46 protein-coding genes and 2 pseudogenes are annotated in these 51,548 nt (G+C 47.9%); 37 read left to right on the plus strand and 11 right to left on the minus strand.

Annotation, left to right across the window (positions count from 1 at the left end; genetic code table 11):
* A pseudogene (locus WIG73_RS01640) lies at positions 1-76 on the plus strand (4Fe-4S ferredoxin); the annotation flags it as partial.
* Between the two features lie 75 nt (positions 77-151).
* On the opposite strand, the gene WIG73_RS01645 reads toward WIG73_RS01640, so the two are convergent.
* Together WIG73_RS01645 and WIG73_RS01650 are read right to left on the minus strand one after the other, a co-directional pair.
* Entirely contained in the window at positions 152-1,984 is a 1,833-nt protein-coding gene (locus tag WIG73_RS01645) for a M56 family metallopeptidase (RefSeq protein WP_337399014.1), read from the minus strand.
* The gene (locus WIG73_RS01650; protein WP_177677309.1) at positions 1,984-2,364 is read right to left on the minus strand and encodes a BlaI/MecI/CopY family transcriptional regulator; all 381 of its coding nucleotides are present in this window, start codon (positions 2,362-2,364) and stop codon (positions 1,984-1,986) included. The genes WIG73_RS01645 and WIG73_RS01650 overlap by 1 nt, the downstream gene beginning before the upstream one ends.
* Before the next feature lie 161 nt (positions 2,365-2,525).
* Here WIG73_RS01650 and WIG73_RS01655 point away from each other — a divergent pair, with 161 nt between their 5' ends.
* From WIG73_RS01655 to WIG73_RS01670, 4 genes are all read left to right on the plus strand, one after another.
* Positions 2,526-3,026: a GNAT family N-acetyltransferase gene (locus tag WIG73_RS01655; RefSeq protein ID WP_249311100.1), complete on the plus strand. Its 501-nt coding sequence runs from the start codon at positions 2,526-2,528 to the stop codon at positions 3,024-3,026.
* Between the two features lie 21 nt (positions 3,027-3,047).
* Complete coding sequence (locus WIG73_RS01660; RefSeq protein WP_337399015.1) at positions 3,048-4,985, plus strand: hypothetical protein; 1,938 nt, start codon at positions 3,048-3,050, stop codon at positions 4,983-4,985.
* Positions 4,986-5,048: 63 nt separating this feature from the next.
* Positions 5,049-6,155, plus strand: coding sequence for a glycosyltransferase (locus tag WIG73_RS01665; RefSeq protein ID WP_337399016.1), 1,107 nt, complete (start codon positions 5,049-5,051; stop codon positions 6,153-6,155).
* 23 nt (positions 6,156-6,178) lie between these two features.
* Entirely contained in the window at positions 6,179-6,778 is a 600-nt protein-coding gene (locus tag WIG73_RS01670) for a glycerol-3-phosphate acyltransferase (protein ID WP_337399017.1), read from the plus strand.
* A gap of 48 nt (positions 6,779-6,826) precedes the next feature.
* On the opposite strand, the gene WIG73_RS01675 is transcribed toward WIG73_RS01670, so the two are convergent.
* The 4 genes and pseudogenes from WIG73_RS01675 to WIG73_RS01690 all read right to left on the minus strand — a co-directional run bounded on the left by WIG73_RS01675 (position 6,827) and on the right by WIG73_RS01690 (position 8,362).
* On the minus strand, positions 6,827-7,717 hold the full coding sequence (locus tag WIG73_RS01675; RefSeq protein WP_337399018.1) for a stalk domain-containing protein: 891 nt from the start codon (positions 7,715-7,717) through the stop codon (positions 6,827-6,829).
* A gap of 88 nt (positions 7,718-7,805) precedes the next feature.
* A pseudogene (locus WIG73_RS01680) lies at positions 7,806-7,904 on the minus strand (manganese catalase family protein); the annotation flags it as partial.
* Between the two features lie 12 nt (positions 7,905-7,916).
* Positions 7,917-8,186, minus strand: a complete 270-nt coding sequence (locus WIG73_RS01685) for a spore coat protein CotJB (RefSeq protein WP_249311095.1) — start codon at positions 8,184-8,186, stop codon at positions 7,917-7,919.
* Entirely contained in the window at positions 8,183-8,362 is a 180-nt protein-coding gene (locus WIG73_RS01690; RefSeq protein ID WP_177677799.1) for a spore coat associated protein CotJA, read from the minus strand. The genes WIG73_RS01685 and WIG73_RS01690 overlap by 4 nt, the downstream gene beginning before the upstream one ends.
* A 199-nt stretch (positions 8,363-8,561) precedes the next feature.
* Here WIG73_RS01690 and cdaA point away from each other — a divergent pair, with 199 nt between their 5' ends.
* The 12 genes from cdaA to WIG73_RS01750 all read left to right on the plus strand — a co-directional run bounded on the left by cdaA (position 8,562) and on the right by WIG73_RS01750 (position 22,268).
* Positions 8,562-9,452 carry a diadenylate cyclase CdaA gene (gene cdaA / locus WIG73_RS01695; protein ID WP_337399019.1) on the plus strand — a complete coding sequence of 297 codons (891 nt, stop codon included), beginning with the start codon at positions 8,562-8,564 and terminating at the stop codon, positions 9,450-9,452.
* 28 nt (positions 9,453-9,480) lie between these two features.
* A complete protein-coding gene (locus tag WIG73_RS01700) occupies positions 9,481-10,413 on the plus strand; it encodes a CdaR family protein (RefSeq protein ID WP_177677801.1) in 933 nt (310 codons plus the stop codon).
* Between the two features lie 273 nt (positions 10,414-10,686).
* Positions 10,687-11,394: a tRNA threonylcarbamoyladenosine dehydratase gene (locus tag WIG73_RS01705; protein ID WP_177677803.1), complete on the plus strand. Its 708-nt coding sequence runs from the start codon at positions 10,687-10,689 to the stop codon at positions 11,392-11,394.
* 15 nt (positions 11,395-11,409) lie between these two features.
* Complete coding sequence (locus WIG73_RS01710) at positions 11,410-13,587, plus strand: DNA topoisomerase (ATP-hydrolyzing) subunit A (protein ID WP_337399020.1); 2,178 nt, start codon at positions 11,410-11,412, stop codon at positions 13,585-13,587.
* A gap of 19 nt (positions 13,588-13,606) precedes the next feature.
* Positions 13,607-14,320 (plus strand): DUF6062 family protein, encoded by a 714-nt coding sequence (locus WIG73_RS01715; protein ID WP_337399022.1) that lies wholly within the window; start codon positions 13,607-13,609, stop codon positions 14,318-14,320.
* A gap of 17 nt (positions 14,321-14,337) precedes the next feature.
* Positions 14,338-14,928, plus strand: coding sequence for a dephospho-CoA kinase (gene coaE, locus WIG73_RS01720; protein WP_337399023.1), 591 nt, complete (start codon positions 14,338-14,340; stop codon positions 14,926-14,928).
* Positions 14,921-15,469 (plus strand): lytic transglycosylase domain-containing protein, encoded by a 549-nt coding sequence (locus WIG73_RS01725; protein WP_337399024.1) that lies wholly within the window; start codon positions 14,921-14,923, stop codon positions 15,467-15,469. Before coaE ends, WIG73_RS01725 begins: the two co-directional genes overlap by 8 nt.
* A 49-nt stretch (positions 15,470-15,518) precedes the next feature.
* Positions 15,519-16,538 (plus strand): FAD:protein FMN transferase, encoded by a 1,020-nt coding sequence (locus tag WIG73_RS01730; RefSeq protein WP_337399025.1) that lies wholly within the window; start codon positions 15,519-15,521, stop codon positions 16,536-16,538.
* Positions 16,539-19,166 (plus strand): DNA polymerase I, encoded by a 2,628-nt coding sequence (polA, locus tag WIG73_RS01735; RefSeq protein WP_337399026.1) that lies wholly within the window; start codon positions 16,539-16,541, stop codon positions 19,164-19,166.
* Positions 19,167-19,187: 21 nt separating this feature from the next.
* Positions 19,188-20,093 (plus strand): DNA-binding protein WhiA, encoded by a 906-nt coding sequence (gene whiA / locus WIG73_RS01740; protein ID WP_337399027.1) that lies wholly within the window; start codon positions 19,188-19,190, stop codon positions 20,091-20,093.
* A gap of 14 nt (positions 20,094-20,107) precedes the next feature.
* Complete coding sequence (locus WIG73_RS01745; protein WP_337399028.1) at positions 20,108-20,518, plus strand: SoxR reducing system RseC family protein; 411 nt, start codon at positions 20,108-20,110, stop codon at positions 20,516-20,518.
* 16 nt (positions 20,519-20,534) lie between these two features.
* A complete protein-coding gene (locus WIG73_RS01750; protein ID WP_337399029.1) occupies positions 20,535-22,268 on the plus strand; it encodes an NFACT RNA binding domain-containing protein in 1,734 nt (577 codons plus the stop codon).
* Positions 22,269-22,313: 45 nt separating this feature from the next.
* Here WIG73_RS01750 and gyrA read toward each other — a convergent pair whose 3' ends face one another.
* The 3 genes from gyrA to spoVG all read right to left on the minus strand — a co-directional run bounded on the left by gyrA (position 22,314) and on the right by spoVG (position 27,293).
* Complete coding sequence (gene gyrA, locus WIG73_RS01755; RefSeq protein WP_337399030.1) at positions 22,314-24,842, minus strand: DNA gyrase subunit A; 2,529 nt, start codon at positions 24,840-24,842, stop codon at positions 22,314-22,316.
* An 18-nt stretch (positions 24,843-24,860) separates the two neighbouring features.
* A complete protein-coding gene (gene gyrB / locus WIG73_RS01760; RefSeq protein WP_337399031.1) occupies positions 24,861-26,768 on the minus strand; it encodes a DNA topoisomerase (ATP-hydrolyzing) subunit B in 1,908 nt (635 codons plus the stop codon).
* Between the two features lie 225 nt (positions 26,769-26,993).
* Positions 26,994-27,293, minus strand: a complete 300-nt coding sequence (gene spoVG / locus WIG73_RS01765) for a septation regulator SpoVG (RefSeq protein WP_177677828.1) — start codon at positions 27,291-27,293, stop codon at positions 26,994-26,996.
* A 161-nt stretch (positions 27,294-27,454) separates the two neighbouring features.
* On the opposite strand from spoVG, the gene murC reads away from it, so the two are divergent.
* The 4 genes from murC to WIG73_RS01785 all read left to right on the plus strand — a co-directional run bounded on the left by murC (position 27,455) and on the right by WIG73_RS01785 (position 31,588).
* Positions 27,455-28,843, plus strand: a complete 1,389-nt coding sequence (gene murC, locus WIG73_RS01770) for a UDP-N-acetylmuramate--L-alanine ligase (RefSeq protein ID WP_337399032.1) — start codon at positions 27,455-27,457, stop codon at positions 28,841-28,843.
* 144 nt (positions 28,844-28,987) lie between these two features.
* Positions 28,988-29,860: a helix-turn-helix domain-containing protein gene (locus tag WIG73_RS01775; RefSeq protein ID WP_337399034.1), complete on the plus strand. Its 873-nt coding sequence runs from the start codon at positions 28,988-28,990 to the stop codon at positions 29,858-29,860.
* Positions 29,841-30,527, plus strand: a complete 687-nt coding sequence (locus tag WIG73_RS01780) for a nicotinamide mononucleotide transporter (RefSeq protein WP_177679899.1) — start codon at positions 29,841-29,843, stop codon at positions 30,525-30,527. Before WIG73_RS01775 ends, WIG73_RS01780 begins: the two co-directional genes overlap by 20 nt.
* The gene (locus tag WIG73_RS01785; protein ID WP_337399035.1) at positions 30,524-31,588 is read left to right on the plus strand and encodes a sialidase family protein; all 1,065 of its coding nucleotides are present in this window, start codon (positions 30,524-30,526) and stop codon (positions 31,586-31,588) included. The genes WIG73_RS01780 and WIG73_RS01785 overlap by 4 nt, the downstream gene beginning before the upstream one ends.
* 45 nt (positions 31,589-31,633) lie before the next feature.
* On the opposite strand, the gene sigE is transcribed toward WIG73_RS01785, so the two are convergent.
* Together sigE and WIG73_RS01795 are read right to left on the minus strand one after the other, a co-directional pair.
* Positions 31,634-32,341, minus strand: coding sequence for an RNA polymerase sporulation sigma factor SigE (gene sigE, locus WIG73_RS01790; RefSeq protein WP_337399045.1), 708 nt, complete (start codon positions 32,339-32,341; stop codon positions 31,634-31,636).
* A gap of 29 nt (positions 32,342-32,370) precedes the next feature.
* On the minus strand, positions 32,371-33,240 hold the full coding sequence (locus tag WIG73_RS01795) for a sigma-E processing peptidase SpoIIGA (protein WP_337399036.1): 870 nt from the start codon (positions 33,238-33,240) through the stop codon (positions 32,371-32,373).
* A gap of 231 nt (positions 33,241-33,471) precedes the next feature.
* On the opposite strand from WIG73_RS01795, the gene WIG73_RS01800 reads away from it, so the two are divergent.
* From WIG73_RS01800 to WIG73_RS01875, 16 genes are all read left to right on the plus strand, one after another.
* Positions 33,472-34,443 (plus strand): glycosyltransferase, encoded by a 972-nt coding sequence (locus WIG73_RS01800; RefSeq protein ID WP_177679903.1) that lies wholly within the window; start codon positions 33,472-33,474, stop codon positions 34,441-34,443.
* The gene (locus WIG73_RS01805) at positions 34,424-34,909 is read left to right on the plus strand and encodes a GtrA family protein (protein ID WP_177679904.1); all 486 of its coding nucleotides are present in this window, start codon (positions 34,424-34,426) and stop codon (positions 34,907-34,909) included. Before WIG73_RS01800 ends, WIG73_RS01805 begins: the two co-directional genes overlap by 20 nt.
* Positions 34,910-34,911: 2 nt before the next feature.
* Entirely contained in the window at positions 34,912-35,754 is an 843-nt protein-coding gene (locus tag WIG73_RS01810) for a fumarate hydratase (protein WP_337399037.1), read from the plus strand.
* A gap of 291 nt (positions 35,755-36,045) precedes the next feature.
* Positions 36,046-36,768 carry a UMP kinase gene (gene pyrH / locus WIG73_RS01815; RefSeq protein ID WP_177679906.1) on the plus strand — a complete coding sequence of 241 codons (723 nt, stop codon included), beginning with the start codon at positions 36,046-36,048 and terminating at the stop codon, positions 36,766-36,768.
* A gap of 25 nt (positions 36,769-36,793) precedes the next feature.
* Positions 36,794-37,345, plus strand: a complete 552-nt coding sequence (gene frr / locus WIG73_RS01820; protein WP_249311507.1) for a ribosome recycling factor — start codon at positions 36,794-36,796, stop codon at positions 37,343-37,345.
* 21 nt (positions 37,346-37,366) lie between these two features.
* A complete protein-coding gene (locus tag WIG73_RS01825; RefSeq protein ID WP_337399038.1) occupies positions 37,367-38,125 on the plus strand; it encodes an isoprenyl transferase in 759 nt (252 codons plus the stop codon).
* A gap of 11 nt (positions 38,126-38,136) precedes the next feature.
* Positions 38,137-38,961 carry a phosphatidate cytidylyltransferase gene (locus WIG73_RS01830; protein WP_337399039.1) on the plus strand — a complete coding sequence of 275 codons (825 nt, stop codon included), beginning with the start codon at positions 38,137-38,139 and terminating at the stop codon, positions 38,959-38,961.
* A gap of 13 nt (positions 38,962-38,974) precedes the next feature.
* A complete protein-coding gene (locus WIG73_RS01835; protein ID WP_337399040.1) occupies positions 38,975-40,141 on the plus strand; it encodes a 1-deoxy-D-xylulose-5-phosphate reductoisomerase in 1,167 nt (388 codons plus the stop codon).
* 40 nt (positions 40,142-40,181) lie between these two features.
* Positions 40,182-41,222 carry a M50 family metallopeptidase gene (locus WIG73_RS01840; protein WP_177679910.1) on the plus strand — a complete coding sequence of 347 codons (1,041 nt, stop codon included), beginning with the start codon at positions 40,182-40,184 and terminating at the stop codon, positions 41,220-41,222.
* 21 nt (positions 41,223-41,243) lie between these two features.
* Positions 41,244-43,160 (plus strand): DNA mismatch repair endonuclease MutL, encoded by a 1,917-nt coding sequence (gene mutL / locus WIG73_RS01845; protein WP_337399041.1) that lies wholly within the window; start codon positions 41,244-41,246, stop codon positions 43,158-43,160.
* A complete protein-coding gene (gene miaA, locus WIG73_RS01850; RefSeq protein WP_337399042.1) occupies positions 43,161-44,081 on the plus strand; it encodes a tRNA (adenosine(37)-N6)-dimethylallyltransferase MiaA in 921 nt (306 codons plus the stop codon).
* Positions 44,078-46,291 (plus strand): ATP-dependent RecD-like DNA helicase, encoded by a 2,214-nt coding sequence (locus tag WIG73_RS01855; protein WP_177679913.1) that lies wholly within the window; start codon positions 44,078-44,080, stop codon positions 46,289-46,291. The genes miaA and WIG73_RS01855 overlap by 4 nt, the downstream gene beginning before the upstream one ends.
* On the plus strand, positions 46,288-46,932 hold the full coding sequence (locus WIG73_RS01860) for an O-methyltransferase (protein ID WP_249311070.1): 645 nt from the start codon (positions 46,288-46,290) through the stop codon (positions 46,930-46,932). Before WIG73_RS01855 ends, WIG73_RS01860 begins: the two co-directional genes overlap by 4 nt.
* Before the next feature lie 13 nt (positions 46,933-46,945).
* Positions 46,946-47,518, plus strand: coding sequence for an aminoacyl-tRNA hydrolase (pth, locus tag WIG73_RS01865; protein ID WP_177679915.1), 573 nt, complete (start codon positions 46,946-46,948; stop codon positions 47,516-47,518).
* On the plus strand, positions 47,519-50,842 hold the full coding sequence (mfd, locus tag WIG73_RS01870) for a transcription-repair coupling factor (protein WP_337399043.1): 3,324 nt from the start codon (positions 47,519-47,521) through the stop codon (positions 50,840-50,842).
* Between the two features lie 43 nt (positions 50,843-50,885).
* Positions 50,886-51,548 (plus strand): SurA N-terminal domain-containing protein (locus WIG73_RS01875; RefSeq protein ID WP_337399044.1); only part of this gene is annotated, 663 nt, incomplete at its 3' end.

The following is a 51,548-nucleotide window of genomic DNA, read 5'->3' on the forward strand; positions in this document are numbered from 1 at the left end:
GGCGCTGCAAAACAGCGGAAAATTTATTCCGTGGCAGGTGGTTACCATTTCCACAGACGGAACGCGCCTTGACTAAAAGAACCGCTGGTTTGTAATTGATTTTACAAACCAGCGGTTCTTTTTTGCATCTGGTTTTGTTAAACGAAGGCGTTTATAAACCGGTTGCAAATTCGTTGATTAAATATCTGCCGTCGGGCTGCCTGAAAAGACAAATGTAGAACGATGTGCTTGTCTGCGACGGGTCGAAAACGGAATTTTCGTGAGGAGTCATATTCACCGTAACCAAAATATTGAAATCATTTGACGATTTTGCATATTCCGTTTCGTTAATATCCACATTGACAAGCTCCGCACGCTTCATACCAAACACATATCCATCTCCGAAGAATGTGTCGATACAGCTTTGCGTGCAGTATGTTTTCATTTTTTCAAAGTTTCCGCCGGCAAAAGCATCTAAAAACAATGCTGCTGTAGATTCCGGCTGTTTCATAAGCCCGTTTTCTTTTTTTGCCTCTGTGGCTGCCGCAATCTGTGCTGTTACATCAGTTCCGTTTTTTTCATAAACGTTATAGGTCAGTTTACATAATTGATTATTTTCATCCCGTATGCCAAAATATGAATACATCATATAATTCATATCGTTTAATACAACATATGTTGTGCCGCCCTTTAAAATCGGGACGTCAGACATTTCAATAGCAACACCAACAGAATAATTATCATCAGGAGGTGCTAAACGGAGCCAATTTTTGCCGATGTCCAAGCCATAATAAGCAGGTCTGTTTTCAAATACAACAGAGATTTCAATCGTCCCGTTATCCCATTTTATAGAACTGTCCTCGCTATTTAAATATCCCATTTTTTCGAACAGTTCCCGGAGCGGAACATATACCTCGCTGTTTTCAATAAACGGCTTATTGTTTAGCTCAATTTTTTCGCCCCTGTGGTTTCGAATATCAATTGTGTAATGGTCTGTTGTCAAATCCGACAGCACACCGCTGGCAAATACGGTTGTTGACAGCAAAACGGCCGCTATAAGCGCCGATAATACCGACATGATTTTACTTGTTGCTTTTTTGTTTTTAATCATTGTAAATCTCCTTTTCAATATTTTTTTACTTCCCGTCATTCCCGTGGTTAAGGGGATGTTTTTAGATTTACTTGATAATAACGAAAGAATTGTGTCTATATAACTTTTTTCCTCGTCCTGGTTCATTTGGCTCACTACGGATAAATCACAGGAAATTTCACATTCAATATTGATTTGGCGCACAACGTAGTAAACAGCTGGGTTAAACCAATGCACACATTTTACGAAATGTGCAAACCACTTATACAAAACGTCCCTTCGCTTAAAATGCGTCATTTCGTGGCGCAGTATATTGTCAAGCTGTTCCGGCGTGAGGCCTATTGACGGCAAAATCAAGGTGGGGCGGATTATCCCCATAATAAAGGGTGAAGATAGGGTTTCACACTCGCGCACAACGATTTTTTTGTTTGTATAGCGCTCGAGTTCGGGGCAGGAAATGATATCGGATTTTTTATGTATTTTTACCGTCAGCCTGGCGTATCCGGCCATGCTGATACACAGTATGAGGAACATACCTCCAAGCCATACCGCGGCAAGAATATTCGTGCCGTTATGGATGGTTTTTCCTGCATAATCGGCTATTCGCTGTGTCATTGCAATATTTGCTGCCGCTTGCGCGTTCGTCTGGCTTGGTGTGAATCCCGTCTGTGCCGGTTCGTTCCTTTGCATGGTTTGCACCTGCATCTGCTGGGGAGCTTCAGCGGCCCTGCTGATTTGGGGCACGCCAAACCGCACGGGCAGCAGCATGACACAAAGCACGGCAAGCCATATGTAATAATGCCACATATACCCGAACACTTTTTTTGTAACAGGTCGGAAAAGTGTTAAAACGCCTGTAAGCGCTGTTCCGGCAAGGGAGGTGATCAGAAGTGCTTTGAAAGTTTCCTGAAGCATCATGATTCCTCCTCATCGCCAAATATCGCCTTCAACTCCTGAATATCATCTTCCGTTAAAGCCTTTTCCTCAAAAAGAGAAGCCACCAGGTCTTTCGCCGAGCCGTCAAACACAGTTTTGACAAGATTTTTCACCTGTGCCTTTTTGTATGCAACTGCGGATATCAGAGGGGTGTAATAAAGCGATTTGCCGCGTTTTTCGCTTGCAAGCGCACCTTTTTCTACGAGCCGTACCAAAAATGTTGCAATGGTTGTACGTTTCCAGCCGTGATGTTCTACCGCTTTTCCAATTTCCGATGAACCAATGGGTTTTTTTGCTTTCCACACAACTTTCATTATTTCAAGCTCTGCTTCGCCAATGTTAATATTTTCTGTCGACATGAAAATACCTCCATATATGTTATTCTACCGCCGTAGACAATAATAGTCTACCACAGTAGACGTTGGTTGTCAATACTTTTTTTCTATGAAGGCGTCACTTTTTTTGTTGCCTAAATTCCGTTTTTGTGCTATACTGAAATTGAGCAAATACTAATGGGGGATTGGAAAAAAACATGTACACCATTCGGAAAATGACGCAATCTTATGCAAAGGACTATTTAAACTGGCACTATCCTGCGCCCTATGAATTTTACAACATACCCAAAGAGTATCACGAGGCGGAACTTAAGGCGATTATGGCCCCGTCTGCACACTGGTTTTGCGTGGAAAAGTCTGGCAGTGAAATGGTTGGGTTCTATCAATATACACCGCTGAAAAACGGCGCTGTTGAAATTGGGCTGGGGCTTAAGCCCGACTATACGGGAAAGGGCTATGGCTTAAAATTTGTCCGCGGCTGTGTGCAGTTTGGCAGACAGCAGTTTGGCGGCGAAAGCGCTACCTTTCTTCTTCGCGTGGCGGAATTTAACAAAAGGGCAATTAAAACCTATCGCAGGGCGGGCTTTCAAGACTGCGGCCGCGCTCAGGCCATGACACGGACAATGGCATGGGCTCAGGAACCAGCAAAGCCGGTTTCGTTCCTTTGCATGAAATTATCAGCTTAACGTTTTTGGAGGCGATTTAAAATGAAACGTTTCTTATCTGTCATCATGGCTTGCAGTTTTGTTTTCAGCTTTGCCGGCATCACCGCTCAGGCGGACATAGTGGGCGAGGTGATTGCTACCGACATAACGGCATATATTGACGAACAGCCCATTTCATCCTACAACATCAACGACTACACCTATGTAATTGCGGAAGATTTGCGGGATTATGGCTTTGCAGTGAAGTGGAGTGAGGCGGCCCGGGAGCTTCGCATTTATCGTAAGACGGACTATCCCAAATGGTTTTTGAGCGCTGAAAAGCTGAACGTGAAAAAGAGCGACGTTAACCGCGGCGCCCATGCATTCGACGTTTATTCCACCAACATTGTGACCTATTTAGAGGACGAACCGATAACTGCTTTTAATGTTGACGGGCAGACGCTCATTCAAATTGACGAGCTAACCCGATATGGATATTTTAGCTATGACGATGAACGCCGGGAAGTGAAAATTAACATGGCGGCTTTCTATGCTGACCAGCTTTACGACATGTCTGCAAAGGAAACGCTCTTGTTGCCCTGCGACAAGATTGAGGGCACCATTACCTATTCGGGCGACGTGAAAGACGGCAAGCCAAACGGCTATGGCCGGGTAACGGAAGAGTATGAATTCACCAATGGGCTGGCGTCAACAGACCGGTATGTTTACACAGCAAAATTTGTTGACGGTGTTCCGGACGGCCCGCTATTCTATTTCGGAACGCACATACCCCACAACGGCTCAGACAGAAGGGTGCGGGACTATTATAAAATTGAACATTACAAAGACGGGGTATTAGACGGATATTTCCTCTCTGTAACACAGTATGACGATGGCTACAGCACCCGGACGGAGGCTGTTTATGAAAACGGCGCCCAAATTTTTTCCCGTGTGACGGAGACCGACGACACTTACCGCTATGGCTACAAGGTTGTAAGCGAGGGATATTTGGACGCGCTGGGAAATATTATTGATTATAAACCGATCGAAGCGGGGAAAATTGTTGCGGTAAGCGCAGGATATTCCGGCGGTTATGCAATTGACGAAAACGGCGTGCTGTTTGGCTTTGGTGAAACGGTGCGCGGCACGAAAACTGTCCCGGTGAAGTTAGACGAAACTGTGTCCTTTGCCGCAGGGGATAGTGCTGGACTTTCTTCGGTGATTGACCGCGAAGGGAATCTGTATTACCTTTACGACAAATTGGTGACTTACAATAACACAGATGTGCCTGTGGCGGCGGAAAATGTGAAAGCCGCTTCGGACAATTTTTTCTTAACAAGCGACGGCAATTTATATGAAAAGCCTACGGACTATAACTGGACGTGGTATGACCAGCCGAAGCTGATAGACAGCGGCGTTTCGTCTTTTTCGGCCAGAGGGCAGATGGTTTTGTATTTAAAAGACAACAGCGTTTATTACGGCCGGGTGGAACGGCCGGGAGTGAGCTGGAACGACGGGCTGACCATTCCCACGCCGGTGAAGGTGTTTGAAAACGCAAAATCGGCAAGCTTAGGCAGCCGCTTTTTGGTGGTGGATGAAAACAACACGCTTTGGGGCTGGTCTTCACAGCTTTACGGAACGCCTTACGAAGGGCAAGATGATGACATTTTCTCCACATTCGCGCCAATTCAAATTGCAGATGACGTGGCGTTTGCCGACAGCGGCACGGGCTTTTTGGCCTATGTGAAAACAGACGGATCCCTTTGGGTTATGCCGGATGTGACAGAACCGGAGGGTGAAATGCTGTTTGACTTAAAAGAACCAGTAAAGCTTTCAGAGAATGTGAAAACCATATCCTGCGGGGGGAGCTTTCTGCTGTTTGCAACTAATGACGGCAGGCTTTTCTCCTGGGGCAAAAACAGCGGCGGACGGCTCGGAAACGGCAGCAGAGAAGACGCGACAGAGCCATTCTTCATTCAAAATTTTTATGCGTTCCGGTAACGTTTCGAAGATGCCGCAATTTTGCGGCATCTTTGTTTTTATTTGATACGAGGTGGGTTTTAAATGAAAATCCTGATTTTAAGCTGCCGCACCGGAGAGGGGCACAACAGTGCGGCAAAGGCGGTGAAAGAGGCACTTGACGACTTCGGCGCGGAGTGCGAGCTGGTAGACGCCCTGACCTTCAGCGGCAGAAGGCCGAATGAAATTGTCACCAATTCATATAACCGCATGATTGTGAAAGCTCCGAACATGTTTGGTCTGATTTATAAAGCTGGAGATTTATACAGCTCCACCAAGCTTGCCTCCCCGGTGTATTGGGCAAACTCTCTTTATGCGGAGCGGCTTAGAGCCTACATTGAAAACGGCGGCTTTACTGCCGTGGTGTGTTCCCATCTGTTTCCCATGGAGACGCTGACGTGGCTGAAGCGCAGAGGGGAGATAACCCAAAAGTGTTACGGAATTTTGACGGATTACACCTGCATTCCGTTTTTCCACGAAACGGACTTAGACGCCTATTTCATTCCCCACACCGAGGTGACAGAGGAATGTTTGGAAAAAGGAATGGCGGGGGAGAAGCTGCTGACCACGGGAATTCCCGTGATGAAGACGTTTTCAAACCGCGTGGAAAAGCAAACGGCAAGGGAGAAGCTTTCCATTCCGGCGGGGTGCAAGCTGTTTTTGATTATGACCGGCGGAATTGGCTGCGGCAGGGTGTTCGATTTTTGTGACGGTATTCTTGCAAAAAGCGGGAAGGATGTTTGCGTAATTGTGCTTTCGGGCAGAAACGAACAGCTAAAAGCCGGGCTTAACAGCCGCTATGGGCTGGACAACAGGGTACGCGCCGTGTCCTTTACCACTGAGGTGGCCCTTTACATGAACGCAGCGGACGTTTTGCTAACCAAACCCGGCGGTATTTCCACTACAGAGGCGGCGGTGGCAAACGTGCCGCTGTGCCACACCATGCCCATTCCCGGCTGTGAAACAAAAAACGCCGCCCTGTTTGAGAAAAAGGGAATGTCGGTGCGGGCAAATTCCCCCCAGGAGGCGGTCGAAAAAGCCCTTGGGCTGATGGAAGACAACACATTGAGAGAGAGGATATGCAAAATGCAGAGAGAGCAGATAAACCCCAATGCGTCCCGCGACATTGCTGCATATATTTTAAACCAATGAGCACGGCAGAAACGGCGCGGTGGGTGCTGAATATTTTATTTGGATATTTTTTGGGCGGTGTTTTGTTTAGCTGGCACATTCCCAAGCTCTTAAAAAACGTTGACATTTGTGATTTGAGCGATGACCACAACCCAGGCACCACCAACGCCATGATTTTTGCGGGCAGGCGGGTTGCGTCTTTGTGCCTTTTTTGCGATTTGCTGAAAGGGTTTTTGCCTGTATTTTTTGCGGTTCGGTGGTTAAACACAGAAAGCTGGTTGTTTGCCGTTGTGATGGCGGCGCCGGTTTTGGGTCACGCCACCGCTCCGTTTTATAAATTATCCGGCGGGAAGAGCATTGCGGTTTCGTTCGGTGTTCTGCTGGCCTTGTTTCCCGCGTCCTTTTCTGTTGTAATTTTGGCGTTTTTTTATATTTTGTTTTCTACCGCCATTAAAATTACACCGGTGCGGGTGAGAAGCATTTTAACCTTTGCGGTTTCCGGCGCGGTTTCCCTCGCTGTATGTCTGTGGCAGGGACTGTTTGCCATGGGGCTGGGCTGTGCGGTAATTTCAGGTATTGTAATTGTAAAGCATTTAAAACGGTTTTCCGCGGAAACGGATTTGTCGCGGGAAAATGCCATGTAAAGAAAAAGCCCCTGCCGGAATTTTTTCCGGCAGGGGCTTTTTTTATTTTTACTGTGCGATAAAGACCTGCGTCCAATAGTGTTTATATCCGGTAGTGCTGTTAAAGTAACCTACGCCGATTTCTTTTAAATCGGGGTTTAAAATGTTGGCTTTATGGCCCTCTGAGTTCATCCAGCCCTGCATAACGCTTTGGGGCGTGGCCTGTCCTGCCGCAATGTTTTCTGCTGCCCTTCTGTACGAAATGCCGGCGTTTTTAATCCTGTCGAAAGGAGAAAGCCCGTCGGGATTGGTGTGGGACATAAAGTTTCGAACGCTCATGTCCTTGCTGTGGGCCCGGGCTACGTTTGCCAGGTCGCTGTTCCAGGAAAGGGGCGCAAGGCCCGCTTTTTGCCGCTCCTGGTTCACTAGAGCAAGCACCTGCTGTTCAAAATCATTTTCCTCGGGAGAGGGGGTATCGCCGGGCGTATTTTCCGGCGTATCCGGCGTGCTGGGCGTTTCTGTATCCGGCGCGTTGGGAACATTCCCTGCGGTCGTTACATACACAGTTTGTGAAGACGCCTCCCACGTTACCGCTGCGCCAAAAGATTCGCTGATGGCCCTTAATGGCACCAACGTTCTGTCGCCGACAATTTTTGGCGCGGCGTCTAAATATATCAGTTCTCCGTTTTGGAGCATCCAATTTGAATTGATTTGCAGTCTGATGGACATATCGTCTTTCTTTGCGATTACCACTGAATCTTTTTCGCGCCATTGGACGTCGGCGCCAAGCTCTTCAAAGATTTTCCGCACGGGGACAAGTGTTCTGTCATTTTCAATGATTGGGTTTTGGTCAAAACGAAGCTGTTTTCCGTCCAGAAGGACGGTAATATCCCCGGCCAGTGCGGTTAAGCTTATCATCATGAAGCACACGGCCAGCATAGTGGATATGATTTTTTTCATGTTTATCACCCTTTCGTTCATATAGTAACATGGATATACGGCAAAATGCAACCCACAAATTCTGGAAAGGTTTTATATAGCAATTGCGGTCCGGACCGCCGTATTGGGATATGATAAAGTTTGCCAGTTTGGTGTTGGTTGTTTTAATGTTTATCGGAAACTGTAGTTTTTTTTCATATTGCCACATATCGTAACCTCCTTAATTTTCCCACGGCCAGGGACCGTGAACCCATTCCCAGCAATCCTCCGACAGATTGTCGGCAGGCGTTAACGGGCCGAAGTTTTCGTTGTAAACAGCCTTTAGCTCGCGGGATTTGTCTGCGTATTTATGATAGAGTGCCAGAGCCTTTTTGTCGTTCGGGTGCGTGTCTAAAAATAACACCATTTCGTTGAGCGCAAAGTCGATTTCCATAATTTTGCGCATAAGAGCATCGCGGTTTCTTAAATTCATGTTGTTGTTCATGTTCATCTGCACCGCTCTCCTTTCTGCTCCCGGCAGGGGCATTTGCCATATACGTTAAAGGGCAGATAGAGTTCGGGGAAAAGTGTGCCGCGCATAAGCGCTTCTTCCGGCTCAAACACCCGGGTAAGTTCCTGACGCGGAACAAAGGCGTAGCCGACACACGGTCTTTCGATTTCGTTCATGAAAACCCATCCTTTCAAATAAAAAAATTGTTGCCTCAATTTTAATATATGAGCCGTTTACAAGAAATGCTACTGAAATCGACATATTTTGTGCCGCTTTTTCCTGTCGGTTTTTCAATTTGTAATATAAATGAAATTGAAAACAAACGTGCTTTGTGTTAAAATATATAATAAGAGTATTATAATGGAGGTCTTATACTTGGACTACATAAGAAACAGCGTTTATCCATTTTTTAAAACCATTCAGCTGTCCGATATTGTAGATATTTTAATCGTAGCAATCATCATTTACAATATCATTAAGCACTTTAGAAAGACCAGGGCGGCGCAGCTGTTAAAGGGCATTGCAATTATTTTTGGTATTACATATATCTCGGAATGGCTGCACTTAAATGTAATCAGTTTTATTTTGGAAAATATTATGCAAATGGGGTTTATTGCGCTGATTATTATTTTTCAGCCCGAGCTTCGGCGGGGATTGGAGCACATGGGCCGCAGCAAGTTTGGTAAATGGTTTTCTGTTGAAAAAGAGGACGTGACCGACGTTGCCGGAGAAGTTTGCAAAGCGGCGGAAAATTTGGCGGAGTCCCACACTGGGGCGCTGGTTGTGTTTGAGCGGGAAACCATTTTAGACGATTTGCTCACTGGCGGCACGGTGATTGGCGCCAAGGTTACCAGCGAGCTTTTGGAAAATATTTTTGTGCCCAACACGCCGCTGCACGACGGCGCGGTAATTATCCGGGACGATAAAATTCAAAAGGCCTCCTGCGTTTTGCCGCTGTCCGCCAACAAAGACCTTTCCAATGAACTGGGCACCAGGCACAGGGCGGCGCTGGGCATTTCGGAGCAGGCGGACTGTGTTTGCCTTGTGGTGTCGGAGGAAACCGGGAAAATTTCCGTCATGCTAAACGGCAACATGATGCGGAATCTGTCTGTGAATTCGCTGTATAAGCTGCTGAATAAGGTGCTGGCACCGAAAGATGACGTAAGCACCAACGTGAAGAAAAACATTGACCATTTAAAATCGCAGAAACGGAGTCGGAAGAAAAAGGACGAAAAATCGGAAATACAGGATAAAAGCAAAGAGTGAAAATGCCGGAAAGATTGGAGCAGATAGAATGAAAAATGATATTTCAACAAAAATTGTTTCGCTTCTCTTTGCCATCATTATGTGGTTTTATATCATACAGGTACAAAGTCCGGAGGTGGAAAAAACCGTGAAGGACGTGCCGGTTTTGTTCACCCAGAAGACGGAGTTAGACAGCCGGAACCTGATGCTGATTAACGACAAGGAATATACGGTGGATTTAAAGGTGCGCGGGCAAAGAAAATATTTGGTGGACTTAAATAAGTCGAACCTGTCTGTTTTGGCAGACGTGAGCAACATTGAGGGCACGGGCACCCACACGGTTTACACCAGCGTGGTAATTCCCTACGGCAACGTAGAGGTAATGAATCAGGACCCCTCCATCATCACGGTTACAGTAGACGAGGTGATTGAAGAAGAGAAGGATATTTACGTTCACACAAACGGGGAACCAGCGGAAGGCTATAAGGTAGGTTCGATAAAAACCACCCCGGCAAAAATGAAAATCCGCGGCGCAAAATCCATTGTGGGCAGTATAGACCACGTTTCGGCAACGGTGGATGTTTCAGGCAAAAGCGAGGACATTTCAAGTGTGGAGCACTTTGAACTGATTGGCTCGACTGACACGGTGATCACCAGCACATATGTGACGACGGCCCAGGACACCGTTGACGTTCACTGCGAAATTTTGAAGAAGAAAACATTAAACATTGAGCCGAAGTTTGAAGATGGGTTAAACAACGATGACGAGTGGTATACTTTAGACGATAACTCGTTAAAATCCATTGAGGTTGCAGGCGCCGCATCGGTGATTGACAGCTTAGACAAGGCGGAAACCCAAACCATAACCCGGCAGATGATCGGCGACGACGAAGAGGTGGAAGTGGAGCTTACCCTCCCCACTGGCGTAGAATCGTTAGACGGAAACAAGGTTACGCTGAAGCTGAAAAAGAACACTCGATAGTTTGTAAATGGTGCACAAAAATAGTGTGTTATTTTTGGTATTTTTGTCTAATAAAAGAATTGAAAATAGGAGTGAATCATGGTATTATATAACCATACCACAAACACATAACTTTTTTCATTTTCTCTCCTTATATATTTTAAGGAAACTAAAGAAGCTGCGCAGCAATGCGCGGCTTTTTTAGCGTGCGGATTTTTTTCTTTACCATTTCCCAAATATATGATATAATAAGATATAATAACGGTATACTATGTTGTTTCGGAGGTTTTTTGTTTGGACAGCCGGTTTTTAAGAAACGAAATGTTAATTGGAGAAGAGGGGCTTAAGAAGCTTGCCGGTGCGTCGGTCGTTGTGTTCGGCGTTGGCGGCGTAGGCAGCAGCGCGATAGAGGGTCTGGCGCGGAGCGGCGTTGGAGCAATTACGCTTGTGGACAGCGACAGCGTGGACATAACCAATTTAAACCGTCAGCTTCACGCCGTGAGCGAAACGGTGGGGGAGAGCAAAGTAAAGGCCATGGCGGAACGGATTTTGTCCATTAACCCTAAGGCAAAGATTACGCAAATGAACCTGTTTTATCTGCCGGAAACCGCAGACGAAATTGACCTTGCTGGGTTTGACTATATTGTAGACGCGGTAGATACGGTCAGTGCAAAAATAGAACTGGCTGTGCAGGCGCAAAAACTGTCTGTTCCCATCATCAGCTGTATGGGGACGGGGAACAAACTGCATCCGGAGCTTTTGCGCGTGACCGATATTTATAAGACAAAGATGTGCCCCCTGTGCCGCGTGATGAGACGGGAGCTTTCAAAGCGGGGCGTTTCACGGCTTAAGGTGGTCTATTCAGAGGAACCCCCTCTTGTTCCCTCTTTCCAGCCGGAGGGCGGGAGTAAGCGGAGCGTTCCGGGCAGCATGCCCTTTGTGCCGCCTGCCGCAGGATTTTTAATCGCGTCACAGGTAGTTTTAGATATATTAGCAATGTAACATCGGAGGAAAACAATGAAAAAGAACTATTTCACAGACCAAAACGTTGTAAACATATTGGAAAATAACTTTATGCCCTACGCCATGAGCGTGATTATATCCCGGGCCATTCCGGAAATTGACGGGTTTAAGCCCTCCCACAGAAAACTGCTTTACACCATGTATAAAATGGGGCTGCTCACAGGGGAAAAAACCAAGTCGGCCAATGTGGTGGGACAAACCATGAAATTAAATCCCCACGGCGACATGGCGATTTATGAAACCCTGGTGCGCCTGACCAGGGACAACGGCGCGCTGCTGTATCCTTTTGTAGATTCAAAAGGAAATTTTGGAATGCACCAATCACGGGACATGGCGTTTGCCGCGGCGCGATATACCAACGTGAAATTAGATCCCATCTGTGAAGAACTGTTCCGCGACATTGACAAGGACACGGTGGACTTTGTGGACAACTATGACGGGCTTTTAAAAGAGCCGACTCTGCTTCCCACAGCGTTTCCCAACATTTTAGTCAACGCCAATCAGGGCATTGCGGTGGGCATGGCGTCGAACATTTGCAGCTTTAACTTAACCGAGGTGTGCGACGCGGAAATTGCATTTTTGAAAAACGAAAAGGCCGATTTAATGGCGCACCTGCAGGCGCCGGACTTTTCAACCGGCGGCCAGCTGATTTATAAAGAGGCAGACCTGAAAAATATTTATGAAACCGGCCGTGGCAGCGTTCGGGTGCGTGCGGTTTATCAGTTCGACAAGAAAAACAACTGCATTGAAATTACCGAATTGCCATATACCACCACCATTGAGGCGGTGATTGATAAAATTATTGATTTGGTGAAGCAGGGCAAGGCAAGGGAGATTGCCGACATCCGCGACGAAACGGACAAGGCGGGTCTGAAAATTACCATTGATTTAAAGCGCGGCACCGACGCGGACAAGCTTATGGCAAAGCTGTTTAAAATGACGCCGCTGGAAGACACGTTCTCATGTAACTTTAACGTGCTGATTAACGGATCGCCGCGGGTGATGGGTGTTCGCGAACTTCTTTCTGAGTGGACGGCGTTCCGCCTAAGCTGCGTGAAACGAAGCCTGAGCTTTGATTTGGACAAAAAGAACCACCGTCTGCATCTTCTGCTGGGACTTGAAAAAATTTTGGTGGATATTGACAAGGCAATTGCCATTATTCGGAACACCGAGGAGGAGTCCCAGGTTGTTCCCAACTTGATGGAGGGCTTTTCTATCGACATGATTCAGGCGGAGTTTATAGCGGAAATTAAACTGCGCCATTTAAATAAAGAATATATTTTAAAGCGCCTGGCGGATATTAAAGACCTAAAGGCGGAAATCAGCAACATCAGCAAAACCCTTTCCTCCGATTTGGCGGTGAAAAAGCTGATTATAAAAGAACTGACCGAAATTTCGAAAAAATATGGAAAGCCAAGAAAAACGCAGATTATAGCGGAGGATGACATTGAAGAGGTGCAGGAGGAGCACTTTATTGAAGACTATAACCTGAGAATGTATTTAACAGAACAAAACTATTTAAAAAAGGTGTCTTTGGTGTCTCTTAGGGCCAGCAACGCCCACAAGCTGAAAGAAGACGACAAATTTATTTGTGAATATGAGTGCTCGAATTTAGACGAAGCGCTGTTTTTCAGCGACAAGGCCAACGTGTATAAAATGCGCATTTGCGACCTGCCGGACTGCAAGGCCAGCGCTCTAGGCGAATATTTGCCCAACATTTTGGGACTAAGCGACGAGCGGATTTTATACATGGCGGTGACGAAAGACTACAGCGGATTTATGATGTTTGCCTTTCAGAACGGCAAAATTGCAAAGGTGCCGCTGAAAAGCTATGAGACCAAAACCAACCGGAAAAAGCTTGCCAACGCCTTTTATGAAAAGTCCCCTGTGGCAGATATGCGGTTTTTGGCTGGTGACACAGAGCTTGTGGCGTTTTCCAGCATCAACAAGGTGTTGATATTCGACACCGCAAAAATTGCGCCCAAGGCCACCAGAAATTCCCAGGGTGTGCAGGTGCTTACGCCCAATAAGGGCAGCGTGCTGGCAAAAATCTGTACGTTGGACGAGGTGGCATTTAAAGATTTTGAATATTACAGAACGAAAAATATTCCCGCCCGGGGCTCATACTTGAAAGAGGAAGACCTGGCAGGGGAGCAGATTACCTTAATTTAACCACTGTGAGGGCTGTCGCATGAAAGAAACCATTTACACCATTCCGCTGTCGGAAAGCTTAGAGCAGGACAGCGAATGCCCATTTTGTTATTTAGAAAATAAGTTGGAGTCAGAACAGATTGATTATTGCCTGGGCCCGGCCATGATGGAGCCGGACCACCGGATTTTGTCCAACACAAAGGGCTACTGCCGCCGGCATATGGATCAGCTTGCCGGCGCTAAGCGGGCCTTGCCCTTTGCCCTGGTGCTGGACACGCGGATGGACGAGGTGATTCAAACGTTAGAAGACGCCCGGGGAACAAAAAAAACGGGCAAAAAGGCCGGGCTGTTTGCAAAGAAGAATCCGGGCGCAAGCCGCGTGGCACAAGCCGCGGCAGAGCTGACTGCAACATGCCTTGTGTGCGAAAGAATGGAGCACACTATGTCGAAATTTTTCTATACGTTTTGGTACCTTTACGGCAAGGAGCCGGATTTCCGCAAGAAAGTGCTTTCCGGCAAGGGATTTTGCCTGCACCATTTTAAAGAGGTTTTAAACGCTTCTGAAAAGCACGCAGGCAGCCGGCGGGAGGAATTTTTAGAGGAGCTGACAAGCCTGGAACTTGAAAATTTAAAGCGGAACAAACAAGAGGTTCATGGGTTTGTGAAGCAGTTTGACTATCGAAGCGACAAAGAAAACTGGAACGGGCCGAAAGACGCACACCTAATTTGCGCAGGCAAGCTTTCAAAGTTTTAAATAAAGAGGAATGCCGCATGAAAAAAATTATTGGGCTAACAGGCCCCAGCGGTGCGGGGAAAAGTACGGTGTCCAATGCATTTTACACGTTGGGCGCACACGTTATTGACGCAGACAGGGTTGCGCGTTTTGTGGTGGAAAAGGGAAAACCCGCGCTTTTTGAAATTGAAACTACCTTTGGCGAACAGGTGATTTTGCCTGGGGGGGAATTAAACCGCCCCGCCCTGGCAGAAATTGTGTTTCGTTCTCCGGAAGCGTTACATAAATTGAACCTGATTACGCATAAATATATTATTGAGGAAATTCAGAAGGAAATTGAAGATGCACAGGAACCGTGTGTGGTAATCGACGCGGCGGTGCTGTTTGAAAGCGGCTTAAATGAGCTTTGTCACAGCGTGGTGTGTGTTACCGCAGAGCGCGGTTTGCGCCTGAAACGGATTATGGCCCGTGACGGACTGACTATCCGGCAGGCGCAGGACAGGATTAACGCCCAAAACGGCGATGATTTTTATGTTTCCCGCAGTGATTTTCATATTGAAAACAACGGCAGCAGCGATGCGCTTTTGGCGCAGGCTGAACATATTTTTAAGGGAGTGTGCTGTGAATAAATTCATAAAATTTGTGATTGTGCTGCTGGGCCTTGCGGTGCTGTACCTGCTGGCGGGGACAATTGCAAAAATGGAATATCCCGTAAAACACGAGGTGCTGGTTTCAAAATATGCGCAAGAATATGGACTTTCAGAGAACTTTGTCTACGCCGTGATGAAAGCGGAAAGCAATTTTAACCATGAGGCAAAGTCGGGCAAAAATGCCTCCGGCCTTATGCAGATTATGGAACCCACAGGAGAGTGGATTGCAGAAAAGCTGGGCATGAAGGACTTTTCCAAAGAACAGCTGTTAACTCCCGAAACCAACATTGAAATGGGCTGTTTTTACCTCTCCTATCTGCTGGATATGTACGGCGGGGATAAAAAGCGCGCCCTGGCGGCCTATAACGCCGGCCACGCCAATGTGGATTCCTGGCTGCTGAACAAAAAATATTCCAAAGACGGCGTAGGGCTCGACGTCATTCCATACCCGGAAACGGAAAAGTATGTGAATTTGGTACTGAAAAACGAAAAGATTTATAATTATCTCTACAAAAAATAGACACAGCCCCAACTGCGGGCCAGGCGGGGCAAAATAAGGGACAAACAAAATGAAATATGCAAAATACATCATAGCGGTTTTGGCCCTATTCCTTGCGCTTTCCGCCTTTTCCTTTGCGCCGGAAAGCCACACGGAATCGGACTTTCTGCTGGATACATATGTTTCAATCACAGTTTACGGCAGGCATGGCGAAAAAGCTGCAAAGGCGGCCCTTGCCCGTGTGCGCGAGCTGGACAGGCTGCTGAGCGCCTTTTACCCGGAAAGCGATGTTGCAAAGATTAACCGCGCCGGGGCAAACACGCCCACGGCGGTGTCGGAGGAGTGCTTTCATTTGCTTTTGCGGGCGCTTTCCCTTTGCAAACAGTCCGACGGCGCGTTCGACGTCACCATAAAACCGGTAATGGACTTGTGGGGCTTTGGTTCAGACAACCAAAGGATACCGGCCCAAAACGAGCTCAGTGCTGCGCTTGACAAGGTGGACTTTCGGTTTGTTTCGCTTAACAGCGCAGACAAAACCGTCACCTTATTAAAAGAGGGCATGGCAATTGACCTGGGCGGCGTGGCAAAAGGATACTGCGCAGACGAAGCCGCAGAGGTTTTAAAAAATGAGGGCGCAGAAAATTTTTATCTGGATTTCGGCGGCAACGTGATAACAAAAGGCGAAATTCCCTTAGGACTTTCAGAACGGTTAAAGCGCCGCGCCAAAACCCGGCCGTTTGTGGTGGGAATTCAAGATCCAAAGGGAACCAGGGGCAACATTTTTGAAACAATTACCACAGAACAAGCACAGACTGCCATTGTCACCTCTGGGGGCTATGAGCGTTATTTTGAAGAAAATGGGGTAAACTATCACCACATCCTAAGCCCCGCCACGGGCAAACAGCCGCAAAACGGCGTTTTGAGCGTAACGGTGGTTGGCTCGCAGTCGGAAACCGCCGACGCGCTTTCCACCGCATTGTTTGTGCTGGGGCCCGGCGGCTGTGAAAAATTTGAAGGGTTATTTGATGAAGTGCTGTTCGTTATGGACACAGGAGAAGTGAAAAAAATTTACCCGCGAGGAGAAAAATAAATGGAAAAGCTTTTGATATTGGACGCAAACAGCATTGTAAACCGGGCGTTCTACGCGGTCCGGCTCCTTACTACGAAAGAGGGGGCGCACACCAACGCAATTTTTGGATTTTTAAATATTTTGTTTAAATATATGGACGAAATCAGACCCGACTACATTGCAGCAGCTTTTGACCTGCCGCAGCCCACGTTCCGCCACGAGATGTATGACGGGTATAAGGCCACGCGGCACAAAATGCCCGACGAGCTGGCGGAACAAATTCCTGTGCTAAAAGAAGTTTTATCCGCAATGAACATAAAAATTTACGAAAAGCCGGGTTTTGAGGCAGACGACGTTATCGGCACTGCCGCCCGGGTTTGCATAGAGGAAAATGTGTGCTGCTGTGTGCTCACAGGCGACCGGGACGATTTGCAGCTTGCCTCGCAAAACGTGCTCATTCACTTGGTTACCACTCGCATGGGGAATACCTCCACCGAGGTGTTTGACGACAAAAAGGTGCAGGAGAAATATGGCGTTACCCCCGAGGAGTTCATCGATTTAAAGGCCATTATGGGCGATTCCTCCGACAACATCCCCGGCGTGCGGGGCATTGGTGAAAAGGGTGCAACGGCGCTGATTCAGGCGTTTCATTCCGTAGACGGGATATATGAAAATTTAGACAGCGACAAAATTACAAACGCAATCCGCAAAAAGCTGGAGGCGGGGAAAAGCGATGCATATATGAGCAAAACCCTCGCTACCATTGACCGGAACGTGCCGATTGATATTGTTATTTCCGAAACCAAGGTTGCGCCGTATGACACAGGCGCGTTGTTTGACTTGTTCACGCGGCTGGAGTTTCGCTCATTCATTAAAAAGCTGGAGCTGACGCCGGAAAAAGACGCGCCGGAAACCGAAGCAGACATATTTGAAAATGCCGCGTTTGAGTTGGTTGCAGACAAAAACAGATTGAAAGAACTGTTAAATCAGGACAATATTTGCTTTCTGCCGGACAGGATTGAGGGCAAAATTGCCTTTTGCACCGACAAACAGCATGGGTTCAGCGCAGACATTGCGGGAAATGAAGACATTTGGAAGGCGTTTTTGGAATCGCCGCAAAAAAAGAGCACTCACGGCCTTAAGGACACGCTGGTGTTTTTTAGTAAGCTGGGAATTGACGCAAAGAATATTGATTTCGACACGGCGATTGCCGCATATTTACTGGAACCCTCCAGAAGAAGCTACGACATTGAGGGGCTGGCCACAGACTTTCTGCACATAACGCTGGAGGAAAGCGACGAGGGCGGTACCCAGCTTTCGTTGGAGAGCGCGCTTTCAGACGACGGCGACACGGCACTGATGAAAAAAGCCCTGGCGGTTCTGGCCTTAAAGGAATATGAAATAGAGCAAATGGAGCGGCAGGAGGTAAACGAACTGTTTGCCACCATAGAAATGCCGCTGGTGTATGTTTTGGCCTCAATGGAGGAAATAGGCTTCACGGTGGACCAAAAGCGTCTGACGGAGTTTGGAAAAATTCTTTCCGCGGAGCAGGACAATTTAACCCAGGAAATTTATGAGCTGGCGGGGCACGAGTTTAACATTAATTCACCCAAACAGCTTGCCACAGTGCTGTTCGACGAGCTGGGGCTGAAATCGAAAAAGAAAACCAAAAGCGGATATTCCACCAACGCCGAGGTTTTGGAAAAGCTTCGGTTTGCGCACCCCATTGTGGACAAAATTTTAGAATACCGAAAAATCAGCAAGCTAAACTCCACCTATGTGGACGGGCTGATGGCGGTGATTGATAAGAAAACGGGCAAGGTGCATTCCAGCTTTAACCAGACGGTAACCGTAACGGGGCGTATTAGCTCCACTGAGCCAAATTTGCAGAATATTCCCGTGCGCACAGAGCTGGGCCGCGAAATGCGCCGCATGTTTGTGGCCGAATCGGAAGAATATGTCTTGGTGGACGCGGACTATTCTCAAATTGAACTGCGTGTTCTGGCCCACATTGCCGGCGATGAGAACATGATTGAGGCGTTTCGCTCCGGGTTCGACATTCACGCCTCCACAGCGGCAAAGGTGTTCGGCGTAAGTCCGGACAGCGTAAGCGGCGAAATGCGCAGCGCGGCAAAGGCCATTAACTTCGGGCTGGTTTACGGCATGGGGGAATTTTCCCTGTCACAGGATTTGCACATTAGCTTAAAAGAAGCAAAAGCGTATATTGACGACTATTTGGGAAGCTATCCCAATGTGAAAAAATATATGAAAGACACCGTGGACTTTGCCAAAGAACACGGCTATGTGAAAACCATGTTCGGCAGACGGCGTGACATTCCGGAATTAAAGTCTTCCAACTATCAAACCCGCTCCTTTGGAGAGCGGGCGGCTATGAACACCCCGGTTCAGGGTACCGCGGCAGACATTATTAAGCTTGCCATGATCAACGTGAGCCGGCGGCTGAAACAGGAAAATTTGAAATCGCGGCTTATTTTGCAGGTGCACGACGAACTGATTGTGGAAGCGGAAAAAACCGAAGTCGACCAGGTCTGCCGCATTTTAACAACCGAAATGGAAAACGCCGCGTCCCTCTTGGTTCCTTTAAAGGTGGACATGCAAACGGGGCACAGCTGGTATGATACCAAATAATTTGGGGTGTGAAACAAAACCATGTCATTTACAACCGATGTAAAAAACGAACTGTGTACGATAAAATATGAAAAACGGTGCTGTATGCGGGCCCATCTTGCGGGATTAGCCGGTTTTTGCGGCGCTGTGGTGCGGGAAAACGGAAAAGACTGCTTTAAAATGCGCACAGAAAACGCCGCCATTGCCCGCAGGGCCTATACCTTGATGAAAGAGCTGTTTGGGTTTAAAGCAGAGCTGTCAACGGCTGGCAAAATTTGCGCAATTACAGTGGCCCGCGGCGCGCAAACGGTTTTGGCAGAGCTTGGCTTTGCTTCCGGCGGCATTGTGAAATTCACCGCCGACCCTTTTGTGGTGCACGACGACTGCTGCAAAACCGCGTTTTTGGCAGGGGCGTTTCTGGGCGGCGGATATGTGAAAACACCCAAAAACGGCTACCACTTTGAAATTAAAACCCACTACCGCACCTTAAGCCGGGATTTGGCAGAAATTATCGAAGAAATGGGCTTTGAGCCGAAGCAGGTGATGCGCAAGTCGGAATATGTGGTATATATGAAACAGAGCGACACAATCAGCGACCTGTTGGCGCAAATGGGCGCAACAGACGCCATGCTGGAGCTGTGCAATGTAAAAATTTTAAAAGACGTGCGCAACAACATCACCCGAAAGGTAAACTGCGACACGGCCAACATCACCAAAGCCGCCGACGCGGCGGCGGTGCAGCTTCGGGCCATTTATAAAATTCAGGCAAAGCTGGGGCTTGAGGCCCTGCCTGAGTCTTTGGAACAGGCGGCTCGGCTGAGAATGGAAAACCCCGAGGCAAATTTAACCGAGCTGGGGCAGATGATGGCGCCGCCCATCAGCAAGTCTGGCGTAAACCACAGGCTGAAAAAAATTATCCACATGGCGGAGGAATTGCCGGATACATAAAACGAGGGAAACATATGGAACAGATTGGAATTGTAGAACGAATTGAGGGGAAGCAGGCGGTGGTTACTGTTGCGCGTGCCTCAGCCTGCGGCGAAAACTGCGCCCATTGCAAGGGCGGCTGCACGCCTACGAAGGTGCAGGCACGGGTGGAAAACGGCGCCGGGGCAAAGCCGGGCGATCTGGTGAAGCTTGAAACCAGCACGGCGCATGTGGTGCAGGCTTCGCTCATTTTATATTTTGTGCCCTGTTTATTTGCAATTTTTGGCGCAGTTGCGGCAAGTAATTTGTTTCACAGCACCGCTGTGGCGGCGGTTTGTGCCGGAGCGGCTTTTTTTGCCTGTTTTGCGGTGATAAAACTATTTGACAAGAAAATAGCGCCTGTTTCAAACATTACAAAAATTATAAAGCGTGTAGACGGGCGTTAGAAAGGCGTGAACAACAATGGCAATGGACGGTTTCAGCGTTGCGGCGCTGACCTTTGAAATAAATAAAGAACTTTCAGGCGCAAAGCCTGACAAAATACAGCAGACGGAGAGTGACGAGCTACTGATTTCCTTTTTTGGTCCAAACGGTCAAAAAAAACTCAGGCTAACAGCCAATGCATCGGTGGCCAGGGTGTGCCTTACAGAGGACAAAAAACAAAGCCCAAAAACTGCGCCGCTGTTTTGTATGCTGCTGCGCAAGCACCTGTCCGGCGCACGGCTGAAGGAGGTTACACAGCCTGGCTTTGAGCGGGTGATGGTGCTGACCTTTGACGGAACGGACGAATTTGGCGACCCCTGCGAAAAGCGGCTGGTAGCCGAGCTTATGGGTCGTCACTCCAACCTGATTTTGGTGGGCGCCGACGGCCGCGTAATTGACGCGGCGCGCCATGTAGATTTTTCAGTAAGCTCTGTGCGGCAAATTTTGCCGGGGCTGGCTTATCAGTCCCCGCCGCCCCAAAATAAGCGAAACCCTATAGAGTGTGACTTAAACACGATTTTAGAAGCGCTTAAGCAGGCAGACGGCAAGGAAAAAATCGATAGGGCTGTGCTGGGACTATTTCGCGGCGTGAGCCCTTTAATTGCGCGGGAAATCTGCATTCGGACATTTACTAACTGTGACAAATTTTTGGGGGAACTGGACTTTTCACAAAAATTAGAGCTTGCTACCAGCTGTTACACAGTGTTTCAAGCGGCGGCAGAGCAAAAGTTTTTGCCCTGCTATCTGGTTGGAAAGGACACAGGAAAACCCTTTGAGTTTGCGGCGGTTAACATCACCCAATACGGCGGCGCGGCGCAAGTGGTGCAAAATGAGTCTATGTCGCAGATTGTGGAGGCGTTTTACGCCGAACGGGACGCGAAAGAGCGAATGGCGCACAGAAGCGCAAGACTTACGAAGCTGGTGTCCACCAACATTGAACGGTGTGCCAAAAAGCTTTCCGTTCAGTTGGCAGAGCTTTCCGACACCGACAATTTAGACAAATATAAAAAATACGGTGAGCTGATTACGGCAAACCTCTATCGGATTAATAAAGGTGACAAGTCCGCCGTAGTGGAGGATTTTTACGACGAAACCTTAAAAACTGTTACCATTCCTTTAGATATGCGCATGTCGCCTTCAGAGAACGCACAGCGGTATTTTAAAAAATATGCCAAGGCGAAAACCGCCAAAGCAGAAATTACTAACCAGCTGAAAAAAACAAGGGCGGAGCTTTCTTATTTAGAGTCGGTTGAGGAGGAACTCTCATTTGCGGAAACCGTGCAGGATTTGGCGGAAATTTCTCAGGAACTTTATGAGCAGGGATATGTTAAACGTACGGAGAAGAATAAGAAAAAGCAGGCGTTGTCAAAGCCAATGGAGTTTCAAACCTCTGACGGCTTTACTGTGCTGGTGGGCAAAAATAACAAGCAGAATGATATTTTAACGCTGAAAACTGCCAAAAATGCCGATCTGTGGTTTCATACAAAGGACATTCATGGCTCCCATGTAATTTTGCGGTATGAGCATGGGAAAGTGTTTTCTGAAACCGCAATTTTAGAGGCGGCGGAACTGGCCGCAAAATATTCCAAGGCAAAACATTCCCAGAACGTGCCGGTGGACTATACGCTGGTAAAGTTTGTGAAAAAGCCTGCGGGAGCGGCTCCGGGCATGGTAATTTATACAGACAATAAAACGGTGTATGTTACACCGTAAACAGATAACAAAAGCGTGGTAAGTTTACCACGCTTTTGTGTTATTTTATTCTTCTGTGTCTGGTTCTTCTGCTGTTTCTTCCTCGTTATCCGCTTCGTCCGGCACATATTCGCCAACCGTTTCCTCAGGGGAAACGGTTTCGGCTTCTTCGTCCTCTTCCTCGTCAGTGCGGGCAATGGAAACCACCGAAACGTTATCGTCTAACCGCATGAGCCTTACGCCCTTGGTAAGTCTTCCAATTCTGCTGATTTCCCGCGTTTTCATGCGGATTACCACGCCTTCAGAGGTGATGAGCATAATGTCGTCAGACTCGCTGACCACCGTTATGCCGGCAATGTTGCCGGTAGCGTCCGAAATGCGGTAGGTGGTTACACCCTTGCCGCCCCTGGTTTGAGTTTTATATTCAGTCAGCGGCGTTTTTTTGCCGAAGCCGTTTTCCGTTACCACCAGTAAATCGTCGCCTTCGCTGGCCGCGCTCATACCAACAACATAGTCGCTGTCAGAAAGCTTTATGCCGCGCACCCCGCGGGACACTCTGCCCATGGGGCGCACATCGGCTTCGTTAAAGCGGATACACATGCCGCCGAAGGTGCTTAAGATAATATCGTCGTTTCCGTCGGACAGACGCACGTTAATCAGTTCGTCATCTTCGTCCAGTACGATAGCTGCCAAACCGCCTTTTCTTGCGGTGTTATACATCAAAAGGTCAGACTTTTTCACCACGCCGTGCTTTGTGCCGAAGAACAGATATTTTCCTTCTTCGAATTCGCGCAGGGTGATGGCCGCAGTGATTTTTTCGTCGGAGTCAAGCTGCAAGAGGTTTACAATGGCCGTGCCCTTTGCCTGCCTGCCGGCCTCCGGAATTTCGTAGGCTTTCAGGCGATACATCTTGCCCTTTGAGGAGAAGAACAAAATGTGGTTGTGGGTGCTGGTTACAAACAGCTTTTCAACAAAATCCTCCTCCCTGGTGGTGATGCCTGTAACGCCCCTGCCGCCGCGGCGCTGAGATTTGTAAGTGTCCACCGGCAGGCGCTTTACATACCCAAAATGGGTTAAGGTGATAACCACTTCTTCCTCGTCGATTAAGTCTTCAATGTTAATTTCATCGGCATAGGCGGTAATTTCGCTCCTGCGTTCGTCGCCATATTTATCGCGGATGGCAATCAGCTCGTTTTTCACAATATCCAACACCAGGTGTTCGTCGGAAAGCACCTGGTTTAAATATTCAATCTGCTTCATCAGTTCCGCATATTCGTTGTCGATTTTCTCGCGCTCTAAGCCCTGCAAACGCGCCAGGCGCATGTCTAAAATGGCCTGTGCCTGAACGTCGGAGAACGAGAACCGCTCCATTAAGTTTGCCTTTGCGTCGTTGTAGCTGGAGCGGATGATGGAGATAATCTCGTCAATGTTGTCCAACGCTATCCGCAGGCCGTCTAAAATGTGGGCCCGGGCTTCCGCTTTCTTTAAGTCATATTTTGAGCGGCGCACAATAACAGATTCCTGGAACCGGATATAGTGGTCCAGCATTTCCCGCAGCGAAAGCGTTTTCGGCTGGTTGTCCACCAAGGCCAGCATGTTGATGGAAAACGTGTCCTGCAGCTGCGTAAATTTATAAAGCTGGTTTAAAATTACGCTGGCGTTGGCGTCGCGCTTCAGCTCTATTACCATGCGCATGCCTTCGCGGTCAGACTCGTCGCGAATATCGGAAATACCGTCTACACGCTTGTCTTTCACCAGTTCCGCAATCTTTTCAATCAGCCGCGCCTTGTTCACCTGATAGGGCAGCTCGGTTACTACTATGCGCTCTTTGTCGTGGGCCATCTGCTCAATTTCTGTGCGGGCCCGCATAATAATTTTGCCGCGGCCCGTGGTGTAGGCGCTGCGAATGCCGCCCAGGCCCATGATGATGCCGGCGGTGGGGAAGTCCGGCCCTTTTATGTAGCTGAGTAACTCGTCTGTGTCAATTTCCGGATTATCGATAACGGCGACAATGCCGTTGATTACCTCGGTTAAGTTGTGGGGTGGAATGTTGGTGGCCATGCCCACCGCAATGCCCGACGAGCCGTTCACCAACAAACTGGGGAACCTGGAGGGGAGCACAACCGGCTCCTTCAGGTTTTCGTCGTAGTTGGGAATGAAATCCACCGTGTCTTTTTCAATGTCAGTAAGCATTTCCAAAGAGAGCTTAGACATTTTTGCTTCTGTGTAACGGTAAGCAGCCGGGGGGTCGCCGTCCACGGAACCAAAGTTACCGTGGCCGTCTACCATGGGATAACGCAGGGAGAAATCCTGCGCCATGCGCACCAAGCTGTCGTAAACCGCTGCGTCGCCGTGGGGGTGATATTTACCGAGCACGTCGCCGACGGTGGCCGCGCACTTTTTATACGGCTTGTCCGGCGTAAGCCCGGCTTCATACATCGTATATAAAATACGCCTGTGAACGGGCTTTAAACCGTCGCGCACATCAGGCAGCGCACGACCCACGATAACGCTCATGGAATAGTCGATATAGGACTTTTTCATTTCTTTGTTCAAATCGACATTTATAATATTCTGCAAAGCATCTTCAAGCATTTTCTACAGTCCTTTCGGTTAAATGTCCAGGTTGTTTACATATTTCGCGTTCGCCTCAATAAATTCCCGCCGGGGCTCAACGTTGTCGCCCATTAAAATGGTGAAAATTTCGTCCGCTTTCACCGCGTCGTTCAGTTCCACGCGCAAAAGCGTTCGGCTTGAAGGATCCATGGTGGTTTCCCAAAGCTGTTCCGGGTTCATTTCACCAAGACCTTTATAGCGCTGAACCTTTGCGTCCTGCCCGATTTCGGCAAGGGCATCTTTTAGCCCCTCGTCGGTATAGGCATAAAGCTCTTTTTTGCCCTTATAAATTTTGTAAAGGGGAGGCTGCGCAATGTAAACATAGCCGTTTTCCACCAAAGGACGCATGTGACGGAAGAAAAATGTCAGCAGAAGCGTTCTGATGTGGGAGCCGTCGACGTCGGCATCGGCCATTATAATGATTTTGTGGTAGCGAAGCTTTTCAACATCAAAGTCGTCGCCAATTCCGGCGCCCAGGGCCATAATAACCGGCTGTAGCTTTTCGTTTCCATAAACCTTGTCCAAACGCGCCTTTTCCACGTTAAGCATCTTTCCCCAAAGGGGCAGAATTGCCTGAAATTCACGGTCGCGCCCCTGTTTAGCGGAGCCGCCGGCAGAATCACCCTCGACGATATAAATTTCTGTGTTTTCAGGATTTCTGTTGGCACAGTCTGCCAGCTTGCCTGGCAGGGTGGAGGACTCTAAAGCAGATTTTCTTCTGGTTAAATCCCTGGCTTTTCTTGCAGCTTCCCTCGCCCGGGAGGCAGTCAGGGCTTTGTCAATCACAATACGCGCCACGGCGGGGTTTTCTTCTAAAAATGCGTCCAGCTTTTCGCTCATGGCAGAATCGGTCAGGCCGCGAACCTCGCTGTTGCCCAGCTTGGTTTTGGTCTGCCCCTCAAACTGGGCCTCTAAAACTTTCACAGAAATAACTGCCGCCAGGCCTTCCCTTGCGTCGTCGCCGCTTAAGTTTTTGTCGCCGTCTTTCATCAGTCCGTGGCGTTTGGCATAGTCGTTAATAATGCGGGTTAATGCCGCCTTAAAGCCAATTTCATGGGTGCCGCCCTCGGTAGTGCAAATGTTGTTTGCAAAGCTAATAATGTTTTCAGAATATGCATCGGAATACTGCATGGCAACCTCAATCACCATGTCCTTTTGCTCCGCTTCAAAGTAGATAACCTCATCATGGAGCACGGTTTTGTTCTTATTTAAAAACGCAACAAACTCTTTAATGCCGCCGTCATATTTCATGTCGGCGGTCTGTCCGTCGTCCCGCTTGTCGGTCAGCACAATGCGCAGGCCCTTGTTCAAAAACGCCTGCTCCTGAAGCCTGGTGTGCAGGGTTTCAAAATCAAACTCAAGGGTTTCAAAAATTTCACCGTCGGGCTTAAAAGTAACTCTTGTTCCCGTTTTATCCGTGTTGCCGATAATTTTTAAAGGCCCGCAGGAATGGCCCCGCTCATAGCGCTGAAAGTGAACATGCTCACCGTCAGACACCTCAACTTCTAAATATTCCGACAGCGCGTTTACAACTGACGCGCCCACACCGTGCAAACCGCCGGAAACCTTATAGCTTCCGCCGCCGAATTTGCCGCCGGCGTGCAAAATGGTGAACACAACCTCCACGGCGGGAATTCCCATCTTAGGCTGAATGCCAACCGGAATGCCGCGCCCATCGTCCACAACGGTGATGGAGTTGTCGCCGTTAATGTCAACATAAATATTTTTACAGTATCCGGCCAGAGCCTCGTCGATACTGTTGTCCACAATCTCATACACAAGATGGTGGAGCCCCCGTTCAGAAGTAGAACCTATGTACATACCCGGCCGTTTGCGAACGGCTTCAAGGCCTTCTAAGACCTGAATTTGGGAACCGTCATAGTTCGTATCTACTTTGATGTCCATGTTTTTGCCTCCTAAAAAATCAACTTAAAAATAGAATGTAACATTATAAAACAAACGTAAAAATAACGCTAAAAATAACTTATATTCATTATAACACAAAATAAGCCGAAAATCAAATTTTTTTAGAAAAAAAGAATGAAATAGTTTTTTGCGCCAAATTTTAAATAACGGCAAAAAAATGCCCCGGTTCTAAAAAAGAAAACCGGGACGTTTTTCGGTGGAATTTTAAACAGTTGGATCTGCCGGCACCTCGGCCTGTTCTGTCTCTGTCAGCAGGGCGGACTGATATTTCTCCAAAATCGAGGTTTCTAAGGCGTCGCGCATTTCAGAGTTAATGGGGTGCGCAATATCTTTATACTCGCCCTCAGGGGTTTTTCTGCTGGGCATGGCCACAAACAGCTTATCCGCGCCTTCAATGACCTTAATGTCATGTACCACCAAAGCATTGTCGAAGGTAACGGATACGATTGCTTTCATTTTTGATTCTAAATTGATTTTGCGAATTCTAATATCTGTAATATCCATGTGTCTTGCTCCTTTTGCTCAAATGTTGTTCTTATTTTTGGTGGAATGCCAAAAAATATACATAAATTAAAAAAAAGACTTTTATTTTCCATTAAAGTGATGTATAATATATAAAGTTAAAAAGTCTCTTTTATAGAAAGGGCGGAAAGGTATTAAAGCGAATGACGGAATTTGACCTGAGAAATATAGATAAATCAAAACCGGTGTTTTTTGTGGGGATTGGCGGCATTAGTATGAGCGCCTTGGCACACATTTTAAAAAACGACGGATACATTGTCCGCGGCTCCGATTTTAAAGAGAGCGAAACCACACAGCAACTGCGGGAAATGGGCATTGCGGTTTCCATCGGCCACAGCGCGGAAAACGTCCGCGGTGCGGGACTGGTGGTTTACACCGCCGCGGTGAAAAAGGATAACCCAGAGCTTTTAGAAGCAGGCAGACTGGGTATTTTGGCAATTGAGCGGGCGCGGCTTTTGGGGGCCATGATGAAAAATTACAGTTATCCTGTGGCGGTGAGCGGCACCCACGGCAAAACCACTACCACCTCCATGTTGGCCCACATTCTATGCGGAGCAGGCTTAGATCCAACCATTTTGGTAGGCGGCGTGCTGCCGTTAATCGGCGGCAACATGCGGGACGGGGGAAAAGAATATTTTGTGACCGAGGCGTGTGAATATTGCGCCAGCTTTTTAAAGTTTTTCCCGCTTTACAGCATTATTTTAAACATTGAAGAAGACCATTTGGACTTTTTTAAGGATATTGACGACATTATCTCCTGCTTTCAAAAATTTGTTATGCGTCTGCCGGAAAACGGGGCGGTAATTGCCAATTTTGATGACGAAAACGTAAAATGTGCCGTTTCCGGCTCTGGCAAACGGGTGATTACCTATGGAATTGAGTGCGAAAACCCGGACTACACGGCGAAAAATATTACTTTTGATAAAACGGGATTTGCCGCGTTCGACGTGCTTCGAAACGGTGCTTTTTACTTTCAGGCAAAGCTCAACGTACCGGGCATGCACAACGTGAAAAATGCCCTGGCTGTGATTGCGGTTTCAGATTTGCTTGGCGTGTCGAAACAGGATATGCAAAAGGGCTTTTTGTCCTACAAAGGCACCAACCGGCGGTTTGAGCATAAAGGCGAGATAGGCGGCGCCAAGGTCATTGACGATTATGCCCATCACCCCACAGAGGTGAAAGCCACCTTAAAAGCGGCAAGGGCTGTGGCAAACGGCAAAAAGGTTTGGTGCGTGTTCCAGCCGCACACCTACACCCGTTCCCTTGCTTTAAAGGACGAATTTGCAAAGTCCTTTTTCGACTGCGACGGACTGGTGGTTACGGACATTTATGCCGCACGGGAAAAGGATACGGGGCTGATTACCTCCGCCGATTTGGTAGATGTGATTAACAAAAACAGCGGTAACGCAACGTATATCAAAGCGTTTCAAGACGTGGCGGACTTTTTTAAAGAACGCGTCAGCCCAGGCGACTTAATTCTCACTATGGGCGCAGGTGACGTTTATAAAATTGGTGAATTACTGGTAAAGTAAAATGGGCGAAGCGCCCGGCACTTATTTCAGTGCCGGGCGCTTTTTTGCATGGAAATATGACACATTTGATGAATCATGTCGCAAAACACACTTGAAGCGCGTGCCGGCGGGTGGTATAATCAAAACAGTCAGGAGGGGAGAGCAATGGACAAGGAGCTTATGATTGAAAGCGTTGATTTGGATTTTCCAGGAACGGCTTTCCGCGTGTATAAATTCTATCAAATTTCATCAGGTGCGGTTGCTGAACGAAGCATGCCGATTTTTCACCACCATTTGTTTTACGAGTTTCATTTTCTCACGAAAGGGGAATATGATTTTATTACCCAGGATAAAACAATTAAAATCTCCCAGGGTGAGCTGTTTATCATTCCGCCGGGCACGCGGCACTACACCTTTCAGCAGTCGGCGGAAACCGAAAGCATTGTTTTAAGCCTGACTATTGACGAAAAGCCAAAGGAAGAGGGCTTTTACGGCTATTTTAAAAAAAGCTTGGACGATGCGGCGCTCATGCCGGTTAAAGTGTCGGACAACTTAATGCAGAACTTTGCTCAGTTTGGAAGAATTACCAACTGCGCCAACATTAAAAACTATTGCTACATGAAGCGAATGGTCTGTGACATTTTGGTGGATTTGTTCGATATGCTGAACGGGTTTGATACTTGCAGTAAAAGCGGCGCGGCGGGCAAAAGTAAAAAACAAACGGAGCTTCTTTTGGAAAACTATGTGAACGACCCGGCGTTTACCCTTGCCGATATCGCAGAAAAACTACACTATTCCCAGCGGCACGTGGCAAGAATGGTTCAGAACAAATATGGCATGGCGCTGGGTGACGTTCGGAATTTGCAGATGGTGAAAACGGCCCGGCGGTATTTAGATGAAGGCTGTTCCGTTCAAAAGGCTGCGGAAATGGCAGACTTTAAAAGCACGGACACCTTTCGCAAATGCTTTAAAAAGTTTGAGAGCGTAACGCCTTCTGCATATAAAAGGAGGGTGGAGCATGACGGAAAAAACGAATAAAATGATTACAATCTTCTTAGTCGGCATAACCTTTATTTTAATAACGGCAACGGCTCTTATCTATTCTGAAGATGGTTTCATCATTGTTCCGCTGTATGTGTCTTTGGCTATTATGCTTTTGCAGTCTAAGGCAAACCGCTATGCGTTTTTGCTGGGCGGCATCAATTCGCTTTTATATGCTGGGGTGTATGCCTACACCGGGCTGTATGCCATGGCGGCTTATGCCGCGCTGGTTTCCTGCCCGCTGCAGTTGGTGACCTTTTTAAACTGGAGCAAACGGCCTTATGGCAACGCGACGGTTTTTAAAAAGCTGAGCCTGAAAAATAAGGTCATTCTTTTTGCATCGTTTGTGGTTTTGTGGCTTTTAATGTGGGCGTTTTTTTCACTGTTTCACTCGGCCTATTTGCTGTTCGACAACACGGTTACCCTGCTGGGCATTGCGTCAACCGTTCTTTGCGCCCTGTCGTTTGTGGACTACGCATATCTGCAAATTGCAGGCGTTGGAATCAGCATTGTGCTTTACAGCCAAATGCTCCACACAAAACCAATTCAAATTACATATCTTATTTATAGCGTCTATGCGCTGGTTTGCTCCGTAAAGGCGCTTGGCAAAATGAACCGGCTTTATATAGAACAAAAGACAGAGGAAAGCGAGGCTGCGGCATGAAGAAAATTGGCAGAGAGGTTTTGTTTTTAACGGCGGGGGAGGGGAATCCCCGAAACGGTGAGGGCGCGTTTATCAGACTATCTGATGGCAGAATTCTATACGCATTTACCGAATACACGGGTGACAACTGGGAGGACCACTGCAGCGCAAGCATTGCAGGGATTTTTTCCGGTGACGAGGGAGAAACCTGGCATGGGAGGAAGGTTCTTTTAAAAGCGGATGCAGGAGCGTCGAACTATATGAGCGTATCTCTCCAACGTATGGATAACGGGGACATTGGTCTGTTTTATTTAAGAAAGGATAAGGAAACAGGCACCTGTAAACTTTACCTTTCGCGTTCGTGCGATGAAGCGGACACCTGGGGATCTCCGGTGTCCTGTATGGAGGAGGACGGCTATTTTGTCGTGAACAACGACAGGGTGGTAAGACTTAGAAACGGCAGGTTTTTGGTGCCTGCTGCACAGCATGCCATTTTAAAAAAGTGGGAACGTTTCGGCAAGGGCGAGCTAAACTTTTTTGCGTCAGACGACGATGGAAGAACATGGAGCAGGTTGCTGGACAAAAATATTCACATTCCCGCTGAGGAAAAAAGCACAACGGGCCTGCAGGAGCCGGGTGTGTTTCAGCTTGAAAACGGAGACATTTGGTGCTGGTTGAGAACGGGCTTTGGCTGCCAGTATGAATGTTTTTCAAAGAATAACGGCGCGGACTGGAGTGTGCCTGCGCCCAGCGAGTTTTTCACGTCGCCTGCTTCGCCTATGCAGGTGAAACAGGTGGGGGAGTTGGTCGTTTCGGTATTTAACCCCATTCCTAACTACACCACCCGGGACGAAACGAACACCTGGGGCAGAACGCCTTTGGTGTGCGCGGTGAGCAGGGACGGAGGGAAAAGCTTTTCGAAGCTATTTTATTTGGAGGATGACCCTAAAAACGGCTATTGTTATCCAGCAATTTTTGAGGGAACGGAATATTTCCTTGTTGCTTACTATCATTCAAACAACAGCGGCGTATGTTTAAACAGCGCCAAAATAAAAAAGGTTTTATTTAAGGAGCTAACATAGCAAAACGAAAGCACCTGCCATTTTTGGCAGGTGCTTTCGTTTTGCTTACATAATGAGCTTTACAATTTCTTTTTTCAGCCGCTCAATAATCCGCTTTTCCAAGCGGGAAATGTATGACTGGGAAATGCCCAGCATGTCGGCTACTTCCTTTTGCGTTTTTTCCTCCCGGCCCGAAAGGCCGAACCGAAGCTCCATAATCAGCCGTTCCCGGCTGGAAAGCCGCGATATGGCGGAAAGAAGAAGCTGTTTGTCAACCTCGTCCTCAATGTTTTTATAAACGTCATCGCTGTCTGTTCCTAAAATGTCCGAGAGCAAAAGCTCGTTTCCGTCCCAGTCGGTGTTTAAAGGCTCGTTAAGCGAAACCTCTGTTTTCTGATTATGTATTTTTCTTAAGAACATTAGAATTTCGTTTTCGATGCAGCGGGAGGCATAAGTGGCCAGCTTAATGTTTTTGTCGGTGTTAAAGGTGTTAATGGCTTTAATCAGGCCGATGGAGCCAATGGAAACCAAATCCTCCGTGGCAACGCCTGTGTTTTCAAACTTTCTTGCAACATAAACCACCAGCCGCAGATTGTGCTCAATCAGCTCTTTTCTTGCCCGCTCTCTGTTTTTACCTCCCAGCTCTTTTAAAAGACGGGCCTCCTCCGGCGCGGAAAGCGGCGGAGGCAAAATCTCGCTGCTTCCAATAAAATAGGTTTCGTCTGCTAAAATTGCCCGAATCCTGCCCAAAATGCGGGAGACGAGGCTTCTCATTCTTTCAATCAGTCGAAAAAACATTTGCGTTACATCCTTTCTGTCCGGTTAATGCATGTGGAATCGTTGGGAAGAATCATTCGGTAGCCGCCCTCTTTGTCTAAGGGCGTTTCGGAAATTCCGACAAATACGGAATCGCTCAGCGTAATTACATCAGAAATGATTTTGTCGGGCCGAAATGCGAACAACCCCGCATTTCCATTGATACCATGACAGGGAATATAAAGAAATTCCCCGGGATGCTTTGCAACACATTCAGAGAGGGTGCCGCCTGAAAAGAACGCGGAAACGGTTTGCCACTCTGCAACGAGTACGCTGTTTTGGGAAATGGGGTCCCGCAAAAAGTTGCCTGTGTCAAAAAGCGCGGTGTCAGTAACGCTTTTTCCATTTTTTTCTATGGTAACATTGTAAAGAAACTGCGCCTTAATGCGCTGTTTTTTCACATATCCTACAGCCAGATGAATTACTGTCACCGAAACCACAAAAATTGCCAGCATGGTATAGGCATTGATGTCTGCGTAGAACACGCCTGCGTTTACAGCAAAATTTATCTTTCCATACCGGTTTCCCAAAAACAGCACCGCAAAGCCAACGCCGCCTGTAACAAAGGAAACCAGATAAAACACGGCAATGTTTTTAAACAGGAACGCGGCGTTTCTTACGCCGTATGCAATCATCACCATGAAAAGCGATGTCAGAACTGAAAGGGTAAAAATAAAAAACGTACCCAGGGGAATAAAAAACACAAACGCCGCATAAACCGCCCCGAGGGCGCTTGCCAGGCAGGTTTTTACGATACTTGGCCTTTTTTTCACAAACAGCGAGGTAATGCTCAGCAAAATATAATCTATGATAAAATTAATAATAAACAAAACGTCAACATAAACTTTAACAGTCATCTTTTTCCTTTCCCGCCTGCGTTTGGTGTACACGGCCCCTTTTGCAGGCGGCGGGGGCCGCAGATGAAATGCTCTAAAATTAATTATACTCCCCTGTCCGCGGTTAAATTGTCATTTTGTGCTGTCGAACAAAAAAAAATTTGCGACACTTTCTGCAAACAAAAACCATTGAAAACGGACCGGGTTTATGATATACTATTTTTAAGTTTTATTTTTTTAGGAGGGTTTTGCATGTCGGTGCGCTATTCTGTGGTTGTTCCGGTTTATAATGAAGAAGCGGTGGCGCAAGAGTGCTATGTGCGGCTGACCAAGGTGATGGCTTCCCTCCGCGATGCGTATGAGCTCATATTTGTAGACGATGGAAGCCGCGATCAAACAAACGCTATTATATCCGATTTTTGCAGGCAAGACAGCCATGTGCGCCTCGTTTCCTTTTCACGCAATTTTGGCCACCAGGCCGCTATCAGCGCGGGCATGGATTTGTCCTCCGGACAGGCGGTAATCATTATCGACGCAGACCTTCAAGACCCGCCCGAAGTTATTCTAGAAATGGTAAAGAAGTGGAAAGAGGGCTACGATGTGGTTTACGGCCAGCGGGAAAAACGAAAGGGTGAAAGCGTTTTTAAAAAGGCCACGGCAAAGCTGTTTTACCGTTTTTTGTCCGCCCAGACCGACGTGGACATTCCCGTGGACACCGGCGACTTCCGCTTAATTGACCGCAAGGTGTGCGACGTGCTTTCCTCCCTCACAGAGAAAAACAGATATGTTCGGGGACTGGTGAGCTTTGCTGGCTTTCGTCAAACCGGCGTGCGCTACGTGCGGGACGAACGGTTTGCAGGTGAAACGAAATATCCGTTAAAAAAAATGATGAATTTTGCGGTGGACGCAACTACGTCCTTTTCCAAAAAACCGCTGAAGCTGGCCGGATATGTGGGTTTATTTCTGTCCATGGCAAGCTTTGTTTATCTGTTTATAACAATTTATTTAAAACTGTTTACACAAACAACCGTTTCCGGCTGGGCGTCAATCCTCTGTGTGTCGCTTTTTTTCAACGGCGTGGTTCTGATTATGCTGGGCATTATCGGGGAATATATCGGAAGGATTTACGACGAGGTGAAAAATCGGCCGCTGTATATTATTAAAGAAAAAACGGGCTTTCAACCCCGAAAGGACGAATTGAAAAATGGGGAAACGAATCAATAAACAGGGCGTGAAACAGGCCGTGCGGTTTTGTGTGGTGGGTTTTTTTAACACGCTGGTGGACTATGGGCTGTTCTTTGTGTTCATCTCTTTTGTAAACCTGCACAAAAGCATTGCGCAGGTGTTTTCCACGTCTGTCGCCATGTGCGGGAGCTATTTAATTAACCGCTACTGGACCTTTGGGCAAAGCGGACGGGGAAATTTCGGCGAAATTGTAAAATTCTTAACCATAAATTTGCTTGCCATGTTCTCGGTAATTTTGCTTACCCATCTATTTTACGACATTTGGCATTTGGAAAACCTTGTAAACGCCGCGCTGCGCGCTGCAGGCTCGGCCTTTGCGGCAGAAGGGGACATCGCCATTCTGCTGTGCAAGGCGGCGGCTTCGTGTTTTTCGTTAATGATTAACTTTTTCGGCAACAAGTTTTGGGTGTTCCGGGGCGGCCGGCAAACAGAAACGGAGGCGTAACCATGCGTACCATACATTCCAAAGAAATTACAGAGGCTGTGAAAAACCTCTGCATTGAAGCAAACATCTATTTAGGAAATGACATTAAAAATGCCATTTGCACTGCCAGAGAGCAGGAGCAGTCTGAAACGGCAAAAGTGATTTTAGAAAAGCTGGAGGAGAATATGCGCGTGGCAGAGGCCGAAAAAATTCCAGTCTGCCAGGACACCGGAATGGCCGTGGTGTTTTTAGATATTGGCCAGGATGTGCATGTTGACGGCGGGTTGCTGAAAGATGCGGTGAACGAAGGCGTGGCGCAGGGCTATACCGAAGGGTTTTTAAGAAAATCTGTGGTGACAGACCCCATAGAGCGCAAAAACTCCGGCGACAACACTCCAGCGGTAATTCATTACGACATTGTTCCCGGCGATAAGCTGAAAATTACCGTGGCGCCTAAGGGCTTTGGAAGCGAAAACATGGGGGCGCTGAAACTGTTAAAGCCGGCAGACGGCCTTGCCGGCGTGAAGGATTTTGTGCTGGAAACCGTAAAAAACGCCGGTGCAAATCCCTGTCCGCCCATTGTGGTGGGCGTCGGAATTGGCGGAACTATGGAAATGAGTACGCTTTTGGCAAAGCGTGCGTTGTTAGTTGAGCTTGACAAGCCAAACGAAAACCCGTTTTATGCGAGTCTGGAGCAGGAGCTTTTAGAAAAAATAAACGCATTGGAAATCGGCGTGCAGGGCTTTGGCGGCACAAACACGGCATTGGGCGTTAAGATTTTAACCTATCCAACCCACATTGCCGGCCTTCCCTGTGCGGTGAATATTAACTGCCACGTAACGCGTCATAAGTCCATTGTGCTGTGATTTACGTTATGTAAACCTGACTTTTCCACAATTTTACCTGTTAAAAAGGTATAATTCGGTGTATAGACAGGAAAAACCAGTGAATATCTGGAGATAATATTAAAAAAGTGTTAATAACCCTGTTGATAATGTGGATAACTTTATGACAAGGAAACAATATATGTGCGTTATGTTAACCTAAGCACAATTTAACCGAAAAAACTTAGAAATTTTACTTGAATATTGCACAAAAAACAGATATAATGAAAAAGGTAGATTTTGCAAAATTTAGTGAATACACGGAGGAACAAAATGAACCCAAAATACAAACGAATTCTTCTAAAGGTGAGCGGCGAGGCGCTGTCCGGCGGCAAGGGAACCGGGCTGGACACCGACACACTTGCTTCCATTGCTGCTGTGGTAAAGCAGTGCAGGGAAGCGGGGGTTGAAATTGCCATTGTTGTCGGCGGCGGCAACTTTTGGCGGGGGCGCACCAGCGAGGACATGAACAGAACCCGGGCCGATCACATGGGCATGCTTGCCACAGTGATGAACTCTTTGGCGCTGCAAAGCGCGCTTGAGGCTGCCGGCGTTCCCACCAGGGTGCAAACAGCCATTGAAATGCGCCAGATTGCAGAACCCTACATCCGCGGCAAGGCCATGAGCCACTTAACCTCGGGCAAGGTGGTTATTTTCGGCTGCGGAACGGGAAATCCTTTCTTTTCAACCGATACGGCGGCTGCTCTCCGGGCTGCGGAAATTGATGCGGAGGCAATTTTGCTTGCCAAAAACGTCGACGCGGTTTACGACAGCGACCCGGCTCAAAATCCCAACGCCAAAAGGTTTTCAAAGCTTTCATATAAAGAAGTTATTCACAGGGGCTTAAAGGTGATGGACACCACCGCAACCTCCCTTTGCATGGACAACGACATTCCAATTTTGGTGTTCGGAATTGCTCAGCCGGAGAACATTATTAAAGTGCTCTGCGGTGAAAATATGGGTACCATTGTTTCAAACGATGATGAAGTAAAATAAAGGAAAATACGGAAAGGACGGAACGATTCATATGTACGAAGATGTAAAACAAAAAATGGATAAAGCGGTTGCCGCAATGGAAAGCGATTTTGCGGGTATCCGCGCAGGCAGGGCAAATCCTGCAATTTTAGATAAGGTGATGGTAGACTATTACGGCACGGCTACACCGGTGGCACAGGTGGGAACCATTTCTATCCCCGACCCCAGAATGCTGATGATTCAGCCCTGGGACGCCAGCATTCTCCACGACGTTGAAAAGGCAATTCTGGCCTCTGACTTAGGACTTACTCCTAACAACGACGGAAAGGCCATCCGCTTAAATTTCCCTGCACCCACAGAGGAGAGAAGAAAAGAGCTGGTGAAATCTGTTTCCAAGCGTGCGGAGGAGGCTAAGGTGGTTATCCGTGGAATCCGCAGGGACGCAATCGACGCGTATAAGGCACAGAAGAAAAACGGCGAAATCACCGAGGACGATTTAAAGGATGCAGAAAACGGCATTCAGAAGGTGACAGACCAATATATTAAAGATATCGACGGTTTGGCAGACGGCAAATCGAAAGAAATCATGGAAATTTAAGTGTAAAAATTCATTGGCGGGGTGGTTTTCATTTTTAAGTTTTTAAAACGAAAAAAACAGGCGGCGTTTATTAACGAGGTTGACCAAGAAAACCTCCCCCGTCATGTGGGTATTATTATGGACGGCAACGGCAGGTGGGCAAAGAGTCGCGGCCTGCCTCGAAGCGCCGGGCACAGGGCCGGGGCGGCAACCTTAAAAAAAATAACCGAGTTTGCAAGCGATATGGGAATTCGCTATATCACGGCTTATGCTTTTTCGACAGAAAACTGGAAACGGCCCAAGGCGGAGATTGACGCGCTGATGGACCTTTTGCTGGATTATTTAAAAGACAAAAAACTCTTAGAAGGCAATCAGGTGCGGCTGAAGTTCATTGGCGACAGAAGCGTGTTAACTGACGAAATTAAAGAGCAGATGGCAATTGCAGAGGAGGAGTCCGCCGGGCGGGACAAAACCATTTTATATCTGGCAATTAACTATGGCGGTCAGCAGGAAATAACAAAGGCTGTAAAAACTATTTGTCAAAAAGCCGCCGCGGGGCAGCTTGACCCAGGCGGTGTTACGGAACAGACAATATCAGAAAATTTATATACGGAAATCCCCGACGTGGACTTAATTATCCGCCCCAGCGGGGAATTTCGCTTAAGCAACTTTCTTTTATGGCAGTCGGCCTACAGCGAATTCTGGTTTTCCAACATCAACTGGCCCGACTTTTCGGAAAAGGATTTTACACAGGCAATTTTAGACTATCAAAACCGGAACAGACGGTTTGGCGGAATTTAAGGGGTGATTTTTTGGCTTGGTCAAAACTGAAAACGAGGCTGGTCAGCGCGGCAATTTTGGTGGCTGTTTTGCTGATTGTAACCTTTGCCCCGGAATGGGTATTTACGCTGGCGGTCAGTGCCGCCTGTTTTGTTGTTCTTCATGAGATTATGGTGACGTTTAAACAGGAAACAAAGCTTTCCATCGTCATTATTGATTATATTTTCGCAGGGCTTTATATGCTCTCCGGTTTCCTCCGCATGGACACAGGCAACCAGGTAATTTATATGATTACCATTTTCTTTGTGATGACGCTGTTGATTTTTTCCGTGGTGGACCACAGAGAAATTAACTTTAACGACGTGTGCGCCTCGCTGTTTTTGGTGCTCTATTCGGTGGTGTTTTTAATCCATCTGTCGTTCATTCGGCACATGGAAAACGGACTTGCCCTTGTGTTTTTAGCTTTTATCGGCGCGTTTTTACCCGACACTTCGGCATATTTTGCCGGCAATCTGTTTGGCGAGCACAAGCTAATTGAGGCAGTTAGCCCAAACAAAACCGTTGAGGGAGCAATTGGGGCTGTGGTTGGCGCTGTGGTTTCATTTACCATTTACGGCGTTATTTTATGGGTGTTAGATTTTAATGTACATTTTCCGAGACTTTTGCTGCTGGCCTTAATTTGCGGTGTGGTGGCCCAGTTCGGCGACCTTTCTGCATCGGTAATGAAACGGGCGTATAAAGCAAAGGACTTTGGAAAACTCATTCCCGGCCACGGCGGCCTGGTAGACCGGATTGACAGTTTAATTTTCGTCACTCCGGTTGTATATTACTTTATTACATACTTTCCAGTAATATGAAAAGGAGAACAAATTGAAAAACATTGTAATACTGGGCGCAACAGGCTCTATCGGCACGCAGTCCCTTGAAGTAATTGAGGCAAACAGGGGATTTCGTGCTTTTGCGCTATCCGCACATTCCAACATTGGAGTTTTAGAAACACAAATCAGAAAATTCCGCCCGCAGTTTGCCTGCGTAACAAACGAGGAAAAGGCTGCGGAGCTGAAAATAAAAACAGCGGACATTGGCACAAAAATTTTGGCCGGAACAGCGGGCCTTGAAGAAATCGCCGCTCACCCGGAAGCGGACACGGTGATCACTGGCATTGTGGGCATTGCAGGCCTTGCCCCCACCCTTGCTGCGGTGGAGGCGAAAAAACGCATTGGCCTTGCCAACAAGGAAACATTGGTAACTGCGGGAGATATGGTGATGGAGCGGGCAGGACAAACCGGCGCCGAAATCATTCCGGTAGATTCAGAACACAGCGCCGTTTTCCAATGTCTTGCCGCCCGGGTAAACCGGGATAATTTTGACAGCGAAGTAAAACGAATTTTGCTTACCGCCTCCGGCGGCCCGTTTTTCGGAAAGACGAAGAACGAGCTGACCCAAATCACCGCAAAAGAAGCCCTGCGCCACCCAAACTGGAGCATGGGTGCAAAAATAACAGTGGACAGCGCCACGCTGATGAACAAGGGGCTTGAGGTGATTGAGGCAAAACACCTATTTGGCGTTCCGTTTGAAAAAATCGACGTTTTCGTGCATCGGCAGAGCATTGTTCATTCCATGGTGGAGTTTGCAGACAACGCAGTGATTGCGCAGCTGGGCGCGCCGGATATGAAACTTCCCATACAGTATGCGATTACCTATCCTGAGCGGCTTTCTATGCACGGTAATGAGCCAGACTTAACCAAAACGCCGCTGACCTTTGACAAGCCTGATTTCGAAACGTTTCGTTGCCTGCCGCTGGCCATTTCGGCAGGCAAGACGGGAGGCACCATGCCCGCGGTGTTAAATGGCGCAAACGAAGCGGCGGTGGCGTTGTTTTTAAACGGCAAAATCAGATTTTTGGATATTGCAGATTTAGTGGAGGGGGCAATGTGCGCCCATAAAACCATGAAACGGCCGTCCCTTTCCCAAATTTTTGAGGCGGACAAGTGGGCCAGAGAATATGTATGCGCGAAACTGCATACACTACATTAGATTTTTTCGGAAAAAAACAAATGGCAGAAAGGCAGACCAAATGAACATCATTTTTACAACATTGGCAGCGATTTTAATTTTTGCAGTTTTGGTTTTCATTCACGAGCTGGGACATTTCATTGCGGCAAAGCTCTCCGGCGTGAAAGTGAACGAATTTGCGATTGGCATGGGGCCAAAGCTGTTTGGAAAACAAAAGGGAGAAACGCTCTATTCCGTGCGGCTCATTCCCATCGGCGGATTTTGCGCCATGGAGGGTGAGGACGAAAACACGACTGACGAGCGGGCTTTAAACAACAAAAAGCCATATATCCGGCTCATCATTTTGGTGGCCGGGGCGTTTATGAATATTTTGCTGGGCTTTATTTTAATTTTTTCTTTAACGATTGGCACTGCGGAAACGGTTGTTCCCAAGGTTAACAGTGTAACAGAGGGCGGCGCGGCGGAAGCTGCGGGCTTACAGGATAACGACGTAATTCTGCGGGCAAACGGCAAACGGGTGCACATTATTGAAGATTTGTCCTGGGCCATGTCCAACAATTCCAGAGAAAACAAAGAGCTTCAGCTGGAAGTGAAAAACGGCGGCGAAAAAAGAACGGTTTCTATTGTACCCGAAACGTCCAATGGAAAATCAAGCTACGGCATTTTATTAAAAACAGAGCAGAACGGGCTGTTTCAAACACTTCGGAACTCCTGGTATAAAACCGGATTTTACAGCGGCGTTATTATAGACTCGTTTATCAGCATGATAAAAGGCGACATTCCGATCTCGCAGATTTCAGGGCCCGTGGGCATTGTGTCGGAAATCGGAAATGTGGTGGAAGAAACCCGCACCACCGGTTGGGAGGGCTTTCAAAGTCTGCTCGCCTTAACCATTTTGCTCACCATAAATTTGGGGGTGTTCAATCTGTTCCCCATTCCGGCGTTAGACGGCGGAAGAATTTTGTTTGTTTTAATTGAAATGGTGAGAAGAAAGCCGGTGCCGGTGGAAAAAGAGGCAATTGTGCACTTTGCGGGATTTGTTTTGTTAATTGCATTTTCAATTTTCATTGCATTTAAAGACGTATTTATGCTTTGGGGCTAACGGAAGAATTGGGGGAATTCCATGGGAAAAGTAAAAGTTTTAGAAAAAAACGTTTCGGACAAAATCGCGGCAGGCGAAGTTGTTGAGCGGCCTGCTTCTGTAATTAAAGAGCTTTTGGAAAACGCGGTGGATGCAGGAGCAAGCAGTGTTTGCGTTGAGATTAAAGGCGGTGGAATTTCGTATATGCGTGTGACCGACAACGGAAGCGGCATGACGAAGGAGGACGTTTCCCTCTCAGTGATCCGCCACGCCACAAGCAAAATTGCCACGGAGGACGACCTAACAAAAATTTTAACTTTGGGATTTCGGGGGGAGGCACTGTCGTCCATTGCCGCGGTGTCCCGGCTGGAAATTTACACAAAGGTGCGGGAGGAGGACAGCGGCACCCATATGGTGGCCTATAACGGCGAAATTTTAGACGTGGCCGAGGCCGGCTGTCCCGACGGAACCACCGTGGTGGTGCGGAACTTGTTTCAGGCTGTGCCTGCCCGCATGAAGTTTTTGAAAAAGGACTTTACGGAGGCGGGATATATTGAAGACATTGTGTCGCGCTTGGCCCTGTCCCACCCTGAAATTTCAGTGAAGTTTATTAACAATGGAAAAGAAATAATGTTTACGCCGGGCGACAATTTACTGTCCTCGGCCATTTATGCTGTTTACGGAAAGGACATTAAAAATGCCATGGTGGAGGCACATTTTGAAGAACGGGGCGTTAGCGTTTCGGGCATGTGCGGAAAATCTGCCGCCGCCAGGAGTAACCGCGGCATGGAAAACTTTTTTGTCAACGGACGGTACATAAAATCGGCACTTCTTTCCCGGGCGACAGAGGAAGCGTATAAAAATGAGCTGATGGTGGGAAAATTTCCGGCCTGTGTGCTAAACATCACCCTGCCGCCGGAGAATGTGGACATTAACATTCATCCCACAAAATTAGAGGCCAAGTTTGCAGAGGAAAAGCACATTTACCACTGTGTTTACTGGGCGGTGAAGAACGCCCTTTATCAGTCGAATTTTGTGCCGCAGGCTCAGGAGCACAAAAATATTAAACCACAGTTTGTGCGGCCGCAGTCCCAGGCAGAAGAACGTAGCCTGCAGGAGCAAACTGCTCCGCAGGTGAAAACGAACCTACCCAAGGAGCCGACTGCGACTTTAAAGGAAACAGGCGGCTTTACGCCTACACACACGACGAAAGTTATGCCGCCTTGCTCTTCAAACGAGCCGCCCGCATTGAAAAATAGACAGGAAGCTTTTAAACCTCCTGCACAAAAGCCAATCATTAAACCTGTGCCCGAAGCTGCAGCCTCCGCAGAACAGAGCTTGCCAACGGCGGAGCAAACGCCAGTGGTGCCGGAAAGCGGCGCGCCTGTGTATAAAATATGCGGACAGGTTTTTGCAACCTACATCATAGTGGAAAAGGACGGGAAAATGCTCATGGTAGACCAGCACGCCGCCCACGAGCGGCTGCGGTATGAAAAGCTCCTTCAGCAATACCGGGGGAGGGAAATTTCGTCCCAGCTCCTGCTGTGTCCTGAGGTGCTGACTCTGACAGCAACGGAGTTTGCTACGTTTGTAGAAAATCAGGAGGCCATCTGCGATTTGGGCTTTTTGGCCGACGAGTTTGGGCAGAAGCAAATCATTGTCCGCGGCACGCCGGCAGAGGCAGGAGAGTGCGACGTAAAAGCCACTATGCTTGAGGTGATTGAAATGCTTTCCGGCAGCAGAAAAAACGTGGACGACGATCTGGCGGCAAAAATGCTTTACCGCATTGCCTGCCGGGGCGCAGTGAAAGCAAATGCGGTTTTAAACCACGCAGAAATGACAAAGCTGTTAGACGACGTTTTCAGCTTAACGGGCATTAACACCTGCCCGCACGGCAGGCCCATTACAGTGGAGTTTACAAAAGAATTTATTGAAAAACAGTTTAAAAGGATTGTATAGATGAACAAAGTAATCGTAATTGCCGGGCCAACCGCCACGGGAAAAACCGCCTTGTCGGTTGCGCTTTCAAAAGAGCTGGGCGGCGAGGTGGTTTCGGCAGACAGCGTGCAGATTTATAAGGGTTTAAACATCGGCAGCGCCAAACCCACAAAAGAAGAAATGCAGGGCGTGCCCCACCACATGATGGACATTTTAGAGCCGGACGATAGCTTTAGCGTTGCAAACTTTTGTGTCCGGTCAAAAGAGGTTATATCGGAAATTCAGTCGAGAGGAAAGGTGCCCGTTGTAACCGGCGGAACAGGGCTTTATATCTCATCTTTAGTGGACAACGTTTCTTTCATTCAAGAGGAAACGGACAAGTCTGTGCGGGAGAAGCTCGCACAGGGGCTTGAAACATTTGGAAAAGAAGCCATGCACGAACGGCTCACAGAAATTGACCCGGAGGCCGCCGCGTCTATCCACCCGAACAACACAAAACGGGTGCTCCGCGCGCTGGAGGTGTTTTTTACCACGGGAAAAACGCTGACCCAGCAAAACGCTCAGTCAAAATTAAACAAATCGCCGTTTCACTTTGTGCTCTTAGCCCTTACCTGCCAGCGGGACATTTTGTATGACCGCATCAACCGCAGGGTAGACGGCATGGTGGAGCAAGGCTTGTTTGAAGAAGTTCAGTCCCTGCTAAAACGGGGCGTTCCGGCGAACTGCCAATCCATGCAGGGAATTGGCTATAAGGAGGCCGTGCAGTTTTTAAACGGCGCGGTCACAAGAGAGGCATGTATTGAAAAAATCAAACAAAACAGCAGAAACTACGCCAAGCGCCAGCTGACGTGGTTCCGCCGGGGAGACTATCAGTGGTTCGACGCGGTTTCTCCCGGGCTGTATGAGTCGGTGAAACAGTATATTGGAGAACACAGCCTATGAACGATAAAGACGCCTATCAGGGCACGGTGGACGAAATAATTTACCAAAATGAGGACAACGGCTACGCAATTTTCGATTTAGACGCCGGAGAAGAGGGTCTAATCACCTGCGTGGGCACGCTGCCCTTTTTAAAGCGCGGCGAAATGTTAATCGTCAGCGGAACGTGGGTCAACCACCCCAGCTACGGCCAGCAGCTGAAGGTGTCGCTGTTCCAGCGTGTAGAACCCGAGTCTAAAGATACCATTTTAACCTACCTGTCGTCCGGCGTGGTGAAGGGCATCGGCCGCGCCACAGCGGAAAAAATTGTGGACCGGTTTGGAGAAGACGCCTTGCGCATTATTGTGGATACGCCGGAGCGCCTGGCTGAAATTAAGGGGATTACCGTAGAAAAGGCCATGAAAATTTCTGAAAACTACATGGCCATTTATGACAAGGAACAGCTCATTCTGTTCCTGCAAAAATATGGAATTTCGGCAAGCTATGCCGTAAAGGTTTACGACCTATTGGGCAAAAATGCGGTGGAAATGATAAAGGAAAACCCATACATCCTCTGCGAGCGCATTCGCGGCATCAGCTTTAAAACCGCCGACATGGTGGCATCAAAGGCTGGCGGTGCGCGGAACAGCGTGTTTCGGATTCAATCAGGCATAAAATATATTTTAACCTTTTATGCCGCCAGCGAGGGACATACCTATTTGAAGCGGGGGGCACTCATTACGCTGGCGGTGCGCATGCTTGGGATAGACGGGCTGGAGGCCGAAAACGCACTGATTCGTCTGTTTTCAGACCACGAGCTGGTGTGCAAAAAAATAGATGATGAAGACTGTGTGTTTCTGCCTGCGCTTTACCACGCAGAGTTTGTTTCGGCAATGTGCATGAAAGAGCTGTTAAACGGCAGTGAAAAAGAACATGTGAAAGATGCCGAAGCAGAAATTGAAAAGCTAGAAAAGGAAACGGGAATTTCCCTGGCCGAAAAACAGCGCGAGGCCGCATTGTGCGCCTTAAACAGCGGCGTTACGGTTATCACCGGCGGGCCGGGCACGGGAAAAACCACAACCATTAACTTTATTATAAAACTGTTTGAGAAATCGAAAAAGAAAATTGCCTTAGCCGCCCCGACGGGGAGAGCCGCAAAACGCATGACAGAGCTATCTGGCCGCGAGGCAAAAACCATTCATCGCCTGCTGGAGGTGGGCTTTACCGATGACGACGAGCTGCGGGAATATGTCCGCGAAAGTACAGAACCATTAGAGGAGGACGTTGTTATCATCGACGAGGTCAGCATGGTGGACGCAATTTTAATGAGTTCCCTGCTTTCCGCCATTAAGCCCGGCGGACGGGTCATTTTGGTGGGGGACAGCGACCAGCTTCCTTCGGTGGGCGCGGGGAACGTGCTGTCGGACGTCATATCCTCCGGCATAGTTCCCACCATAAGCCTGGACACTGTGTTCCGCCAGGCGGAAGAAAGCATGATTGTGGTAAACGCTCACAAAATAAATCTGGGGGAATATCCAATTTTAAACAAAAAGGATAAGGATTTCTTTTTTGTGGAAGCGGAGGACACTTACAAAACAGCCCAGCTGTTAACCGATTTGGTGTGCCGACGCCTGCCCAACGCCTATGGATTAGACCCCATGGCAGACATTCAGGTCATCAGCCCCATGAAAAAAACACAAACCGGTGTTTATGCCTTAAACGCCGCCCTGCAAGCCCTATTAAACCCCGGGGAACCGGGAAAAAACGAGCGGGCGTTTCAAAACAGAATTCTGCGTGAGGGCGATAAGGTGATGCAGATTAAAAACAACTATGACCTGCTGTGGAAACGCACAGGCGGTGACGAGGGCTCCGGTGTTTACAACGGCGACATGGGCAGAATTGTTGAGGTGAAAACCGCATCTGTTACCATTTTGTTTGACGATGGGAAAAAAGTGGTATATGAAAATGCATTGCTGGACGAAATTGAACTGGCCTATGCCGTCACCGTACATAAAAGCCAGGGGAGCGAGTTTAAAACCGTGGTCATTCCTGTTTTTTTCGGCACAGAAAAGCTTTTTTCCCGAAATCTTTTATACACCGCCGTAACCCGCGCCAGGGAAATGGTGGTTTTGGTGGGGCAAAAGGCGGCCTTAAAAAAAATGGTGGACAACGACTATGAGGCAAAACGGTTTTCCAGTCTTCGCTGGCAGCTTTTGGAGGGAGAAAACGCATGAGCCAAATTGTTTATGACTATATTGAAGATTATTTAAACCGCAGCCTGAAACAAAACGAACCTTTTTTTGAGGAACTGCGGAACTTTGCAGAAAAAAACCACATCTATATTGTAAAACCCCAGGTGGAACAGTTTTTAAAAACGTTTTTGTTTGCCGCCCGTCCCAGCCGGATTTTAGAGGTGGGAACTGCCATTGGCTACAGTGCGCTTATGATGCTGTCCTGTCTGCCCCAGGCGCATATCACCACCATTGAGCGGGATGAAGCCGTGCTTGCCATGGCAAAGGAGAATATCAAAAAGCGGGGTGCGGAGGAGAACATCCGCTGCATTTTCGGCGACGCAGGCGAGGTATTGGAAAATTTAAACGCAGCGTTCGACCTTGTGTTTTTAGACGCGGCAAAGGGGCAATATCAAACCCACTTTAACCTGTGCCTTGCCAAAATGAATCCCGGCGGCGTGATTATTACAGACGACGTGCTGTATATGGGCATGACCGCGTCGGACAAACTGGCAACGAAAAAACACATCACCATCACCCGCAGGCTCAGGGAGTTTTTAAGCTACCTGTGCGCAAACGAACGGTTTGAAACCACCGTTCTGCCAATCGGCGACGGGGTGGCGGTGACTTATATAAAGGAATGAAAGGAAACGCACTATGTTTGTTATTTTAGGCATTGGAAATCCGGGAAAGAAATACGACGGGACAAGACACAACATTGGATTTATCGCAATGGATTATATGTCAGCCAAATATGGCATAAAAATAAATAAGATCAAGCACAAATCCCTCATCGGCGAGGGGAATATCGCAGGCGAAAAAGTGCTTTTGGTAAAACCCCAGACCTTTGTAAACCTTTCAGGCGAAGCTTTAAGGGAAATTTGTTCCTACTACAAGGTTCCGGCAGAAAATGTGATTGTCATTCACGACGACGTGAGCCTTCCCTGCGGCAGGCTCAGAATTCGCAAAAAGGGCAGCGACGGCGGCCACAATGGAATTAAGTCTATCATCTACCAGCTTGCGTCCGACGAATTCACCAGAATTAAAATCGGCGTGGGCGCGCCGCCGGAAAATTATGACTTGCCAGACTGGGTTTTGGGCCGGTTTTCAAAAGAAGAGGTTTCCCATCTGTCAAAACTGGTGGACTGTGTGGTGGAGGAGGCCGTGCCCGAAATTATTAGAAGCGGTGCGGAAAGCGCCATGAACAACTATAACGGGAAGGTATTTTAAATGAATGTTTTTTTAGACGCCGCAAAGAAGCTTTGCGGCTTTTCGGATATTGGCAGGCTTTCAGGCAAAGAGGCGGTGAACGTGGTGGGTTTAAATGCCCCTGCAAAAGCACACTTTGCAGCAATGCTGTGCAAAGAATTTGGCCGCCAGGGCATTTTTATAACCGACAGCGACTACACTGCGAAAAAAATAGCCGAGGATTTTTTGTTCTACTTTCCCGATGGGGCATATTTTTACCCGTCGAAAGAGCTGGAGTTTTTTAAAGCCGACGCAAAAAGCCACGAGCTGCAAAACAAGCGGCTGGAAATTATTGAAAAGCTGGCAGGCGGCGCAAAAAATACGGTCACAGTTATGTCCATCGACGCGGCGCTGCAGTTTACGGTGGACATTGCCGCATACCGCGAAAGCGCCCTCATAGTTGCTGTTGGGGACGAACTTTTGGTCACAGAAATTTCAAAAAAACTCACCAACATGGGCTACACTAGAGAAGACATGGTGGAGGGCAAGGGACAGTTTTCCGTCCGCGGCGGCATTATAGACGTGTTTCCCCCGTCTGCCGAAAATCCGTTCCGAATTGAGCTGTTCGGCGACGAGGTGGACTCTATCCGCACCTTCGACGTGTTTACCCAGGTTTCTGTGGAAAATATTGAACATGCAAAAATCGGCCCGGCGGACGAATCGTTCCGCGCCAAGAATGCCGATACCTGTGTTTTGGAATATTTCGAAGACGACGCTTTTGTGTTTTTCGACGAGCCCCAGGCCATTTCAGAGCGGGTTGAGGGCTTAAACTGGGACATTGAAGAAACGGTGAAAGCCTTGGCAGAAAAGGACAAACACTTTCAGTTTCAGGAAAAATATATTCATAATTACTACGATGTGCTTCATGAACTGTTAAAGCACCCCTTTGTTGGGCTTTTGGAGCTTCCCCGTTCAACGCAGGACTATCATCCCAAAGCAGAGGTGCATATAAATGCCGGAGAAATCGGCAAAGCGCCGACAGAGCGGGACAAATTCTATGAGGAATTGAACGAGTGGCTCAAAACCTATACCGTGGTATTTTCTGTGGACAAGGACAGACAGGCGGCCTTAGAGGGCGACCTTGCCGCTGCGGGATTTTCGGCAGTAAACGCAGAACACGGGCAGGCGGTGGGAGGCAAAATCAATCTGGTGCCCGGCGGCCTGAAAAAAGGCTTTTATTATGAAGAAGCAAAGGTTGCCTTTTTTGGCGAAGAAGAAATCTTCGGGCGCAGCCCAAAGCGCAGGCTAAAGCGCAAAAAAATGGATTCTGCCAGCCGAATCCGGGATTTTAACGACTTAAACATCGGCGATTATGTGGTGCACCGCACCCACGGAATTGGCCAGTATATGGGGCTTGACACTTTAGAGGTGGAAGGCAAGCGGCACGACTATTTAAAAGTGAAATATAACGGGGACGATTTTCTCTATGTTCCCACCGACCAGTTAGACCTTTTGCAGAAATATGTGGGAAAAGACGGCGTTGTACGGTTAAACAAAATGGGCGGCGCAGACTTTGCCCGGCAGAAGAAAAAGGTGAAAGAGTCCACAGAAGAGCTGGCAAAAGAGCTGGTGGCGCTTTATTCCGCCCGGCAAAACGCAAAAGGCTTTGCCTTTTCGCCAGACAGCGAGTGGCAGAAGACCTTTGAAGAGGAGTTCCCCTATGTGGAAACCGACGACCAGCTTCGGTCAATTGCAGAAGTGAAGCAGGACATGGAAAGCGTGCGCCCCATGGACCGGCTCCTTTGCGGCGACGTGGGCTACGGAAAAACGGAGGTTGCCCTGCGGGCAGCCTTTAAAGCAGTGATGGACTCGAAACAGGTGGCGATTTTAGCCCCTACCACAGTTTTGGTTATGCAGCACTTTAACACGTTTACAAACCGCATGAAAAAGTTCCCCGTAAAGGTGGCGGAGCTTTCCCGGTTTAAAACGAAAAAGGAGCAGGCACAAATTGTAAAACAGCTAAAGAGCGGCGAAATTGATATTGTTATCGGCACCCACAGGCTTTTGGCAAAGGACATTGAGTTTAAAAGCCTGGGGCTTTTGGTGGTGGACGAAGAACAGCGTTTCGGCGTGAAGCACAAAGAGCGCATTAAAGAAATGAAACACAATGTGGACGTGCTGACGCTTTCGGCAACGCCTATCCCCAGAACACTGCACATGTCTATGATTAACATCCGCGACATGAGCGTTTTAACCGAGCCGCCGGAAAATCGGTTCCCCGTGCGCACTGTGGTTATGGAACAAAACGACGCGGTGACAAACGACGCCATTCGCAGGGAGCTTTCCCGGGGAGGCCAGGTTTACTATATTCACAACCGCATTTCTTCTATCGACTCCGTGGCAAGAAAACTGCAAAAGGCGTTTCCCGATGCAAAAATTTCTGTGGCTCACGGCGCAATGGAGGAAGAGCCCTTAGAGGAAATTATGATGGAAATGCTGGAGGGCGAAATTGATATCTTGGTGTGCACCACCATCATCGAAACGGGACTGGACATTCAAAACGTGAACACTATTATTATTGAAGACGCAAACAGGATGGGCCTTTCCCAGCTCTACCAGTTAAAGGGCAGGGTAGGCCGCACCAACCGGCGTGCCTTTGCCTATCTGCTCTACCGCCCCGACCGTGTGCTAAACGAAAACGCAACAAAACGGCTTCGCGCCATTAAAGAATTTACCGAGTTCGGCTCGGGCTTTAAAATTGCCATGCGCGATTTGGAAATCCGCGGCGCGGGCAACATTTTAGGCGCCCAGCAGCACGGCCATATGGACACGGTGGGCTACGATATGTACTGCGAGCTGCTTTCCCAGAGCGTAAGCGAGCTTTCAGGCATACCCCAGGAAGAGGACTGGCAGCCCGCAGTGGACATTAACGTGGAGGCCTACATTCCGCCCAGCTACATTAAAAATCACGCCCAGCGGTTAGATATTTATAAAAAAATTGCTTCCATTGAGAGCGACGGGGATAAACTGGACGTGGAGGGCGAAATCTGCGACCGGTTCGGCGACATGCCGGTCAGCGTGGCCGCGCTTGTAGCTGTTGCCGAAGTGAAATATATGGCAAAGGACTGCGGACTGAGCGAAATTACAGTGAAAGACGACAGCATTCTGTGCTATTTTAAAACGCAAATGGACTTGGAAGCCATTGCGGGGCTGGTGTCGGAATTTGGCAGCAAATTTTTTGTTTCAGCCGGCACAAAGCCCTATATGGTGTTGAAAATTGACAGGAAAAAAGAAGAAAATTTGCTTCTTTCTGTAAAAAATTTATTACAGAAATACAAGAAACTCTTGCATAGTAATGTTAAATAGTGTATAATACATTTATTACAATTAAACAAAGGAGTGTTTTTTGTTGAACGCATTAAAGGCAACAATTAAGTGGATTGCCGCAATCGTAATCATATGCGCGGTCGCGGTGTTCTTAGCAAGCATCAACGGTCTTTCCGTTTCGCGCAAAATCGCAACGGTGGGCGGTAATGATGTAACGGAGGCAGAGTATAAGTATTATTTAGAAATGATAAAAGACCAGATGATTTCAGAAGCCGGAGAAAACGCCGGGGACGATTACTGGAATTCTGATATTGACGGGAAAAAAGCATCTGAAGTGGCAAAAGAAAAGGCAATGGACGAGCTAATCCGCGTTGAAACCGCAGTTGTTAAAGCCAAGGAAGCGGGTGTGACATTAACCCAGGAGCAGGCTTCAAACGCACGCTCCATTGTGAACGCAGATGACGCTGCGACAAAGGAACAGCTGAAAGAATTAGAAAAGAAAACTGGTGCGGACAAGTATCAAATTGCGGACATTATGGAAAAGACATTTTTATCTAGTGCGTACTATCAGTCCCTTTCTCAGCAGGAAAATTCCCCTATTAAGCCGGACGATGAAACTGTGAAAAACGCGGCCAACGAAAAATATGCCGTGGTAAAACACGTTTTAATTTCGAATACTCCTCAGCAGGACGCAGCAGCTGCGGCAGACGGTGCAGCAGAGCCGGCTGAAGAAGTGGACACAGAG

This window comes from Congzhengia sp., from assembly GCF_037235575.1.
Classification (GTDB): domain Bacteria; phylum Bacillota; class Clostridia; order UBA1381; family UBA9506; genus Congzhengia; species Congzhengia minquanensis.

What these genes read in the sequence shown, in the direction of transcription:
- WIG73_RS01645 (WP_337399014.1), bottom strand. Translation starts at nt 1,984, where the DNA reads ATGCTTCAGGAAACTTTCAAAGCACTTCTGATCACCTCCCTTGCCGGA.
- WIG73_RS01650 (WP_177677309.1), bottom strand. Translation starts at nt 2,364, where the DNA reads ATGTCGACAGAAAATATTAACATTGGCGAAGCAGAGCTTGAAATAATG.
- WIG73_RS01660 (WP_337399015.1), top strand. Translation starts at nt 3,048, where the DNA reads ATGAAACGTTTCTTATCTGTCATCATGGCTTGCAGTTTTGTTTTCAGC.
- WIG73_RS01665 (WP_337399016.1), top strand. Translation starts at nt 5,049, where the DNA reads ATGAAAATCCTGATTTTAAGCTGCCGCACCGGAGAGGGGCACAACAGT.
- WIG73_RS01675 (WP_337399018.1), bottom strand. Translation starts at nt 7,717, where the DNA reads ATGAAAAAAATCATATCCACTATGCTGGCCGTGTGCTTCATGATGATA.
- WIG73_RS01685 (WP_249311095.1), bottom strand. Translation starts at nt 8,186, where the DNA reads ATGAACATGAACAACAACATGAATTTAAGAAACCGCGATGCTCTTATG.
- WIG73_RS01690 (WP_177677799.1), bottom strand. Translation starts at nt 8,362, where the DNA reads ATGAACGAAATCGAAAGACCGTGTGTCGGCTACGCCTTTGTTCCGCGT.
- WIG73_RS01700 (WP_177677801.1), top strand. Translation starts at nt 9,481, where the DNA reads ATGAAAAATGATATTTCAACAAAAATTGTTTCGCTTCTCTTTGCCATC.
- WIG73_RS01710 (WP_337399020.1), top strand. Translation starts at nt 11,410, where the DNA reads ATGAAAAAGAACTATTTCACAGACCAAAACGTTGTAAACATATTGGAA.
- WIG73_RS01715 (WP_337399022.1), top strand. Translation starts at nt 13,607, where the DNA reads ATGAAAGAAACCATTTACACCATTCCGCTGTCGGAAAGCTTAGAGCAG.
- coaE (WP_337399023.1), top strand. Translation starts at nt 14,338, where the DNA reads ATGAAAAAAATTATTGGGCTAACAGGCCCCAGCGGTGCGGGGAAAAGT.
- WIG73_RS01730 (WP_337399025.1), top strand. Translation starts at nt 15,519, where the DNA reads ATGAAATATGCAAAATACATCATAGCGGTTTTGGCCCTATTCCTTGCG.
- polA (WP_337399026.1), top strand. Translation starts at nt 16,539, where the DNA reads ATGGAAAAGCTTTTGATATTGGACGCAAACAGCATTGTAAACCGGGCG.
- whiA (WP_337399027.1), top strand. Translation starts at nt 19,188, where the DNA reads ATGTCATTTACAACCGATGTAAAAAACGAACTGTGTACGATAAAATAT.
- WIG73_RS01745 (WP_337399028.1), top strand. Translation starts at nt 20,108, where the DNA reads ATGGAACAGATTGGAATTGTAGAACGAATTGAGGGGAAGCAGGCGGTG.
- WIG73_RS01750 (WP_337399029.1), top strand. Translation starts at nt 20,535, where the DNA reads ATGGCAATGGACGGTTTCAGCGTTGCGGCGCTGACCTTTGAAATAAAT.
- gyrA (WP_337399030.1), bottom strand. Translation starts at nt 24,842, where the DNA reads ATGCTTGAAGATGCTTTGCAGAATATTATAAATGTCGATTTGAACAAA.
- gyrB (WP_337399031.1), bottom strand. Translation starts at nt 26,768, where the DNA reads ATGGACATCAAAGTAGATACGAACTATGACGGTTCCCAAATTCAGGTC.
- spoVG (WP_177677828.1), bottom strand. Translation starts at nt 27,293, where the DNA reads ATGGATATTACAGATATTAGAATTCGCAAAATCAATTTAGAATCAAAA.
- murC (WP_337399032.1), top strand. Translation starts at nt 27,455, where the DNA reads ATGACGGAATTTGACCTGAGAAATATAGATAAATCAAAACCGGTGTTT.
- WIG73_RS01775 (WP_337399034.1), top strand. Translation starts at nt 28,988, where the DNA reads ATGGACAAGGAGCTTATGATTGAAAGCGTTGATTTGGATTTTCCAGGA.
- WIG73_RS01780 (WP_177679899.1), top strand. Translation starts at nt 29,841, where the DNA reads ATGACGGAAAAAACGAATAAAATGATTACAATCTTCTTAGTCGGCATA.
- WIG73_RS01785 (WP_337399035.1), top strand. Translation starts at nt 30,524, where the DNA reads ATGAAGAAAATTGGCAGAGAGGTTTTGTTTTTAACGGCGGGGGAGGGG.
- sigE (WP_337399045.1), bottom strand. Translation starts at nt 32,341, where the DNA reads ATGAGAAGCCTCGTCTCCCGCATTTTGGGCAGGATTCGGGCAATTTTA.
- WIG73_RS01795 (WP_337399036.1), bottom strand. Translation starts at nt 33,240, where the DNA reads ATGACTGTTAAAGTTTATGTTGACGTTTTGTTTATTATTAATTTTATC.
- WIG73_RS01800 (WP_177679903.1), top strand. Translation starts at nt 33,472, where the DNA reads ATGTCGGTGCGCTATTCTGTGGTTGTTCCGGTTTATAATGAAGAAGCG.
- WIG73_RS01805 (WP_177679904.1), top strand. Translation starts at nt 34,424, where the DNA reads ATGGGGAAACGAATCAATAAACAGGGCGTGAAACAGGCCGTGCGGTTT.
- WIG73_RS01810 (WP_337399037.1), top strand. Translation starts at nt 34,912, where the DNA reads ATGCGTACCATACATTCCAAAGAAATTACAGAGGCTGTGAAAAACCTC.
- pyrH (WP_177679906.1), top strand. Translation starts at nt 36,046, where the DNA reads ATGAACCCAAAATACAAACGAATTCTTCTAAAGGTGAGCGGCGAGGCG.
- WIG73_RS01840 (WP_177679910.1), top strand. Translation starts at nt 40,182, where the DNA reads ATGAACATCATTTTTACAACATTGGCAGCGATTTTAATTTTTGCAGTT.
- mutL (WP_337399041.1), top strand. Translation starts at nt 41,244, where the DNA reads ATGGGAAAAGTAAAAGTTTTAGAAAAAAACGTTTCGGACAAAATCGCG.
- miaA (WP_337399042.1), top strand. Translation starts at nt 43,161, where the DNA reads ATGAACAAAGTAATCGTAATTGCCGGGCCAACCGCCACGGGAAAAACC.
- WIG73_RS01855 (WP_177679913.1), top strand. Translation starts at nt 44,078, where the DNA reads ATGAACGATAAAGACGCCTATCAGGGCACGGTGGACGAAATAATTTAC.
- WIG73_RS01860 (WP_249311070.1), top strand. Translation starts at nt 46,288, where the DNA reads ATGAGCCAAATTGTTTATGACTATATTGAAGATTATTTAAACCGCAGC.
- pth (WP_177679915.1), top strand. Translation starts at nt 46,946, where the DNA reads ATGTTTGTTATTTTAGGCATTGGAAATCCGGGAAAGAAATACGACGGG.
- mfd (WP_337399043.1), top strand. Translation starts at nt 47,519, where the DNA reads ATGAATGTTTTTTTAGACGCCGCAAAGAAGCTTTGCGGCTTTTCGGAT.